Source organism: Paenibacillus sp. NPDC056933 (assembly GCF_042674385.1).
Classification (GTDB): domain Bacteria; phylum Bacillota; class Bacilli; order Paenibacillales; family Paenibacillaceae; genus Paenibacillus.
On sequence record NZ_JBHUQN010000001.1, the window covers coordinates 3,009,585 to 3,067,255 of the forward strand.

Annotated in this window: 45 protein-coding genes and 2 riboswitches (2 of these 47 cut by a window edge); of the genes, 37 read left to right on the plus strand and 8 right to left on the minus strand. The window is 48.1% G+C overall.

The features are described 5' to 3' along the window. On the minus strand, positions 1-464 hold the start of the coding sequence (locus ACFTRD_RS13355) for an acyltransferase family protein (protein ID WP_379380501.1). Its footprint begins 589 nt before the window's first position; the window shows 464 of its 1,053 coding nt (coding positions 1-464); it begins with the start codon at positions 462-464; its stop codon lies off the left edge, out of view. Between the two features lie 222 nt (positions 465-686). Between ACFTRD_RS13355 and ACFTRD_RS13360 the strand changes: the two genes are divergently transcribed. The 6 genes from ACFTRD_RS13360 to mgrA all read left to right on the plus strand — a co-directional run bounded on the left by ACFTRD_RS13360 (position 687) and on the right by mgrA (position 5,968). Further along, complete coding sequence (locus ACFTRD_RS13360) at positions 687-1,652, plus strand: sugar kinase (protein ID WP_379380503.1); 966 nt, start codon at positions 687-689, stop codon at positions 1,650-1,652. 86 nt (positions 1,653-1,738) lie between these two features. Further along, positions 1,739-2,404: a bifunctional 2-keto-4-hydroxyglutarate aldolase/2-keto-3-deoxy-6-phosphogluconate aldolase gene (locus tag ACFTRD_RS13365; RefSeq protein ID WP_192270125.1), complete on the plus strand. Its 666-nt coding sequence runs from the start codon at positions 1,739-1,741 to the stop codon at positions 2,402-2,404. A gap of 91 nt (positions 2,405-2,495) precedes the next feature. After that, positions 2,496-3,260, plus strand: coding sequence for an alpha/beta fold hydrolase (locus ACFTRD_RS13370; RefSeq protein ID WP_379380506.1), 765 nt, complete (start codon positions 2,496-2,498; stop codon positions 3,258-3,260). Between the two features lie 62 nt (positions 3,261-3,322). After that, entirely contained in the window at positions 3,323-4,087 is a 765-nt protein-coding gene (locus ACFTRD_RS13375) for an HAD family hydrolase (protein WP_379380508.1), read from the plus strand. Between the two features lie 43 nt (positions 4,088-4,130). Next, positions 4,131-4,871, plus strand: a complete 741-nt coding sequence (locus ACFTRD_RS13380) for an NAD-dependent protein deacylase (protein WP_192270119.1) — start codon at positions 4,131-4,133, stop codon at positions 4,869-4,871. Between the two features lie 89 nt (positions 4,872-4,960). Beyond that, a complete protein-coding gene (gene mgrA, locus ACFTRD_RS13385) occupies positions 4,961-5,968 on the plus strand; it encodes an L-glyceraldehyde 3-phosphate reductase (RefSeq protein WP_192272845.1) in 1,008 nt (335 codons plus the stop codon). A 129-nt stretch (positions 5,969-6,097) separates the two neighbouring features. Here the strand turns inward: mgrA and ACFTRD_RS13390 are convergent, their stop codons facing one another. Next, positions 6,098-7,084 carry an AraC family transcriptional regulator gene (locus ACFTRD_RS13390; RefSeq protein ID WP_379380510.1) on the minus strand — a complete coding sequence of 329 codons (987 nt, stop codon included), beginning with the start codon at positions 7,082-7,084 and terminating at the stop codon, positions 6,098-6,100. A 156-nt stretch (positions 7,085-7,240) separates the two neighbouring features. Here ACFTRD_RS13390 and ACFTRD_RS13395 point away from each other — a divergent pair, with 156 nt between their 5' ends. The 10 genes from ACFTRD_RS13395 (at position 7,241) to ptsP (ending at position 20,295) form a co-directional block, all read left to right on the plus strand. Further along, complete coding sequence (locus ACFTRD_RS13395) at positions 7,241-8,422, plus strand: galactokinase (protein WP_379380512.1); 1,182 nt, start codon at positions 7,241-7,243, stop codon at positions 8,420-8,422. Between the two features lies 1 nt (position 8,423). Beyond that, the gene (galE, locus tag ACFTRD_RS13400; RefSeq protein ID WP_379380514.1) at positions 8,424-9,413 is read left to right on the plus strand and encodes a UDP-glucose 4-epimerase GalE; all 990 of its coding nucleotides are present in this window, start codon (positions 8,424-8,426) and stop codon (positions 9,411-9,413) included. A 15-nt stretch (positions 9,414-9,428) separates the two neighbouring features. After that, complete coding sequence (locus tag ACFTRD_RS13405) at positions 9,429-11,027, plus strand: UDP-glucose--hexose-1-phosphate uridylyltransferase (RefSeq protein ID WP_379380516.1); 1,599 nt, start codon at positions 9,429-9,431, stop codon at positions 11,025-11,027. Between the two features lie 273 nt (positions 11,028-11,300). Further along, positions 11,301-12,464, plus strand: coding sequence for an iron-containing alcohol dehydrogenase (locus tag ACFTRD_RS13410; RefSeq protein WP_062324974.1), 1,164 nt, complete (start codon positions 11,301-11,303; stop codon positions 12,462-12,464). A 265-nt stretch (positions 12,465-12,729) separates the two neighbouring features. After that, the gene (locus tag ACFTRD_RS13415; protein ID WP_379380518.1) at positions 12,730-13,266 is read left to right on the plus strand and encodes an NfeD family membrane protein; all 537 of its coding nucleotides are present in this window, start codon (positions 12,730-12,732) and stop codon (positions 13,264-13,266) included. Positions 13,267-13,325: 59 nt separating this feature from the next. After that, a complete protein-coding gene (locus tag ACFTRD_RS13420) occupies positions 13,326-14,873 on the plus strand; it encodes a flotillin lipid rafts scaffold protein FloT (protein WP_379380520.1) in 1,548 nt (515 codons plus the stop codon). 166 nt (positions 14,874-15,039) lie between these two features. Next, positions 15,040-15,894, plus strand: coding sequence for a glucose PTS transporter transcription antiterminator GlcT (gene glcT, locus ACFTRD_RS13425; protein ID WP_192270092.1), 855 nt, complete (start codon positions 15,040-15,042; stop codon positions 15,892-15,894). A 288-nt stretch (positions 15,895-16,182) separates the two neighbouring features. Next, the gene (gene ptsG, locus ACFTRD_RS13430) at positions 16,183-18,237 is read left to right on the plus strand and encodes a glucose-specific PTS transporter subunit IIBC (RefSeq protein ID WP_192270091.1); all 2,055 of its coding nucleotides are present in this window, start codon (positions 16,183-16,185) and stop codon (positions 18,235-18,237) included. A 77-nt stretch (positions 18,238-18,314) separates the two neighbouring features. Then, positions 18,315-18,590, plus strand: coding sequence for an HPr family phosphocarrier protein (locus ACFTRD_RS13435; RefSeq protein WP_024633102.1), 276 nt, complete (start codon positions 18,315-18,317; stop codon positions 18,588-18,590). Next, positions 18,583-20,295 carry a phosphoenolpyruvate--protein phosphotransferase gene (gene ptsP / locus ACFTRD_RS13440; RefSeq protein ID WP_192272841.1) on the plus strand — a complete coding sequence of 571 codons (1,713 nt, stop codon included), beginning with the start codon at positions 18,583-18,585 and terminating at the stop codon, positions 20,293-20,295. Before ACFTRD_RS13435 ends, ptsP begins: the two co-directional genes overlap by 8 nt. Positions 20,296-20,737: 442 nt before the next feature. On the opposite strand, the gene gcvPB is transcribed toward ptsP, so the two are convergent. The 3 genes from gcvPB to gcvT form a co-directional block, all read right to left on the minus strand. After that, complete coding sequence (gene gcvPB / locus ACFTRD_RS13445; protein WP_379381350.1) at positions 20,738-22,225, minus strand: aminomethyl-transferring glycine dehydrogenase subunit GcvPB; 1,488 nt, start codon at positions 22,223-22,225, stop codon at positions 20,738-20,740. A gap of 95 nt (positions 22,226-22,320) precedes the next feature. After that, on the minus strand, positions 22,321-23,676 hold the full coding sequence (gcvPA, locus tag ACFTRD_RS13450) for an aminomethyl-transferring glycine dehydrogenase subunit GcvPA (protein WP_379380524.1): 1,356 nt from the start codon (positions 23,674-23,676) through the stop codon (positions 22,321-22,323). After that, the gene (gene gcvT / locus ACFTRD_RS13455; protein WP_379380526.1) at positions 23,673-24,809 is read right to left on the minus strand and encodes a glycine cleavage system aminomethyltransferase GcvT; all 1,137 of its coding nucleotides are present in this window, start codon (positions 24,807-24,809) and stop codon (positions 23,673-23,675) included. Before gcvT ends, gcvPA begins: the two co-directional genes overlap by 4 nt. Positions 24,810-25,007: 198 nt before the next feature. Continuing rightward, a riboswitch (glycine riboswitch) is annotated at positions 25,008-25,108 on the minus strand. 3 nt (positions 25,109-25,111) lie between these two features. After that, a riboswitch (glycine riboswitch) is annotated at positions 25,112-25,234 on the minus strand. 346 nt (positions 25,235-25,580) lie between these two features. Between gcvT and gcvH the strand changes: the two genes are divergently transcribed. The 5 genes from gcvH to ACFTRD_RS13480 all read left to right on the plus strand — a co-directional run bounded on the left by gcvH (position 25,581) and on the right by ACFTRD_RS13480 (position 31,637). Then, the gene (gene gcvH, locus ACFTRD_RS13460; RefSeq protein ID WP_192270086.1) at positions 25,581-25,970 is read left to right on the plus strand and encodes a glycine cleavage system protein GcvH; all 390 of its coding nucleotides are present in this window, start codon (positions 25,581-25,583) and stop codon (positions 25,968-25,970) included. 516 nt (positions 25,971-26,486) lie between these two features. Further along, complete coding sequence (locus ACFTRD_RS13465) at positions 26,487-27,953, plus strand: PTS mannitol transporter subunit IIBC (RefSeq protein WP_379380528.1); 1,467 nt, start codon at positions 26,487-26,489, stop codon at positions 27,951-27,953. Further along, complete coding sequence (locus ACFTRD_RS13470; RefSeq protein WP_379380530.1) at positions 27,953-30,058, plus strand: BglG family transcription antiterminator; 2,106 nt, start codon at positions 27,953-27,955, stop codon at positions 30,056-30,058. Before ACFTRD_RS13465 ends, ACFTRD_RS13470 begins: the two co-directional genes overlap by 1 nt. Further along, complete coding sequence (locus ACFTRD_RS13475; protein ID WP_192270080.1) at positions 30,055-30,489, plus strand: PTS mannitol transporter subunit IIA; 435 nt, start codon at positions 30,055-30,057, stop codon at positions 30,487-30,489. Before ACFTRD_RS13470 ends, ACFTRD_RS13475 begins: the two co-directional genes overlap by 4 nt. Beyond that, on the plus strand, positions 30,486-31,637 hold the full coding sequence (locus tag ACFTRD_RS13480) for a mannitol-1-phosphate 5-dehydrogenase (protein WP_379380533.1): 1,152 nt from the start codon (positions 30,486-30,488) through the stop codon (positions 31,635-31,637). The genes ACFTRD_RS13475 and ACFTRD_RS13480 overlap by 4 nt, the downstream gene beginning before the upstream one ends. A gap of 52 nt (positions 31,638-31,689) precedes the next feature. Here ACFTRD_RS13480 and ACFTRD_RS13485 read toward each other — a convergent pair whose 3' ends face one another. Further along, positions 31,690-31,938: a cysteine-rich CWC family protein gene (locus ACFTRD_RS13485; RefSeq protein WP_379380535.1), complete on the minus strand. Its 249-nt coding sequence runs from the start codon at positions 31,936-31,938 to the stop codon at positions 31,690-31,692. Between the two features lie 94 nt (positions 31,939-32,032). Beyond that, complete coding sequence (locus tag ACFTRD_RS13490; RefSeq protein WP_379380537.1) at positions 32,033-34,042, minus strand: endonuclease MutS2; 2,010 nt, start codon at positions 34,040-34,042, stop codon at positions 32,033-32,035. A gap of 581 nt (positions 34,043-34,623) precedes the next feature. Between ACFTRD_RS13490 and ACFTRD_RS13495 the strand changes: the two genes are divergently transcribed. The 12 genes from ACFTRD_RS13495 to ACFTRD_RS13550 all read left to right on the plus strand — a co-directional run bounded on the left by ACFTRD_RS13495 (position 34,624) and on the right by ACFTRD_RS13550 (position 52,318). Then, entirely contained in the window at positions 34,624-36,960 is a 2,337-nt protein-coding gene (locus ACFTRD_RS13495; RefSeq protein ID WP_192270072.1) for a helix-turn-helix domain-containing protein, read from the plus strand. A 283-nt stretch (positions 36,961-37,243) separates the two neighbouring features. Next, a complete protein-coding gene (locus ACFTRD_RS13500; protein WP_379380540.1) occupies positions 37,244-38,197 on the plus strand; it encodes an ABC transporter permease in 954 nt (317 codons plus the stop codon). Positions 38,198-38,242: 45 nt separating this feature from the next. Next, positions 38,243-39,115: a carbohydrate ABC transporter permease gene (locus ACFTRD_RS13505; protein WP_192270068.1), complete on the plus strand. Its 873-nt coding sequence runs from the start codon at positions 38,243-38,245 to the stop codon at positions 39,113-39,115. A gap of 61 nt (positions 39,116-39,176) precedes the next feature. Beyond that, the gene (locus ACFTRD_RS13510) at positions 39,177-40,676 is read left to right on the plus strand and encodes an extracellular solute-binding protein (protein WP_379380542.1); all 1,500 of its coding nucleotides are present in this window, start codon (positions 39,177-39,179) and stop codon (positions 40,674-40,676) included. A 23-nt stretch (positions 40,677-40,699) separates the two neighbouring features. Then, a complete protein-coding gene (locus tag ACFTRD_RS13515; RefSeq protein ID WP_379380544.1) occupies positions 40,700-41,812 on the plus strand; it encodes a glycoside hydrolase family 88/105 protein in 1,113 nt (370 codons plus the stop codon). A 218-nt stretch (positions 41,813-42,030) separates the two neighbouring features. Next, positions 42,031-43,542, plus strand: a complete 1,512-nt coding sequence (locus ACFTRD_RS13520) for an extracellular solute-binding protein (protein WP_379380546.1) — start codon at positions 42,031-42,033, stop codon at positions 43,540-43,542. 172 nt (positions 43,543-43,714) lie between these two features. Then, positions 43,715-45,766, plus strand: coding sequence for a type I pullulanase (pulA, locus tag ACFTRD_RS13525; protein ID WP_379380548.1), 2,052 nt, complete (start codon positions 43,715-43,717; stop codon positions 45,764-45,766). A gap of 286 nt (positions 45,767-46,052) precedes the next feature. Then, on the plus strand, positions 46,053-48,932 hold the full coding sequence (gene pulA / locus ACFTRD_RS13530; RefSeq protein ID WP_379380550.1) for a type I pullulanase: 2,880 nt from the start codon (positions 46,053-46,055) through the stop codon (positions 48,930-48,932). A 279-nt stretch (positions 48,933-49,211) separates the two neighbouring features. Next, positions 49,212-49,841: a 50S ribosomal protein L25 gene (locus tag ACFTRD_RS13535; protein WP_379380552.1), complete on the plus strand. Its 630-nt coding sequence runs from the start codon at positions 49,212-49,214 to the stop codon at positions 49,839-49,841. Positions 49,842-50,149: 308 nt separating this feature from the next. Next, positions 50,150-50,671: a hypothetical protein gene (locus ACFTRD_RS13540; protein WP_379380554.1), complete on the plus strand. Its 522-nt coding sequence runs from the start codon at positions 50,150-50,152 to the stop codon at positions 50,669-50,671. 269 nt (positions 50,672-50,940) lie between these two features. Then, positions 50,941-51,906, plus strand: coding sequence for a helix-turn-helix transcriptional regulator (locus ACFTRD_RS13545; RefSeq protein WP_379380556.1), 966 nt, complete (start codon positions 50,941-50,943; stop codon positions 51,904-51,906). 49 nt (positions 51,907-51,955) lie between these two features. Then, positions 51,956-52,318 (plus strand): HIRAN domain-containing protein, encoded by a 363-nt coding sequence (locus ACFTRD_RS13550; protein WP_379380558.1) that lies wholly within the window; start codon positions 51,956-51,958, stop codon positions 52,316-52,318. Between the two features lie 24 nt (positions 52,319-52,342). On the opposite strand, the gene ACFTRD_RS13555 is transcribed toward ACFTRD_RS13550, so the two are convergent. Then, on the minus strand, positions 52,343-53,443 hold the full coding sequence (locus ACFTRD_RS13555) for a glycosyltransferase family 4 protein (RefSeq protein ID WP_379380560.1): 1,101 nt from the start codon (positions 53,441-53,443) through the stop codon (positions 52,343-52,345). Between the two features lie 248 nt (positions 53,444-53,691). On the opposite strand from ACFTRD_RS13555, the gene ACFTRD_RS13560 reads away from it, so the two are divergent. The 4 genes from ACFTRD_RS13560 to ACFTRD_RS13575 all read left to right on the plus strand — a co-directional run. Continuing rightward, complete coding sequence (locus ACFTRD_RS13560; RefSeq protein ID WP_379380562.1) at positions 53,692-54,006, plus strand: DUF3817 domain-containing protein; 315 nt, start codon at positions 53,692-53,694, stop codon at positions 54,004-54,006. Between the two features lie 279 nt (positions 54,007-54,285). Further along, the gene (locus ACFTRD_RS13565; RefSeq protein WP_379380564.1) at positions 54,286-55,104 is read left to right on the plus strand and encodes a TerC family protein; all 819 of its coding nucleotides are present in this window, start codon (positions 54,286-54,288) and stop codon (positions 55,102-55,104) included. Between the two features lie 596 nt (positions 55,105-55,700). After that, positions 55,701-57,164, plus strand: a complete 1,464-nt coding sequence (locus ACFTRD_RS13570) for an RtcB family protein (protein WP_379380566.1) — start codon at positions 55,701-55,703, stop codon at positions 57,162-57,164. Beyond that, on the plus strand, positions 57,164-57,671 hold the 5' end (the start) of the coding sequence (locus tag ACFTRD_RS13575) for an AAA family ATPase (RefSeq protein ID WP_379380568.1). 797 nt of this gene lie beyond the right edge of the window; only the first 508 of its 1,305 coding nucleotides appear in the window; it begins with the start codon at positions 57,164-57,166; the stop codon falls past the right edge of the window. Before ACFTRD_RS13570 ends, ACFTRD_RS13575 begins: the two co-directional genes overlap by 1 nt.

A 57,671-nucleotide genomic window follows, 5' to 3' on the forward strand; every position in this document is an offset into this window, starting at 1 on the left:
GGCAAATACCCGGCGATAACTCCAAGCAGAATGGAGGTCATCAACCGATACATCGGTTTCCAGGATAGCGAAAGACGGAGCAGCAGTCTCCAACAGAAGTGACTGGCCAAAAACCACAGCAACAAGTAGGGAGCAAAAAAAGACAAGCGCATATGGGGTGTGTGGAACACCGTATAATCCATTAGTGCATATAAGGTTTGAAAAAGAACGTATTGAACTGCAATTTGTTTAAGCACATTGCGTCCGGGTGCACCTTGAACTGAGTGTCTGGCAAAATAGCCGGTCACCCATACAAACAGCGGCATGTGAAACGTATATATCCACAGGAACAGAGCTTCCGCTCCTGCAAAACGTGTAATAAGTGGTTCCAGTGCATTGCCCACAAGAACACAGACAATAAGCATGAACCGAAGATTGTAAAAAAAAGAATCCTGATCTTCCCGAATGATTGTCGGCTTGGTCATGGTGTAGCCCCCCTGTTGACCCTTTGGCACGGGCCGTTTGTATCTGTACTAAGGGTAATATGAATGTGTGTGCTTCATTGTGATATAATTCACATGAGTAAGCGCTATCCTTTCTCAAAGCTGTGACAACAAAATGAACGCTCCGGGATTGACAACGGTTGCACAGAGGATGACAATGGATAAAGAAGATGAGGAATTGTAAATATAAGGAGGGAAGAAGTCATGTCGACGAATACCCGCCAAAGCCCTGAAATTGTTACGTTTGGTGAAAGCATGGGTTTGCTGACAGCCAAGGATACAAGAGGTCTTGAATATGCGGCGACATTAGACAAGTCATTTGGGGGCGCAGAAAGTAATCTGGCGATTGGTGTATCCCGTCTGGGGCATACCAGCGGCTGGTTTGGACGTCTGGGTAATGATCCGATGGGAAACATGATCATGAAGGCTATTCGCGGTGAAGGTGTAGATGTATCACGAGCTAGGATAAGTGAGAAGGAGCCCACTGGTCTGATGATTCGTGAGAACGCTTCCGGGAAAGCCTCGGTACATTATTATAGGAAGCTATCCGCTGCAAGTGCAATCACTCCAGAAGACCTTGATGCGGATTATATTGCGGGTGCGCAAATCCTTCATGTTACAGGCATTACCGCAGCAATCAGCGCATCGGGACTTGCTACGGTTGAAGCTGCTATACATATAGCCAAACAGGCTGGTGTGAAAGTGAGTTTTGATCCCAATCTGCGTCTTAAACTGTGGTCAGTTGAAGAAGCCCGTCCTGTCCTGTTGCGTCTGGCTGAGCAGGCAGACTATTTCTTGCCGGGTCTGGATGAGATGAAGCTTCTGTATAACGAAGAAAATGATCAAAAAGTGCTTGAGCGTTTATCCGGCATGAATGCGGTCTGTATCGTGAAGGGCGGTCCTGATTTGACCTACGTATTGGTGAATGGTACCCTAACGGAAGTTCCGTACTTCAAGGCGGATCATGTCCTGGATACGGTAGGGGCAGGAGATGGATTCTGTGCTGGCTTTTTGTCCGGCCTTATCAAAGGTTATTCTCCTCAGGAGGCGACCCGGCTCGGGAATTTGACCGGTTCCATGGTTATACAGGCTGTTGGCGATTGGGAGGCGCTTCCGACATGGGAGCAGGTCGAGGCCAAGCTGAACAATGTAGCACATGTTGAGCGCTAGTCGCTGCTGATATCATATATGTCTCATCTTCGTTCATGAATGTAAGGCTTGTAATACACAACCACATTGACAAGGGAGAGAATGAAATGAAGAAGCTTCAGCTGCTGCAAAAAATAACGGATAATGGGGTCGTTGCGGTTCTGCGTGCAGATTCTGCTGACCAGGTGATCGCCATGGCCGAGCAAGCCATCGCGGGCGGCATCAAGGTTATTGAGATTACCATGACAGTGCCCAGTGCACTCAAAGCCATCGAGAAGCTAAGCCGTGTCTACCATTGGAACACACAAGATCCAGAGAAATTTGCCATTATTGGAGCGGGGACCGTGCTTGAACCTCAAACAGCTCGCGCTGCGATCATGTCTGGTGCCGAGTTTGTTGTAGGTCCTTCCTTGAATCCGGACACGGTGAAAATCTGTAACCTGTACCGTATTCCGATATTGCCAGGCGTGATGACCATTGCGGATGTGCAACGTGCACTGGAACTTGGCGTGGATATTGTGAAGCTGTTCCCTGGCAATCTCTACGATCCTTCCATTATCAAAACGATGAAGGGACCTATGCCGCAAGCGAATTTTATGCCTACCGGTGGAGTATCCTTGTCCAATCTGGGTGACTGGATCAAGGGAGGAGCCGTTGCCGTAGGTATCGGGTCGGACCTGACAACGGAAGCTGTGAAGACGGGGGACTTGAGCTATGTCCGCCGCAAAGCGGAACAATACATGGATGCTTACCGCAAGGCCAAGGCCGAATAGCGATGAACTTTTGCAGAACGGGAGCCTCGGGAATGAAGGCTCCCGTTCTGCAAGCCGCGGCACCTGCGGAAGCGTGGAAAGGTGATGAACGTTGAGAAATCGATATAATACAGGGCGCAAGAAGAGGGGCATTGGGAAATTCCTGCTCGTTCTTCTGGCGCTCATTGTTATTGGGTGTGGATTTGTTGCCTGGAAGCTGTTCACCCCTTACGGGCCACAGGAGATGGCTCAGACTGCCATGGAAACAGCCAATCAGGTGACTGTGGATGAAAAAGAAAACTGGATTGATTTTGTGCCAGACAAACCTGTGGGGCCCAGTGTTATATTCTATCCAGGCGGATTGGTTAAGCCTGAAAGTTATGCACCACTTGCTCATGAGCTGGCAGCAGCCGGGCACCATACCATTATTGCCAAAATGCCGGTAAACCTGGCTGTGCTGAAGCAGAATCTGGCAGATGATATTTTTAAAGCCTATCCAGATGAACCGTTTGTTATGGGAGGACATTCACTTGGTGGATCAATGGCTGCACGCTATGCCGCTGCCCACCCGGATGCACTTCAGGGCATCTTTTTCCTTGCATCCTATCCCGATGAAAAAGGCAGTGTGAAGTCATTGGGAATTCCGGCCTTGTCTATTCTGGGTACCAATGATGAAGTTGTGAATACAACGAAGTACCAGAGTGGCCGTGCATACTTGCCGGAAGATACGGTGTATTACACCATTGAAGGCGGGAATCACTCCCAATTTGGGGATTATGGTCACCAGAGTGGGGATGGCGAAGCTGGAGTCAGTGGGGAGGAGCAGCTCTCCCAGACGGTTAATACGATTCAAGGCTGGCTGAACACAATCAAGTAAACGGCCTGTTAACGTTTTAAGGGCAACTATCAATAACTGACCGGGCAACTGGGGGGATATGAATGACCATGCTCCACATTCGTGATAAGCAAGTACCGTGTGCAGGCATTCTGTTTGATAAGGATGGCACGCTGCTCGATTTCCTGCAACTGTGGGGCCCGTGGGCAGAGTCTTTGCTGAATCAGTTGGAATCAAAGCTGACAGAGCTCGGGGCCTCGTTCACGGTGGAGCGTGAGCAAGTTCTGGGTACAGTTCGCGATCGTGAAGGCCATCTTATCGGATATGATCTTCAGGGACCTCTGGCGATTGCCACGGTGGACGAGAGCAACGGACTGCTTGCTGGACAGTTGTACGCAGCGGGTATGCCATGGAATGAAGCAATCACTACGATCCGCCATCTTTCCAGTGTAGCCATGCATGAGGTGAGACAGCGTAAAAGGGCTGAACCGATGCCTGGACTTATAGCCTTTTTGCAGAGCTGTCAGGTGGCATGTATTCCGCTGGCAGTTGTTACTTCGGACAGCACAATTGCTGCGGAAGAGCATATGGATTGGATGGGAATCCGATCCTATTTTACATCAATCGTAGGCAGTGATCGGGTAAGCCGGGGGAAACCGGATGGAGAGGCTGCAGTTCTGGCTTGCCGTGAATTACATATTCATCCTAGGGAGGCTGTCGTGATCGGTGACAGCAATGGGGATATGCAGATGGGACGGAACGCGGGGGTGTCCTATCGAATTGGTTTCTGTCCACTAGTCAAGGGAAGTGACTATTTACATGACGCCGATGTTATCATTCAGAATTATCATGAGCTGAAGATCACCTGAGAACGTTCTTCACAGGGTTGATCTCATAAAAGGAGGAGAGAGGATGAACGGAGCGGAACAACTGGCTGCCTGGATTCAGGAAAGTTCCAACATTGTTTTTTTTGGAGGGGCCGGAACTTCAACGGAGAGCGGGATTCCCGACTTCCGCTCTGCCGCTGGCTTGTACCAGACAGAGCAGCATTCACCCTATCCGCCGGAAGAGCTGCTCAGCAGACATTTTTTTGACCAGCATGCTGATATTTTTTATGATTTTTATCGAGGCAAAATGCTTCATCCCGATGCGGTGCCTAACGGCTGCCACCATTTGCTCGCCAGATTGGAGCAGGAAGGAAGACTTCAGGCGGTCATCACCCAAAATATCGACGGGCTGCACCAGAAGGCTGGTAGCAGCAATGTCCTGGAGCTTCATGGTTCGATTCATCGAAACGCCTGTATGGATTGCAAAAGGTTCTATACGCTAAATGATATTATTACGGCAAAAGACAAGGTTCCTCGTTGCACTGCGTGCGGTGGTGTGATTAAGCCGGATGTCGTGTTATATGAAGAGGAGCTCGACCAGACGATATTATATCGTTCGGTGGACGTCCTGTCTGCAGCAGATTTGTTGTTGGTCGGAGGTACCTCACTTACCGTGTATCCTGCTGCACAATTAATTACGTATTTTCAGGGGAAACATACAGTCTTGCTTAATGCTACACCTACAGCTTACGACCGGCAGGCTGATTTGCTGATTACAGATCCGATCGGTGAGGTAATGAATAAGGTGGACCAGCTTCTTGGTTAAATGGAAGGGAACGTTTGTCTGAATGACCGCTTTCTCCGGCATACGGGCCGGGCACAAGAGGCGGAACCTGGGGAAAGAAGGGATTCATGATGGTCTACGTAGCCAGCGAAGCACGCTATGAAACAATGAAATACAACCGTGTTGGACGTTCAGGATTGAAACTGCCAGCGATTTCACTCGGGTTATGGCATAATTTTGGCGGCATTAATAATGCGGAGAACGGCCGAAGCATGATTACCCGTTCGTTTGATCTGGGCATTACGCATTTTGACCTTGCCAACAATTATGGCCCGCCGGCAGGATCGGCAGAGCAGTTATTCGGTCAGGTGCTGGCACAGGATCTGAAGCCATACCGGGATGAACTCATCATCTCCACCAAAGCCGGTTATTATATGTGGCCCGGACCTTATGGGGAGTGGGGTTCCCGCAAAAATCTCGTATCCAGTCTAAACCAGAGTTTGAAGCGCATGGGCCTTGATTATGTGGACATCTTTTACTCCCATCGTTATGATCCCGAAACACCTCTGGAAGAAACGATGATGGCATTGGATCATATTGTTCGTTCCGGTAAAGCCCTATATGTGGGGATTTCCAACTATCCTGCAGAACAAACGAAGCAGGCAGCGGAAATTCTCAAGGGACTGGGGACACCTTTGCTGATTCATCAACCCAAATATTCGATGCTGGATCGCTGGATTGAAGATGGGTTACAGGACGTGCTCGATGAGTATGGAACAGGCAGCATCGCATTCTGTCCATTGGCACAGGGCATTCTGACCAACAAATACCTGAACGGAATTCCAGAAGATTCACGTGCCAAGGGACCCTCTGTCTTTCTGAATGAGAACAACATCTCGCCAGAGACACTGCGCAAAGTTCGTGCACTCAACCAGATTGCAGCGGCACGCGGCCAGAGTCTGGCCCAGTTTGCTCTCGCTTGGGTACTGCGTAATGGCCGCGTAACTTCTGCGCTGATCGGTGCAAGTCGTCCTGCCCAGATTGAAGAGAATGTGGCTGCTCTCAGCCAGTTGGAATTCTCCACAGAGGAACTGGAACGCATCGAATCGATTCTGAGTCCGGAACCTGTGGATAAATAAAGGTCCCCATTTTCATCATCTACTAAAGAACTCAAATAAATAAAGTTTAAAAGGTGCATCTTAGCCATATTGGCGGGATGCACCTTTTTATCGTTTCTTATCTATATGTAAGCAAGTGAGTTTCCTTTTTCAGTATGAGGGATCATCGATTGTTTGGGGGGACTTTGCGTGTCCCTTGCGTGTCCCTTGCGTTTGCGGCCTCGTAAGAATGTTCTCCCGGTACAGACTGGGAGCTTCACCGTGAAATCGTTTGAACTGTTTCGAGAAATAGAGCGCATCCGGCAGTCCCACAGAGGCGGACACCTGTTCTATGGACAGATCGGGACGTTCCCGCAGCAACTGGCGTGATTTGTCGATCCGCAGTTTAAGCAGGTAGGTGACGGGGGAAAGGCCTGTTTCCTGTTTGAAAATGCGGGACAAATACGCACGGTTATAGCCAAGACTCGCTGACATTTGCTCGATTGAGACAGGGTAGGCATATTGGGTGGACATGTATTGGATCATCTGTTTCACAGTTCGTCGTATTGAAGATTCACCCGGTATTAAGGTTTGGCCCTGAGAAAGGTGATTTTGTGCTTCAGCTAGAATCATATATAACGTACCCAGTGATGTAAAATGAGAACTTTCTTTTCGCTCGGCAAAAGCTGCCTGCATCAAGGATAACCAATCCGAAATTCCGCAGGATGGTCCGGCATGAAAAACGGATTTCTCTGGCCGGAATCCCGCTTCTTCCGTATGCTGCGCAGCTTGGCTTCCGGTAAAGGCCATCCAGCGGTATTGCCAGGGATGACGGGCATGGGATTGGTAGCTTACAAGCTGGCCCGGTTGAATGAGGAAACAATCTCCTGCGGATAGTTCGTAGGAATGCAGTTCGGTGCGGAACGTACCGGCTCCTTTTTCTACATAGTGCAAAAGATAATAATCGTATAGCTTCGGTCCAAGGGCGTGACCGGGAAGTGTCTGGCTTGCGCCTGCAAAGAGGACATGCAATGCCCCTTTTTCATAATAAACCGGATTGGAGGCAACCGAGTAACTGAGTGCTCCACTTTTGCCCGAGGTTTCCGGATTGTTTTTTATTGGGTGATCTGCTGTACCTTCCATACGTTGTTCAGTCATGATGATATTCCTTTCGTTCCTTGATGGTCCATTCATTATACGCCTTAAGGTCACATTTATCCATATGGAACACACATGGCTTCATTTCAAGGGGGACCGCTTTCTTGTATAATAACATTAAGAAAACCAACAACCATGAGATGGGGTGCAGCAGCAATGAACATAAATGAATTGAAACAAAAGTTTATTGACAAGTACGGAGAGAGTGGAGCGAACATCCGTGTATTCCATGCCCCTGGGCGGGTGAATCTGATCGGTGAGCATATCGACTATAACGGTGGATACGTGCTTCCGGCAGCGCTTGAATTTGGTACCACTTTGATTATCCGTGAGCGTGAGGACAATAAGTTGCAGTTGGCTTCCACCAATATGGCCTATGAAGGAACGCTGGATACGTCTTCCATTGGCAAAGAGAAAACAGGGGAATGGATGGATTATCCGATCGGCGTCATGGTAGAACTGCAAGGCAAAGGTGTTAAGGTATCCAAAGGTTATGACTTCCTCTACCACGGAGAAATTCCGAACGGCGCAGGTCTTTCCTCTTCTGCATCGCTGGAGGTTCTTACCGGGTATGCGATCCAGTCGCTCGAAGGTGTGAATGATATTGATACGGTGCAACTGGCGCTGCTGTCTCAGAAGGCGGAAAACGAATTCGTCGGCGTCAACTGCGGAATCATGGATCAATTTGCTGTAGCCAATGGCGCAGAGGATCATGCAATCCTGCTGATGTGCGACACCCTTGAGTATGAAAAAGTTCCATTCCGTACCGGCGCCTACAAGCTGGTCATTGGCAACACGAATAAACGCCGCGGTTTGGTGGACTCGGCATACAACGAGCGTCGCTCCCAATGTGAGCAAGCACTTTCGATCTTGAAAGAACAACTGCCTGCACTGAACTATCTGGCGCAACTGACACCAGAACAGTTCGTCACACTGCAGGATCACATCAAGGATGAGAAGGTAAGACAGCGTGCCCAGCACGTGGTGGAAGAGAATGCACGTGTACTTGCATCGGTGGATGCACTGCGTGATAACGATCTGGAAACCTTCGGCAAGCTGATGAATGCTTCTCATGAATCCCTTCGTTATCTCTATGAAGTGAGCTGCGAAGAGCTGGACGTGATGGTGGAGGAAGCACAGCGAATTCCGGGAACACTTGGTGCACGCATGACCGGAGCGGGATTTGGCGGTTGTACCGTATCGCTTGTGCATGAAGATGATGTAGAGCGTTTTGTCAGCGAAGTGGGCGCAGCGTATGAAGCGCGTACCAGTCTCAAGGGAGATTTTTATGTGTGTGGAGTAGGCGACGGTGTTAAAGAATTGAAGGAGGCGAAGTAAGATGGCAATTTTGGTGACAGGTGGAGCAGGATATATTGGTTCTCATACGGTAGCGGCTTTGTTGGAACGTGGGGAAGAGGTGGTTGTCCTGGATAACTTGCAGACAGGGCATCGTGAAGCTCTGCTGGGCGGAAAATTGTATGAAGGGGACCTGCGTGACAAGGAACTTCTGGCGAAGCTGTTCGCGGAGAATTCCATCGATGCAGTCATCCACTTTGCAGCCAACTCGCTGGTTGGCGAGAGTATGAAAGATCCCGTGAAATACTATGACAACAACGTGTTTGGCACACTGTGCCTGTTGGAAGCGATGAATGCAGCAAATGTACGTCGCATTGTCTTCTCTTCTACAGCTGCTACTTACGGTGAGCCGGAGAAAGTGCCGATTGAGGAGAGCGACCGGACAGAGCCTACGAATGTATACGGCGAAACCAAGCTGATGATGGAGCGTATGATGTCCTGGTTCGATAAAGTACAGGAAATCAAATACGTCTCCCTGCGTTACTTCAATGCAGCCGGAGCCCATGACAGCGGTAAAATCGGTGAAGATCACCAGCCAGAGAGCCATCTCATTCCACTTGTGCTGCAAACGGCGTTAAAACAACGTCCTCACATCGCTGTGTTCGGTGACGACTATGCGACGGAAGACGGAACCTGTGTACGTGATTACATCCACGTAAGTGATCTGGCGGATGCACATCTGCGGGCTGTAGACTATCTCCGCAAAGGCGAGAACAGCAACGTGTTCAACCTGGGTAACGGTCAAGGCTTCTCCGTGAAACAGGTTATCGAGACAGCGAAGAAAGTAACCGGCCTTGAAATTCCGGTTGTACAGGAACCACGTCGTGCGGGTGATCCGGCTGTGTTGGTGGCTTCGTCTGCCAAAGCAAGATCTGTACTGGGCTGGAACCCGAAATGGACGAATCTTGAGGATGTTATTCAAAGCGCATGGAGCTGGCACCAGTCTCACCCTAACGGCTACGGAAAAAACTAGGAGGCGAACAATCATATGTCACAGACTCATATTGCAGCAGGTGCCACAGAGCGGACACCGGAGCAGCAGGAAGCACTGCATGCCATTGAACGTCTGGTAGCATTTGCCTTGCACAACAAGCTGATTGAAGAAGCGGATCGGGATTACAGCCGTAATCTGCTGCTGGAACAGTTCGGGTTCTCCGAGCCGTATGCCGGGGTATTGAACGAGACGGTGTTGGACGGACCACAACCGTTGCTGGATACACTGATTGATTATGGATTTGAAATTGGACTTATCCCTGAAAATACCGATACGTACCGTGATTTGCTTGATGCGAAAATTATGGGTCAATTAATGGCCCGTCCATCCGAGGTGGTGCGGGCCTTCCGTCATACGGAGCAAACGGAAGGCATTGAGGCGGCTACTTCCCAATTCTATGAGCTTTCGATTCACTCCAACTATATTCGGATGGATCGTATCTCCAAGAATGTGTACTGGACACAGGATACCGCTTATGGCGACATGGAGATTACGATTAACTTGTCCAAGCCGGAGAAAAGTCCCAAGGAAATCGCGATGGCGAAACTGCTTCCACCTCCGGTGTATCCGAAATGCCAACTCTGTCGTGAAAATGTGGGTTATGCCGGTCGGGTCAACCACCCGGCTCGTCAAAACCTGCGTGTGATTCCGCTGGAATTAAACGGTGAACCTTGGTTCTTCCAATACTCGCCGTATGTGTACTACAACGAGCACTGCATTATTTTCCATCACGATCATGTGCCGATGAAATTGACCAAGGACACACTCCGCAGGCTGCTGGCCTTCGTGGGGGAGTATCCGCATTACTTTATTGGCTCCAATGCCGATCTGCCCATCGTTGGCGGCTCCATCCTGACCCATGACCATTTCCAGGGTGGACGTCACACCTTTGCCATTCAAAATGCGAAGCCAGAGGCGGTATTCCGCCATGCAGGTTCGCCGGGGCTTACGCTTAGTCTCGTGAAATGGCCGATGTCCGTAATGCGACTGGCTTCACATGATCCGGCAGAGTTGCTCGAAGCGGGTAATGCCGTTTATGAAGCGTGGAAGGTCTATAGTGATGCTGCTGTGGAGATCGAGGCATTCAGTGAAGTGGACGGAGAGCAGGTTCCGCACAACACGGTTACCCCGATCGTTCGTCGCAGTGCAGATGGTGGATATGAGATGGACCTCGTTCTGCGGAACAATCGCACGAATGATGAGCATCCCGAAGGGATTTTTCATCCGCACCGCGAAATGCATCATCTGAAGAAGGAGAACATTGGGCTCATCGAAGTGATGGGGCTTGCAATCCTGCCAGGTCGTTTGAAAGAAGAACTGGACGGCATCGCGGATATTCTTGCTGGAGATACCAAACTTGCCGAGGCAGCCAAAGCTTCCGATCATGTGTTGAACAAGCATCTGGGCTGGGCGGAAGAAATGATCGAACGTTTCAGTCCCAACCTGACGAAGGAACAAGCCGTAGCTCTTGTACAACAGGAAGTCGGCTTGAAATTCGCCGAGATTCTGGAGCATGCAGGCGTCTACAAGTATGATGAAGCAGGACGACAAGCCTTCCGTCGTTTTGTAAGCAGCATGGGATACACGGAATAAACATGTATAACAAGGAACACCAGCCAAGTTTTTGGGCTGGTGTTTTGGTTTGTGTTGACATGGGAAAATGGACACGGAGTCGTTGTATCCCTTTAACCTGAGCTGGCATCAATTCATATGGCAGAGTATTCGTGCAGTAGGATGTTCCGTCCCCATTTACAAATCGACGGGTTGATATAAAGTGAGTGGCTATCGATTTGTTTTTATATAATCGGGGTACTATAATTGGAGTTGCACTAAAAAATTCTAAACTCCATTGGAGGCGACATAGATATGAGATCATTTCAATTTTATAATCCAACCCGATTGATATTCGGTAAAGGTCAGCTGGAAGCACTAAAAACCGAAGTACCGAAATACGGCAAACGGGTTCTGCTTGTATATGGTGGCGGCAGTATCAAACGCAGCGGTTTGTACGATCAGGTGATCGGATTGCTCAAGGAAGCCGGAGCAGAAGTTACCGAACTGGCGGGTGTGGAACCGAACCCGCGTCTTTCGACTGTGCATAAAGGGGTAGACCTCTGCAAAACGAACAACATCGACCTGATCCTCGCTGTAGGCGGCGGCAGTGTATTGGACTGTTCCAAAGCGATTGCTGTAGGTGCGAAGTATGATGGCGACATGTGGGACTTTGCTCAGCGCAAAGCCGTTGCGCAAGACGCTCTTCCACTCGGTACCGTTTTGACAATGGCTGCAACAGGTTCAGAAATGAACTCGGGTTCGGTGATCACCAACCAGGATACTCAAGAGAAATTGGGCTGGGGCAGCGCGTATTCGTTCCCAGCATTCTCCATTCTTGATCCGGTAAATACATATACCGTTCCTCTGGACCAAACGGTATACGGTATGGTGGATATGATGTCCCATGTATTGGAGCATTACTTCCATTTGGATGCCAACACACCGGTTCAACTCGGGTTCTGTGAGACGATTTTGCGCACCGTCATGGATGCAGCACCTCGTCTGGTCGAAGACTTAGAGAACTATGAGCTGCGCGAGACGATTTTGTACTGCGGAACAATGGCATTGAATGGCGTGCTGAACATGGGTCTTGCAGGGGACTGGGCGACACACAACATCGAGCACGCGGTATCCGCTGTGTACGACATTCCGCATGGTGGAGGACTGGCGATCCTGTTCCCGCACTGGATGAAACATAACCTGGATGTAAATGTCGATCGTTTCAAACGTCTGGCGATTAATGTGTTTGAAGTGAACCCTGAAGGCAAATCGGACAAACAGATTGCAGAGGAAGGCATTGAAGCGTTGAGCCGGTTCTGGACATCCATTGGTGCACCTAACCGTTTGGCTGACTACGATATCGATGACAGCCAAATCGACGTCATGGCAGACAAAGCGATGCTGTTCGGCCCATTCGGTAACTTCAAAAAACTGCAACGTGAAGATGTCGTATCCATCTACAAAGCTTCGCTGTAACATCAAGTACATTGAGATTTATCCTGTCTTTGAACCGCAGGTTTCCTTTCTGGGAAACCTGCGGTTTTTTTTTATGCGTGGCATGATCGCACAAGATAAAGAAAAATGAAGCAATAAGTGAAGAATGTATTGAAAATAACCATTATCGGGCTGAGAATACATTAGAGGAAACATTTTGAAACATTTTGACATTTGCTACGTATTTATTTACATGAGGAATGCCCAGTAAGTATGGAATTGCGGCAGAAGAGAGGAGGAACGGGATATGGAGTCAATCTATTGGGGGTGTCTAATCGGAGGTGCGATATTTGCGGTCGTCAGCCTTGTGCTAGGTGACTTGATTGACGGTTTGCTGGACGGGGCCTTTGAATTGCCTGGCCTTGATTTTTTCAAACCCGTTGTGCTTGCCGGTTCCATTACAACTTTTGGCGGGGCTGGCATTATGCTGACACGTTACAGCTCTATGACTGCCATGTCGGCACTGATACTATCCCTGCTTATAGGTATAGCTGCAGCCATGCTGGTATTCTTTGCTTATATCAAGCCGATGCGTAACAGTGATGTCTCCATTGCATTTTCAATGAAAGAGCTGTCTGGGAAAATTGGTGAGATAACCATTCCGGTGCCAGAAAAAGGGTTTGGTGAAGTCATGATCAAAATTGCTTCTGGTAATACGGTTCATACCGCATCAAGCTTTGAACATCGTCCCATTGCGGCGGGAGCGCGTGTTGTAGTGGTGGATGTAACCGAAGGTGTTCTGCGTGTATCGGAATGGGATGAAGATGTACTTAAAGATGTTTAAGAAAGTTTAACAATAAGCAGTTTAAGCACATCATGAATGAATAAGGGGAGAGATGTGGAATGAATTTAGATTGGGATGTGTTGTTAATTCCTGCAATTGTAGTCGGTGTAATTTTGATTCTTGGTTTGGCTTTCTGGGCGAGGTACAAAACGGTTGGACCGGATGAAGCGATGATCGTCACGGGTTCATTCTTGGGGAGCAAGAACATTTCCGATGATGACTCTGGTCGCAAAATTAAAATTGTTCGTGGCGGCGGTGCATTTATTTTGCCCGTGTTCCAGCAATCTGAGTTTATCTCGCTGTTGTCCCATAAGCTGGACGTCTCTACACCAGAAGTATACACGGAACAGGGTGTACCGGTCATTGCCGATGGTGTCGCCATTATCAAGGTTGGAAGCTCTGTAGAAGACGTGGCCACTGCAGCCGAGCAATTTATTGGTAAGCCTGTTGAATCGTTGAGAGGCGAAGCACAGGAAGTTCTGGAGGGGCATTTGCGGGCCATCCTCGGAACGATGACGGTGGAAGAAGTATACCGTAACCGGGATCGCTTCGCGCAAGAGGTTCAAGGTGTAGCTGCCAGAGATCTGAAAAAAATGGGGCTGCAAATTGTCTCTTTTACCATCAAAGATGTTCGTGATAAACAAGGCTATCTGGATGCCCTCGGTAAACCGAGAATAGCAGCTGTCAAGCGGGATGCCGAAATTGCGGAAGCGGAAGCGATGCGGGATGCGCGTATTCAGAAGGCCAATGCGGAAGAGCAGGGGCAAAAAGCCGAGTTGCTGCGTGATACGAATATCGCTGAAGCTGCCAAAGAGAAGGAACTGAAAGTAGCGACGTTTAAACGGGATCAGGATACGGCGAAAGCGGAAGCTGATCAGGCGTACCATATCCACGAAGCACGTGCGAGACAAACCGTGGTGGAAGAAGAGATGAAGGTTGAACTTGTTCGTAAAGAACGTGAGATTGATCTGCAAGAGAAAGAAATTATCGTACGTGAGAAGCAATATGATGCTGAAGTGAAGAAAAAGGCAGAAGCCGATCGTTATGCGGTGGAGCAGGCTGCCGAAGCGGATAAAGCCAAAAGAATGCGTGAAGCCGATGCGGTACAGTACTCCATTGAAACGCATGCGAAGGCGACTGCCGAGCAGAAGCGTCTTGAAGGTCAGGCCGTGGCGGATGCAGAGCGTGCCAAAGGTACAGCGGATGCAGAGGTTATTCGTTTGCGGGGTCTGGCGGAAGCAGAAGCAAAGGAGAAGCTGGCAGAAGCGTTCCAGAAGTTTGGCGAAGCTGCCGTACTCGATATCATCGTCAAAATGCTGCCTGAACTTGCTGGTAAAATTGCGGAGCCGATCTCGGCAATTGATAAACTTACTGTTGTGGATACAGGTAAAGGTGAGGGTGCAGCACGTGTAAGCAACTACGTAACCGAGCTCATGGCTACGGCTCCAGAGATGCTCAAGAGCGTCTCCGGTATTGATGTGGAGCAATTAATCAAAGGACTGACTAAGCCCAAAACATCAGCACCTATTGCCGTTCAGCAAAGTGAGCCTGTAACCACACCGTCCATAATCGATAAGATTGTGGAAAGAGCTGGCGTTGACGAGTAAGAGATGGTCTCATCATGCACTCGTGCTCTATTGACCTTAAGGCGAATTTTTGTTACTTTTTAAGCGAGACGTCCGGCGCGATTTGCCCGCTCCGGATGTCTTTTCGTTTTTACTAGGGTGTGAGTGAATCATACCTATGATGGTGTGAAAAAAAGAGGTGCAAACATTGAGTAGCCTGCATGTAAACAAAGCGCTAAATAATAATGTAATTATTGCACAGCATCCTGACCACGGGGAAGTCGTCGTGATTGGTAAAGGCATCGGCTTCAACCGGAAAACCAATGACATTATTCCACTGATGGCTGTGGAGAAGATGTTCATTTTGAGAAATCAGCAGGAGCAGGAGCAGTACAAACAGCTTCTTCCACAGGTGGATGAGGCGTTGATCGAGATTATTAACGAAGTCATTACGTATATTGCAGAGCGTACGGACGTTCCACTCAACGAGCATATTCATATTGCTTTGACTGATCATATTTCTTTTGCTTTAAAACGCAAGGAACAGGGAATTGTCATTCAGAATCCTTTTCTATATGAAACCCGTGAGATATATCCAGACGAATATCGGATGGGAGAGTACGCTGTCCGACTGATCAAGGAGAAAATGAGCGTAGACTTGGGATTAGACGAGATTGGCTTTATCGCACTCCATATTTACAGTGCGATGACGAATCAGAACATAACTCAGGTGCGTGAACATTCCCAATTGATCACTGATTTGGTGAATCTGGTTTCTGACCAACTCGACTATTCATTTGAAACGGAATCTCTCGATTACTCCCGTTTGTTGACTCATCTTCGTTTTGCCCTTGAGCGTGTACGTCGGGGAGACAAAGTCGAAGAACTCCATAAATTGGATTCTCTGTTGAAGTTGGAATACCCTGAAATGTACTCGCTTGCATGGAAACTGACGAAAGTAATGGAGAAGAGACTGAATCTTCCGGTATATCCTGCCGAAGTGGGGTATCTGACGATTCATTTGCAGCGTCTGAATCAAAGGAAAGAAGAAGACAACAAGTGAAATATTTCCACAGGTGGAATTCCAATTTAAGAATTTTTGTGTAAAGGCTTGCACTGAATTTGAAGTGGTGCTACAATGGTTCCGTAATCAAGCAACTGAATAAACATAAGCGACGTGTTACTGATTCGATCAGGCATGAGTTATTAGAGTGTGATTGTTCTTACCTTATACAGGGTATGCTATACCCGAAGGTTGGCACAGTTCACTTTATTAATTCATGCCTTTTTTGTTTTTCCCCTTGCTTGCATCACAACATATAATCTTAGACGAAAGGGTGAATACGAAGCGATGTTTAAAAAGCTTTTTGGTGTATTGCAAAGAGTTGGTAAGGCACTTATGTTGCCGGTGGCGATTCTGCCAGCCGCAGGTTTGTTGCTCGGAATTGGTAACATGCTTGTTAATCCGGACTTTCTGCAATATGCAACGGCACTGGACACTCCTTGGGTGAATTCAATTGCCACGATCATGATGAACGCGGGTCAGATCGTATTTGATAATCTGGCATTGCTGTTTGCCGTCGGTGTAGCAGTCGGCTTAGCCGGAGGCGAAGGCGTAGCAGGTCTTGCGGCCATCATCGGTTATCTGGTTATGAACGTCACATTGGGTACTGCCGTTGGCGTTACACCGGCTATGATTGGTGAAGTACCGGGTTATGCCAGTATTCTGGGCATCCCTACATTGAGTACAGGCGTGTTCGGAGGTATTATCATAGGTATTGCCGCCGCGCTATGTTACAATCGGTTTTTCAAAATCGAGTTACCTTCTTACCTGGGTTTCTTTGCAGGTAAACGTTTTGTGCCGATCATCACTTCAGTCGTTTCCCTCTTAATCGGGTTGCTTCTGGTGATTATCTGGCCTCCGATTCAAAATGGATTGAATGCCGTATCTCACTTCATGGTAGATACAAGTCCGACATTGTCGGCATTCATTTTCGGAGTCGTGGAACGGTCATTGATTCCGTTCGGTCTTCATCATATTTTCTACTCTCCATTCTGGTTTGAGTTCGGAGAATATGTGAACAAGGCTGGAGACGTCATTCGTGGGGACCAGCAAATCTTCTTCAATCAACTGCGTGATGGTGTGAACCTTACAGCGGGAACATTCCAAGTTGGTAAATTCCCGTTCATGATGTTCGGTTTGCCAGCTGCGGCACTTGCGATGTACCATGAAGCAAGACCGGAGCACAAAAAATATGTTGCAGGAATCATGGGTTCAGCTGCGCTGACATCGTTCCTTACAGGGATTACAGAACCTCTTGAATTCTCGTTCCTGTTTGTGGCACCTGTATTATTTGCAGTACACTGTATCTTTGCAGGTTTGTCTTTCATGACGATGCAAATTCTTGGCGTCAAAATCGGGATGACGTTCTCCGGTGGATTCATTGACTTCCTGATCTTCGGAATCATTCCGAATCGCACTCCTTGGTGGGATGTTATTATCGTAGGTTTGATTCTTGCGGTGATCTATTACTTCGGTTTCCGGTTCATCATTCGCAAATTCAACCTCAAAACACCAGGACGTGAAGAGGCTACACCTGAGACATCTTCCGGTGGAAGTTCAGGATCAACGGATGAGCTGCCACACAATATCCTTGCCGCCTTCGGTGGACAGGAGAATATCAAACATCTGGATGCATGTATTACTCGTTTGCGGATTGAAGTGAACGAGAAATCCAATGTTAATAAAGATCGTTTAAAACAATTGGGTGCATCTGGCGTACTGGAAGTGGGTAATAATGTACAGGCCATCTTCGGTACACGTTCAGATACAATCAAATCGCAGATGCAGGATATCATTGCAGGACGAACCCCGGCACCTACACCAGCTGCTGATGTCACACCAACTCCTGAAGAGGAGAAGGCACAGGGAGCAGAAGGTGAACGCATTATTGCCGAAGATATCGTCATGCCAGTAAACGGTGAATTGATGGATATCACAAACGTCCCTGACCCGGTTTTTGCTGAAAAAATGACAGGTGATGGTTTCGCTGTTCTGCCACATGATGGTACCATTACATCGCCGGTGTATGGTAAAGTGTTTAACGTATTTCCAAGCAAACATGCCGTAGGTATTATGTCTGACGGTGGCAAGGAAGTGCTTGTTCATATAGGTGTAAACACGGTGAAGCTGAAAGGTCAAGGCTTTAACGTGCTTGTACAGGAAGGCGATCTGGTATCGGCAGGCCAACCGATCATGGAAGTCGATCTGGAGTATGTAAAAGCTAACGCTCCTTCGATCATTTCACCAGTCATCTTCACCAACCTGCCAGAAGGGTCAACAGTCACCCTCAAGAAGAGTGGTGTGCTCAAAGTTGGCGATCAGCCAATTATTGAGATAAAATAAGAAGTGTTATCCCAATGGCAAGCAAGAGTTAATATATGCAATGCCTAAACCAAATTACTGAAAGTGAGATGATTGTAATGCAACAAACATTCAGAATTACAGACGAAGATGGTATCCACGCACGTCCGGCGACAGCCCTGGTTAATACAGCAAACAAATTTAAAGGTGCAGAATCCTTTGCAGAAGCTAACGGTAAAAAAGTAACATTGAAATCCATCCTGGGCGTTCTTTCCCTCGGTCTGGAACAAGGTGACACCATCAACATCATCGTTGAAGGTGAAGGCGAAGCGGAAGCTCTTCAAGCGCTGACTGATGTTATGGTTAACGAAGGGCTGGGCGAAATTAATGCTTAATGTCTCCGGGATCGCGGCTTCGGCGGGTATTGCTATCGCCAAGGCGTTTATCTTGGAGCATCCCGACTACTCTGTAGAAAAACGCCAAATCAACGACGTTGACGCAGAGATCGCAAAACTCGACTCAGCGCTGGGCAAGTCCCAGGCTGAGCTTGAGGCGATCAAAGAGCGTACTTTACAAGAGCTTGGCGAGAAAAAAGCTGAAATTTTTGCTTCGCATTTGCTCATTCTGAATGACCCGGAACTTATTGATCCGGTTAAAGCGAAAATTGCTGATGAGAAGGTTAATGCAGAATTCGCATTGAACGAGACCGCATCGCAATTTATCTCCATGTTCGAGAACATGAAGAGTGCATACCTGCAGGAACGTGCGGCTGACATGCGTGACGTTACCAAACGTGTGCTGAATCACTTGCTTGGTATCGACTTCATGAGTCCGGCTGAGATCAGTGAAGAAGTGATCGTGCTTGCTGAGGATCTGACGCCTTCCGACACAGCTCAATTGAACCGTCAATATGTTAAAGGTTTTGCAACCAACATTGGTGGACGTACTTCTCACTCGGCAATTATGGCTCGTTCTCTTGAAATCCCGGCTGTTGTGGGAACCAAGGACATTCTGGCTCAAGCCAAACAAGGCGATATGATTATCGTTGACGGTCTGGATGGTCATGTTTTGGTTAATCCAACGGATGAGGTCATTGCGGAGTATCGTTCCAAACAGGAGCAGTATGATGCACAACGTGCCGAGTGGAGAAAACTGCGTGACGAACCAACCGTAACAGTGGACAACGTTCATGTTGAACTTGCAGCCAACATCGGTACACCGAATGACGTTACGGGTGTTCTGGAGAACGGCGGCGAGGCTGTAGGTCTGTACCGTACCGAATTCCTGTACATGGGCAGAGACAAGCTCCCTTCCGAAGACATTCAGTACAATGCTTACAAAGCGGTACTGGAAAAAATGGAAGGCAAACCTGTTGTAGTTCGTACACTCGACATCGGTGGAGACAAAGAGCTTCCATATCTGGATCTGCCAAAAGAAATGAATCCATTCCTCGGCTTCCGCGCAATTCGTCTGTGCCTGGACCGTCAGGATATTTTCCGTACACAATTGCGTGCCTTGTTGCGTGCAAGCGTACATGGTAACCTGCGTGTTATGTTCCCAATGATCGCAACACTGGGCGAATTCCGTGAAGCGAAGGCAGTCCTGCTCGAAGAGAAGGAAAAACTGGTAGCTGAAGGTATTGCGGTATCAGACAGCATCCAACTGGGCATCATGGTCGAAATTCCTTCGACAGCAGTTCTTGCGGATCAATTCGCCAAAGAAGTTGATTTCTTCAGTATCGGAACGAACGATCTGATTCAATACACCATGGCTGCTGACCGTATGAATGAGCGTGTCTCCTATCTGTACCAACCTTACAACCCTGCCATTTTGCGTTTGGTTAAGATGGTAATCGATGCAGCGCATCGTGAAGGGAAGTGGGCTGGCATGTGCGGAGAGATGGCTGGAGACGCAACAGCAATTCCATTGCTGCTCGGTCTCGGATTGGATGAGTTCAGCATGAGCGCAACCTCCATTCTGCCAGCTCGTAGTCAGATCACCAAGCTGTCCCGTGCGGACATGCAGGAACTGGCTGCCAAAGCTCTGGATATGCAAACGGCTGAACAAGTTGTTGAATTGGTTCAAAGCATTCAAGCGTAATGTAATTTTATGGGGTTTCCACCCGATTTTAAGGGTTTCTTTTTCCGATAAAAAGCTGCAGTCGTGCAGCTGTTTTGCCGGTATCTGTTGTTACAGCAGATACTGGCTTTTTTTGTTCTCAAGTATGTATTTCTTATACTTGCGACAAGGGAGCCCAATTGTTACACCTGACCGAGTTAGGGCAAGAAGGATCTGGGGAATTGGAAGGCCTACACCGGACTTCAGTCGGCAGTCGAGCTGCGTGGTCGGTACATATGCTTTGTTCTATGTTTGTAGATGGAATAATAATAGGAGAAGACAAAATGACAGCCGCGCAGAGCACAGCTGTCATTTTGTCTTTATGGTCTGTATATATTCCGTTAGAATTATCATTTCTAATCTTCAGCACTATCATCCAAGAGTAGTGCGGGTATTGAAATTACGATTCGGTAATAGTCAGATTTTAACTGCAAGCGCAGTTCAGTACAGGTTTACGGGCTGCTGTAGTTTCATCCAGACGGGTAACCGGTGTGCCATAAGGGGCATTGAGTACCAGTTCAGGGGTCTCTTCTGCTTCCTTGGCAATGCGAATCATCGTATCGATGAACCCATCAAGTGTTTCTTTGCTCTCGGTTTCCGTCGGCTCGATCATGATGCACTCCTCAACGTTCAGCGGGAAGTACACGGTTGGCGGGTGATATCCAAAATCAAGCAAACGTTTGGCGACGTCCAGTGTGCGTACACCATACTGTTTTAATCCCCGGCCAGACATCACGAATTCATGTTTGCACACGCCTGGATACGGAATCTCGTAGTAAGGAGCAAGACGTGCCATCATGTAGTTGGCGTTGAGCACCGCACATTCCGATACACGGCGCAAGCCTTCTGGTCCATAGGTACGAATGTAGGCATAGGCACGCACCAGAATACCGAAATTGCCGTAATACGCTTTGACCCTGCCAATGGATTGATCCCCTTCGCGATCGAATGCATACATACCTTCATCCGTTTTGATGACCATCGGTTTTGGCAAAAACGGAATCAAGCGGCTCTTCACGCCAACCGGGCCGGCCCCAGGTCCACCTCCGCCGTGTGGAGTACTCATCGTTTTATGCAAGTTCAGATGCACTACGTCGAAGCCCATATCTCCAGGACGGGTAATACCCATAATGGCGTTGGAGTTGGCTCCATCGTAGTACAGCAGACCGCCAGCCTGGTGCACAATGGAGGCAATCTCCTGAATGTCTTTTTCAAAAAGTCCGAGTGTGTTCGGGTTGGTCAGCATCAGCGCTGCGGTATCCGAACCAACAGCTGCGCGAAGTGCGTCCAGATCTACCAGACCGTCTGCGCGGGATGGTATCGTTACCGTTTCGAAACCTGCTACGGTTGCACTTGCCGGGTTGGTCCCATGAGAAGAGTCAGGAACGATGACTTTTGTACGCTGTTCACCACGACCTTCATGGTAGGCACGGATCATCATGAGCCCAGTCCATTCGCCATGTGCACCAGCAGCAGGTTGCAGCGTAACAGCATCCATGCCCGTCAAGCCTGCAAGGTCATTTTGCAACGTGTAGAGCAGTTCAAGTGCACCCTGAATACTGGATTCGTGCTGATATGGATGGATTTTCGCGAATCCGTTATAACGGGCGACATCCTCATTAATCTTCGGATTATATTTCATCGTACAAGAGCCGAGTGGATAGAATCCGTTATCTACCCCGAAGTTGCGACGGGAGAGGGCAGTGTAGTGACGAATGACGTCCACTTCAAAAACCTCAGGCAACGCTGCTGCTTCCGACCGCAGCATTTCCCGGGGAATCAGCGAATCGACAGCTTGCCGGGGAACGTCACATTCTGGCAAGGAATACGCGACCCGACCGGGACTGCTGAGTTCAAAAATCAACGATTGCTCTGGTGCTGGAGAGGCAACCTGAGTAGTGACTGTTGTGATAGTTTCAGATTGACCCGAAGTGGACAAAGAGGCTACCGTTTCCGATTGTCCTTGTAATGATGTCGTCGTCGTTGTCTTTGTTGTCGTTTCCTGAGTCACAGCGATCCCTCCAATACACGTGCGAATTCGTCTATCTCTTCCTTGCTGCGTCGTTCGGTAACGGCAATGAGCATATGTCCGGCGAGCTCGGAATACTCTCTTCCAAGTTCATACCCGCCAATGAAGCCGGCATCGAGTAATTTCAGTTGCAGGGCATCGACATTCGTTCCTTCAGGCAGTTGGACAACAAACTCATTGAAGGTAGGTACAGTAAACGTAAGAGAAACCCCTGGAATTGCGGTAAGCGTGTTAAGGGCATAATGGCTCTTTTGCAAATTCAAATCAGCGACGTCGATCATGCCTTGTTTACCCATAATGGACATATAGACAGAGGCGCTCAGCGCGAGCAGAGCCTGGTTGGAACAGATGTTGGACGTCGCCTTTTCACGGCGAATATGCTGTTCCCGTGCTTGCAGCGTGAGTACAAAGCCACGCTTGCCGTTGCGGTCCGTGGTCTGGCCTACAATTCGGCCAGGAATCCGGCGCATATGAGCCTGGGATACGGCGAAATATCCGCATGTTGGACCGCCGAGTGAAGCGGCGATGCCAAGAGGCTGCGCGTCGCCAACGACGATGTCAGCACCCAGCTTGCCTGGGGCTTCCAGCAGACCCAGTGACAGCGGGTTGGCACTGACCACGAGCAGACCCTTGTGCGCATGCGCCAGGTCTGCGGCCTGTTTTACATTTTCCACGGCGCCGAAGAAGTTCGGGCTCTGAATCATAACGGCTGCGGTGTCATCGGACACGGCAGCTTGCAGGGCATCCCAGTCTGTTACACCATTTTGGTACCCGATCTCAACAATCTCCAAATTGAGGCCGTGTGCATAAGCTTGCAATACCTGACGGGATTCAGGGTGCACGGTACGTGATACAATCAGCTGTTTGCGGCGGGTTGCCGCTGCGGCCAGATTGCCTGCTTCCGCAAATGCAGTTGCACCATCGTACATGCTGGCATTGGCTACAGCCATGCCTGTTAACTCACAGATGTAGGATTGAAACTCGAAAATCGCCTGCAATTCTCCTTGGCTGATCTCGGGTTGATAGGGCGTATAGGCAGTGTAGAACTCGGAACGGGAGATGACATGATTAATGACAGAGGGAACGTGGTGATCGTAAATGCCTGCGCCCAGGAAGCTGGCGTGTGTCTCGAAGTTGGCATTGGCTCCCGCTTGCTTCGACATATGACGTGTCAGTGCATATTCATCCAGTTTGGAGGAAACGGGCAGTTCACCCTGATAGCGAATCTCCTGTGGAATGTCATGGAACAGATCCTCCATCGTTTCCACGCCGATGGTTGCCAGCATGGCACTCTGATCCTGCTCGGTCATGGGAATGTAGCGGTGCTTGCTCATGCTTGATCAGCTCCTTGAGTAGGTGTCTTTGGTGCACGTGTCCGTTTATGAAAAGGGGTCTTCACAACCTCGGCTTTCAATTTCTTGCCTCGGATCTCAATCTCCAGCGGGGTACCCAGTGCAGCATATTTGCTGTCAATCAAGGCCAGCCCCAGATTGCGTTTTAGCGTAGGCGATTGGGTGCCTGTAGTCACTTCACCAATCTGTGCGCCTTCGGCGTAAATCGGATAATGGGGGCGTGGAATGCCGCGTTCCAGTACTTCGATACCGACCAGCTTGCGGGCAGGCCCGTCATTTTTTTGTCGCAATAAGGCTTCATGTCCGATAAAAGGTCCGGCATTCAGCTTCACAAACATGCCCACACCAGCCTCCAGCGGCGAGATGGTTGCAGACAATTCCTGCCCATACAGGGGAAGCTTGGCTTCAAAGCGCAGCGTATCCCGGGCACCCAGTCCTGCCGGGACAAGTCCATGACCTTCTCCCGCCTGCATCAATCCATTCCAGACGGCAGCGGCCTGTTCGGCAGGAACATAGAGCTCAAAGCCGTCTTCACCGGTATATCCGGTGCGGGATAACAGCAATGTAACCCCACATACCTCCGCATTCGGCACAAAACGGAAGGGCTCTATCGAAGACACATCGGTATCTGTCACCGTTCCGAGAATGTCCACTGCCAGCGGACCTTGCAGAGCAAGGAGCGCCGTCTGATTCGAATCATTGGTCATTGTTACGCCTGGCATCATGTGCTGTTGCAGCCATGCCCAGTCCTTATCGATGTTGGATGCGTTGACCACTAGCATATAATGCTGGTCTTGCAGTTTATAGATCAGCAGATCATCGACCACGCCGCCATCCGGATAACACATTAACGTGTATTGGGCTTGACCGGGAACGAGTGTTGTTACATCATTGGTGGTCATGTGCTGTAGAAAAGCTTCCGCGTGTTCACCTTGGACAGTGAATTCACCCATGTGGGATACATCAAACAGTCCGGCACGTTCTCGCACCGCTTCATGTTCTTTCTGAATTCCGCTGAATTGTACCGGGAGCTCCCAGCCGCCAAAATCAATGCATCGTACGCCTTCATATTGCTGATAGAGTGGAAAGAGTGGGGTTCTAAGCAAATCGGACATCCAATCACCTCGTCATGGGCCGTCAACCGGCCGAGTGTATAACCGTGGAGCAATGAATCTGGCATCAACTTTTATTATAAAAGTAAGGTAAAGACGCTATAGGCAGCGCCGCTCTATAACCTGTTTTCGTTTTTTTTGGGAAAAAGGAAAAGGACAGGCCAAAGAATCGGCATGCCAGAAGCACGCTGTATTCTTAGGCTCTGTCCTTGGTACCTGAGAGTTACCCCGCCGCATGATGCAGCAGGTTTCCCCTTGGGTGATCGTAACGCCCATACAGGGCGAATAGATGCTCTCCAGAGTTGCGTCCCGTAAAAGTCCTTTTGCCTGAGAGATTCACCTCCGCTTGTCGGTGGTTTACTCCTTCGGCGTTACCGCATGTACACCCTGATTCGGGTGTCAAGGGTAATCTCTCCCTTTACATTCATCCGCGGGCATTGCATAGACCAATAAACACATTTACTACTCTCATTAAAGCCTGAATCGACTATTGATGTCAAGAACGATATCATAGAAATTAATAAAAAATCCGAATGATATTTTCAATTTATTTTATAACGTTCGTCTATTTATAAAGAGTGCGCTTACTTTTCTAATATTCACCATTATATGTAGGGAGTGTTCATTTGAGTTACAGGCATATAAGAAAGAAAATCAAATAATTTGTGAGGTATCTTGACATTTGATTGGGAAATATCATACGCTATGTTCTGGGAAAAAGGTTAAGGTCAAAGAAGCGCATGCACTCATTAATGAAAAGCGAGGCGGATATCGATGAGCGAATTGAAAAGTGATTTCCTGTACAGTGAAGAGCACGAATGGGTGCAGACCGTAGGGGAGGATACCGTACGTATTGGCATTACCGAATTCGCGCAGCATCAGCTGGGTGACATTGTGTTTGTTGAATTGCCTGACCTTGAATCGGATGTAAAGGCGGAAGACAGCATTGGAACGATTGAATCCGTCAAAACCGTTTCGGATTTGTTTTCTCCTGTAAGTGGAACCATTGTGGCTGTAAATGACGCATTGCAGGATTCCCCGGAGCTGGTTAATAACTCTCCATATGAGGAAGGCTGGATGATTGAGATCCGTGTTGAGGGCGATCTGACAGCAGCACTGTCCACATTGATGAATGCGGACGCATATCGTAAACACACGGAATAATATTATTTTACATTATTTTACGAATTCCAGGGTGAAGAGCTAAGCTAGAGCTTGATACGAACGCCCGTTTAACGTGAAAAGAGTAATCCATTGAAATATATGCAGTTAGTGATACTGATGATTTTGACCATAGTTTAGGCGCAATTGCTTCATCTGAAACAGGATGAGCAGCTGCGCCTTTTTTCTGTTATTCGCGCAGCATGCATGTGGCATATATTTACATTTTATACGTCATTAAAATGGGGTTCTTCGTGGGAATGATACGTGAAAGGGAATATGACAGAGTCATTTCAGTTAAAAGGTTAAATAAATCGGACAATCCTTCAAATTTAAATCTTGTCATCAACGTTCATGACGGAAGTAGGTTTTCATTTCGTTGTAGAAGATACCGTTTTCATTTACGATATGTTTGTGAAATGAAGATTTATTTCAGATTTATACCTTGTTCGTCTGGATCATCACCATTGTCAAAAATTCAGTGGAATGAAGGTTTAATATGTTGAGGAGGTTTTCGATATGAGTTCAGTGGACGCAAAATCCGAAAAAAGCGGAGGAATACGGGTCGGCGTTCAGAAGTTTGGACGTTTCCTGAGCGGTATGGTTATGCCGAACATGGGTGCATTTATCGCCTGGGGTCTGATTACGGCATTGTTCATTCCAAAAGGATGGTTCCCTAACGCAGATTTTGCATTGCTGGTTGATCCAATGATCAAATATTTGCTGCCTTTGTTGATCGGTTACACAGGCGGTACCATGGTACACGGCCAACGTGGTGGTGTAGTCGGTGCGATTATGACCATCGGGGTGATTGTCGGCAGTGACATTCCGATGTTTCTTGGTGCCATGATTGCAGGACCATTGGGAGCCTGGGTCATTAAGAAATTTGACAAGGCTGTCGAGGGCAAAATCAAATCTGGATTTGAGATGCTGGTTAACAACTTCTCCGCTGGTATTATTGGTGGGATTTTGGCCCTTCTGGCCCTTAAAGGCATCGGTCCTTTCGTTGAAGCGATTAGCAAGGTGTTATCGGCCGGGGTAGAAACTTTGATGAATGCCGGTCTTCTCCCGCTGGTCAATCTGATCATTGAGCCAGGAAAAGTATTATTCCTGAACAATGCCATCAACCATGGGATTTTGACACCGATTGGTACAGATCAAGCAAGAGAACTGGGTCAATCCGTTTTATTCATGCTTGAATCCAATCCAGGACCTGGACTCGGCATTTTGCTGGCCTACTGCTTCTTTGGTCGGGGATCAGCTAAATCTTCCGCTCCAGGTGCTGTAATTATCCATTTCTTTGGCGGGATTCACGAGATTTATTTTCCTTACATTCTGATGAGACCGATACTGATTCTGGCTGCGATGGCTGGTGGTGTAGCAGGTACATTGACCTTCATGCTGACAGGAGCTGGCTTGGTTTCAGCACCGTCACCGGGAAGTATTATTGCCTACTCGTTGTTAACACCTAAGGGTGGATATTTTGGCATGCTGGCAGGGGTAGCTGTAGCAGCAATTATCTCCTTCCTTGTGGCATCCGTACTGCTCAAAACAGGTAAACAGAAAGACGACGAAGATCTGGATAGTGCTTCTAACCGTATGAAGGATATGAAAAACCAGGGCAAAACGGGTAACCTCACCGTTGATAAAGACAATCGGGAAGCTGACCGTGCAGCCGATATTGCTTCTTCGGCAGTAAAAACGGATATCAATAAAATTGTATTCTCCTGTGATGCAGGTATGGGTTCGAGTGCCATGGGAGCTTCGATTCTGCGGAAGAAAATGAAGGCAGCCGGTGTGGATGTCGCTGTAACCAACACGGCAATCAGTGAAATTCCGCAAGATGCCGACATCGTCATCACACAGAAAACATTGACAGACCGGGCCAAAACGGTGGCTCCAAATGCAGAGCATATTTCCATCGATAACTTCCTGAAGAGTCCTGAATATGAGGCACTGGTGGAGCGCCTCAAATCCGACTCCTGATGAGCAATATTACAAGGAGACAGCGTGAAATCGTGGAGTTCCTGCTGGAGCACCCGCATGAGGTAACTGCTGGCGAAATAGCTGTTGCGGTCAAAGTGAGTACCCGTACCGTACATCGGGAGTTGCAGATGATTGAACAGTGGCTTGAGCCCCTTGGCATGAAATTGGAAAAAAAATCGGGAACCGGGGTCCGAATCGATCCCGGTTCCGATGATCTGGCTGTATTGCGACAACAACTTGAGCTGAACGAATATGTGGAGTTTACGCCCGAAGAGCGTAAACTCTTCATGCTTTGCATTTTGCTGGATGAAGCTGAGCCTGTGAAGTTGCTTGCACTGGCCTCAGATCTGAAGGTTACGGTGTCTACGGCAAGCAATGATCTGGATGACCTTGAGCCACGTATTCTCCAGGCGGGATTGAAGCTGGTTCGCAGGCGCGGATATGGGGTCAAGATCAATGGAAGCGAAGTGGCACATCGCATGGCTATATCCGCGCTCGCTCTTGAATACTTGGATGAATCCGATTTGTTCGGGAGACATGTGGAGCAGGGAGTCTCTAAGGTAAACAGCAAACTTCTGGGAATGATAGGGCATGAGGATGTACTTACAATAGAAAATGCGTTGTGGCAGCCGGATATCGATTGGTTGGAAAATATCCCGGAGCGGCAATACATGAAGCTGTTGATTCAATTGTCCGTAGCGGTTGTTCGTATCCGCAAAGGCTTTGGCATTGGGCGGAGCCTTCATCAGGACAATAAGAACGGCGGATATCTGCTGGATGGCGAGAAGAAGGTACCGGAATACTTGGCTTCCCGCTTGTGCGGTGTTCTGTCTGCCCAGCTGGGGCTTGAGTTTGCCAAAGAGGAACAGGCATATTTTCACAGGTTGCTGATTGAAATTGAGCATTCCATTCATTCCTCGCGTCTGCTGCCTGTAGACGATTTGGTCTTACTCGATATGGTTCGTTCCCTCACAGATCGGATGCAGGAGAAGACCCATTATTTGTTCCATGAGGATCGTCTGCTCCGTGAAGGTCTGATTGCCCATATGGAGCCGGTGCTGGAACGCATGAAGGGGCGTCAGCTCATCCGTAATCCGTTGCTTCAGCAAATCCGCAAGGATTATGAATCATTGTTTGAGGATGTAAAAGAAGCGGTCCAACTGGCCTGGCCCAATACGGATGTGCCGGATGAGGAGATTGGATTTCTGGTTATGCACTTCGGTGCTTCCATTGAACGGCTGCGGGTGCTGAAGCGTGAAGTCAGGGCTGTCGTCGTCTGTACGAGCGGGATCGGATCTTCACGGATGTTATCGAGCCGTCTGTCCAAGGAAATTCCCGAAATTCGAATTGTGGACAGCGTGTCATGGTATGAAGCTGCACGTATTCCCAAGGCGGAATATGACCTGGTTCTCTCTACAGTCGATCTGCCAATGGATAAACATCAATACTACAAGGTAAGCCCACTGCTGACAGCAGAAGAGAGTGAACGCTTAAGGCATTTCATCAGGACAACGACGCTTCAGCGGGAACATAGTCCCCCACCTGAAGCAGATTCAAGGACAACAGGCCGTATCGCCGATCCGGTGGGACTGGAGACCACACTGATTGAAATCGTGCAGATTATTGGTAAATTTCAGGTGTTCCCGCTGGATAATCAGGAGATCGGATTTTATGAAACGGCCAACGCCATGTGCAACGTGTTGCATCAATCCGGTGTGTTGAATAACCCAGAAGAGATTGCCAGGCTGCTGGAGGAGCGTGAAGCAGTTGGAAGCCAGAAAATTCCGGGGACTTCCCTCGCGCTGTTCCATACACGCAGTGATGGCATTTACAGGCCTTCGATCACGCTCTTCCAGTTGTCAGAGCCGCTTCTGCGCACCCCCGAAGACCCGGCAGGTGTCAGTCACGTGCTCTTGATGCTTGGGCCCAGAGAGTTGTCCAAGGAAAGCTTGGAGGTACTAAGTGAGATCAGTGCGCTGCTGTTACAGGAAGAAATGATTGCATTACTTGAAAAAGGGAATCGGGATGATCTTATTCATTATTTATCCCAAGAGCTGGCGGGATTTTACCGCAGCAAAATCGAAATTGGAGGTATACAAAAATGAGTGTGTTAACGAAAGATAAAGTCATCATGAATGCAACGGCTCAGGACAAATATGAAGCGATTCGCATGGCAGGTCAGATTTTGAAAGACGCTGGACATATCACCGCTGAATACATTGACAAAATGCTGGAGCGTGAAGAAATTGTCTCCACGTATGTCGGAAATGGACTGGCAATTCCACACGGCACGAAGGAATCCAAATCCTTTATCCTGTCCACAGGTATATCGGTGATCCAGTTCCCGCAGGGTGTTGATTTTGGGGAAGAAAAAGCATATATGGTGATCGGTATCGCCGCTCAGGGCGGAGAACATATGGAGATTTTGACCAGCATTGCTGTGATCTGTGCGGAGGAAGAGAACATGGAAGCACTGCGTCAGGCCAAAACTGCCGAAGAAGTCATCACCATTTTGGAAAGTGAAATGGAACTATGAAGGCCCTTCACTTTGGAGCAGGTAACATTGGACGTGGCTTCATCGGTTTGATCCTGTCCCGTGCAGGATACAAGGTAGTATTCTCGGACGTTAATCAGGAGCTGGTTACGGCTTTACAGCAGCGCGGAGAGTACACCGTTGAACTGGCTAACGAGGCCAAGGACCTGGAGAACGTCACTGGTGTGAGCGCAATCGATGGAACCAATCTGGATACCGTTGCTCAAAATGTTGCAGAAGCTGAACTGATCACAACCGCAGTGGGTGTAGGCATACTGAAACATATTGCTCCCGGTATAGCCAAGGGTCTTACGGCCAGACTGGGAACAGGTGATGTCTTCGAGCCTCTTCACATTATTGCCTGTGAAAATGCAATCGGAGCCAGCACTCAGTTGAAAGAACATGTATATGGCTTGCTGGATGAGCATATCCGCAAACTTGCTGATCAGTACGTATACTTTCCAGATTCAGCCGTAGACCGGATTGTACCGATTCAGCATCATGAAGATCCGTTACATGTACAGGTAGAGCCTTTCTATGAATGGGTTGTTGACCGTTCACAAATGGCTCCTGCGTTCAAACCGGTTGAGGGTGTAAGGTATGTTGATGATCTGGAGCCTTATATTGAACGGAAGCTGTTCACCGTAAATACAGGACATTGTATTGCCGCCTATATTGGATATGTGAACGGGTATGATACGATTCAGAAGGCTATCGCCGATGAAAAAGTAAAATCCATCGTATATGGTGCTTTGCAGGAAACCGGGGCAGTTTTGGTGAAGCGTTTTGGTTTCAATGCGGATGATCATCAGCTGTACATCGCCAAAATATTGGAACGGTTCGTTAACCCGCATCTGACGGACGAAGTAACTCGTGTAGGACGTTCACCGCTGCGGAAACTGTCCCCGAATGACCGTCTGGTTCGTCCGGCTCTCCAGGCTTACGAGTATGGAACGGAGACAACCCATCTGGCGATGGGTATGGCGGCTGCGTGCAAGTTTGACATTCCTGAAGATCCGGAAGCGCTGGAACTCCAAACTACGATCCAGCAAAAAGGGATTGAAGCAGCACTCGGCCAGTATACGTCCATGGATGAGAGCCATCCTGTACTGAAGCAGGCTGTAGAGCACTATCATCAAATGAAAAAATAAAAATTTTCATTCCAATACAACGTAATATGGACAGAAGAAGAGCCTCACAGGGTTAACTGTGGGGCTCTTCTTCTTGTTCTGCTTTCTTTTTATACGTATCCAGACATGTCTTACATATACAGGACTTCCTGCGTTGTTCTGCTGGAATGCGGTCAAATACCCCTTCTGGGAACACGGCCTGGTTACACCAGCATTCTGAGTGTGGACGGCCTGCTGCATAGGAACAGCCATTGGCTTCACCGCATAAAGGACATACAAGGACTTCTGGTGTCACCTTCTTTGTATCTTGCTCAATAGACATACGGGTCTTCCTTCCCCCTTGTGAATATTTAACCACTAACGATCGATAGGCTAATTACTGTATACTAACTCAACCCATTATACCAATCTTGTGATTATTCTTCAGGAGGCAATTCAATCTTCAGTCCTTCCACATGTTTGCGACCCATCAGTTTGCGTTTTTTTCGGTTTTCCTTGGTCTCCAGCACAATGTCGAGGTCATAGTCGTCGCCTGGATAAAGTTCCTGTGCGGATATATGCAGAGTCAGGCGTTTTTTGTGAATTTTGACTTTACGTCCTCGCAGCATAACTCCGATGTTTCCACGACTGTCCTCCAGATCACAGACGATTCCTGACTGGTTCAGATAGGCTGCATACACGCGATCTCCTTTACGGAATGCTTTGGCTGGGGAAGTGGGTTCTAATGTTTCAGACCTATCGGATTGCTTTCTTGTTCCAGTTTGTGCGGACGGGTTGACAGATTTCACTGTGTTCCTTGTTTTATTTAAGTGCTCTTGTTCCGTTGTGCTGCTTCTTGGCGATGGCGTAGAATTCGCAAGGGGTACGGATGGACTGAGGCTTGGAGAGACACGTTGCGAGACGCCCTGGTCGGAAACCACTTTGGAGCGTTCTATAATGCGCTGTGGCATTCCCAACTTCAACGCGATGGAATAGGCGTAACTTTCCCCGGCTTCTCCAATCCGCAATCGATAAAGAGGCTGGAGCGAGACCGTATCGAATTCCATTCGTGCATTCTCAAAACCCGGCGTAGCTGCCGCAAAATGTTTAATTTCACCAAAATGGGTTGTGGCAACCACTGTAGCCCCGCGATGGTGCAGTTCCTCCAGCATGGCGATGGAGAGGCCTACTCCCTCACCGGGGTCCGTGCCGGAAGCCATCTCATCAATAAGCACAAGCGTTGAGGAATCGGCTTGCTCCAGGATGCCGATCATATTGCGAATATGAGCGGAGAAGGTACTGAGTGCTTGCTCCAGACTCTGTCCATCGCCGATATCAACGGCAACCTCGCGATATACCGCCATCTCGCCACCTTCAGAAACAGGCACCAGAAGACCGGATTGCATCATGAGGGTGAGCAGGCCCAATGTTTTGAGGGCGACCGTTTTGCCGCCTGTATTCGGCCCTGTAATGATGAGGGAGGAATATGTGTGACCGATTGCAAAATCAAGCGGAACCATGGATGCGCCCATGAACGGATGGCGGGCATTCTGTATCCGAACCCTTCCATTGGCATTCACGTGTACAATACGACCGTCCATCGTCGCTGCATATTTCGCTTTGGCAAACAGGAAATCCAGAATACCTATCGTTTCTGTATTTAGCGCAATTTCACGATGATAGGACTCTGCCAGAGAGGTTAAGTCACCTAAAATTTTCATCTCCTCTCGTGATTCCTCGGCTTGAAGGGAAGCCAGTTCCATCTGCAAACCTACTAATTCAGCCGGTTCAATATATACGGTCTGACCGCTTCCTGATTCATCCAGCACACTGCCTTTAACGAGCTTGCGGAACTCCTTCTTAATGGGAAGCACGGTTCTTCCACCGCGCTGGCTAATGACATTTTCCTGCATGATGGAGCGGTGTTTGCTTACCAGAGAATCCAGCTTGCGTTTCATGCGTTCTTCATTTACTGTCATTTTTTTGCGGATGCGAACCAATTCTTTGCTGGCCTGATCCTGTATGCGTCCACTGTGGATGCAGCGTTCAATTTCGCTTAACAGGGATTCCATTTCCATCATTGATGCAGCATAACGGCTGACTGTGGGAGCAGCTTCGGACTTCGATTCCATGTACTTCATAAGCTGTGCACAGCTGCGCAGAAATTGGGCGAGATGGCTGAAATCACGTTCACTAAATAAATAACCGGTACCGAGCAGGTCCATAATGGTTTCCATCCCTTCCAGTGAAGGAATGGGAACACTGGCGCCAAAGCGAATCAAAGCTGCGGCTTCAGCCGTCTCTTCCAGACGGATTTCAATCAGACGTGCGTCAACCATCGGTCTCATGTCTCTTGCGTAACGTTTGCCCAAATAGGATGTGGCACAGGCTGCAAGATTTTTTTGGATTTGGGGGTAACCCAGACTGTTTAGCGTGTTTTCATTCATTCTTGATCTCTCCTTGAGAATTAAAATGGAAGTACGGTTAAAGCGATGGAACATATTCCTGGAAAAACGCAAAAAGGGCGGAGAATGAACAAACGTCATTCTCCGCCCCTTAACGTATGGGAAAGCAGGGTCCATTACAGGTCTATACAAAAAAATCCACGCTGAACACAGCGCGGAAATAGACCCGGACACGTACAATCCCGGAGGCGATTTATGATATCCGCTGTTCTTAACTAAGTACAGGGGCTACGGCGCATCATGAAACACACGTATGCCATAAGGCACAAGTGAATCAAAGGCCAAACTCCTGAATATGAAACTTGGTTAGTTAAGAACGCTCACCGACATCAAAATCTCTCCTTTGATTGAGGAATATGCAACCAATATAAACTGGAAATAACCTTGAAGTCAACCTTCAAGAATAAATAGTGGACTTGAATAACAATGGGTTTTAAAATAACAATAGTAAATTAATCCAATGAAAGCGATATTATACAACCCTTTTGCATTGCACCGGAAGTCCATTCCGAAAGCGTTCTCGCTTAAATAATGCAAAATACATACAAAGGAGGATGCTCTTTTTGCCTAAATACTTGCTGCGTCTGCTTTGTTTTACCATGATCCTTGGAGCCCTTCCGGTGATTGTGATTGGTTCAGTCTCGTATTCGATTGCTTCGCGTGACATTGAACAGAAGGTGCGTGAGAGTAATCTGCAGATTTTGCATCAGACCCAAATGCGGGTAGAGCAAGTATTGCGCAGCCTGCAATTGTCGTCCATCCAGTATGTGAATTCTCCATTGGTATTACAAGCGATGAAGAAACCGCTGGACAGCAGCGAATTTCAGGAAATACGTGATCTGACGTCCGGATTCAACAATCTGCAGGCGGTTACCAATATCGATCAGGCTTATCTCGTCAATCTGGATGAAGATTGGGTCGTTTCAATGCGATCATTTGGGAAAGTGGATGATTTCAGTATCCGGGACCGCATTGGCTCCTATTTAAAATATACAAACAGCTTGTTCTGGGTCACTCAAAATAGGAGCTCAGCCAAAGAAAGTGTTCCGGTTTCTGCCGGAATGGGTGAAGCAGCACAGGAACCCCCGCCTACTCTTATATCATCGGACAATGTGGTGAGCATGGTATTCAAAATCCCGATGGTGCCTACTAATGTGAAACCTAAAGGTCTACTCGTGATCGATCTTGCTGATGCGGAGCTTAGCACATTTCTAAGTCGAAATCCGAATTCAGGTGATATGTATGTGCTCGATCGGGACCAGAAGTATTTTCTGAATGATATGGAACAAGACGGGAAATACGATATGCTCAATCAGGAAATTCATGAGAAAGTGGAGACGACGGGTCTAGCGGAGGGATTCTTCAACGCTGAGGTGGAGGGAAGTCAGGTTGCGGTTAGTTACAGAAAGTCGCCGCTCAATGGCTGGTTATATGTATCAGTGGTGTCCCTGGGGCAGATTACCGCTCAGTCGCAAAAAATTGCATTGGTTACAGGAGTGGCTACACTGATCATGTTATGTATGACGGGACTGGTCGCCATCTACGGCAGTCGACGGATGTATTCTCCGATATCTAGACTGCTGCAGTTTACCAAGGGACTGGATTCTCCATTGGCCCCGTCAGGACGCCGTCAGGATGAATTTATCTACATCGAAGAGAGATTAACGACCTTATTCAGCTCGGAAAAAACGATGCGCGAGCAAATGAAGGGTCAGCATGTTCATTTGCAGGAATTCTTTATGACCAAACTGCTAACAGGCAAAATATCGGAAGAGGACTTCAGATATCAGGGAGAGCTGTATGATTTTCCGACATCATGGTCACGGTTAGGGGTACTCACGCTTCAAATCGATACCCTTGAAGGGACAAGGTATGAAGAGCAGGACCGGGACCTGCTGTTGTTCGCGTTAAACAATATGGTCGGTGAACTGCTGCCTTCGGATATTCGATTTGCCCCTGTCATGATTGATGACGCTCAGGTTACGATACTTGCATCGGTGGTGGTTGATGAAGTACAGCTCAAAGAATGGATGCATACCCAGGCTGAATTGATCCGTGAGCGGGTTGTAACCTATCTCAATCTGCCTGTAAGTATCGGCATTAGCCGCTCCTATGCAGAGATAGGAGATTCACCAAGAGCTTATCAGGAAAGCCGGGAGGCCCTTCAGGGCAGGGTAAGTCTGGGCAGTCGCATTATTTTGCATTACGAGGATATTCAACCGCGAGGTCAGACGGAGGCAGCGTTATATACACAGCTCAGGATGATTGAAGATCAGTTGGCTTCAGCGCTCAAGCAAGGAGACGAGGAGAAAACCAATGCATACTTTACACAATATCTGGGTCTGCTCGCAGACAAGAAGCTGCATTTTAGCGAGTACCCCGTGATTATGGTTCAACTGTTATCCCGTGTGTACCAGCTCGTTCAGGAACAAGGAGGAGATGTAGCTGAAGTATTGGGCGAGAAGGCTTCCATGGCACGACTGCTGAAGTTATCCACACTGGATGAGATGACGAATTGGTTCCGCAAGTGTTTATTTCAACCTGTCATTCGATACTGGCGCGAGCAGGAAGAATCACAGTATCTGAACATTGCCCGACGCATGATACGGCTGATCGAGGAACGGTATGATCGCGAATTATCGCTGGAAGCCTGCGCTGAAGAACTGAATTTTCATCCGGTCTATCTGAGCCGTGTGTTCAAGAAGGAAGCCGGAGTAAACTTTACCGAATACCTCGCACAGTACCGTATGGAAAAAGCGAAGACCTGGCTGCAGACAACGAACCTGAAAATATCTGAGATTGCCGAGAAACTCAATTACACGAACCCTACCGCTTTTATCCGCACATTTCGTAAAATTACAGGAACCACTCCCGGAAAATATCGGGAGCAGCAGCGATAAACGAAAGGCCTGCTCTGCCTGCTATGGCAGGCAGGTTTTTCTTTGTTCCTGGCGATGCTTCGGTGCATCAATAAAGCAGAGTTAAGACGGGAGTATCCGGGTTAAATGCGGTTCATCGATGAGCGTCAACCGATTTCGATAATGCCCAGAAACCTTGCTGCATAAGGGAAAACAGGAAGCTAAAACGAGACGATAGCCAGTTATCCGTTTATCCTCCACAATGAAGACATGAATTCAGGAAGTGATATTTTGTAATCGTTTCCAAAGTGGGGAGGAAGACACTATGAAAGCCGAAACGGCGGCTCGGACACGGCCCGCTACCCGCAGTGACAAAAACTTGCTGTGGAGGGACATCATCAAAAACCGGTGGCTCTACATTATGTTGATACCGGGTGTGCTTTATTTTGTTATTTTCAAATACATACCCATGTATGGCATTACGATGGCTTTTCAGGATTACACGCCTTACAAGGGCATTCTGGGCAGTGACTGGGTAGGGTTCAAACACTTCCAGCGTTTCTTCGGAGAACCACAGTTCTGGACCTTATTCCGGAATACATTTTTACTGGCAATCTATAACATGGTGTTCTTCTTCCCGCTGCCCATTGTGCTGGCGCTCATGATGAATGAAGTTCGCCGCGAACGGTTCAAACGATTTGTACAGACTCTTGTATATGTTCCGCATTTTGTTTCCTGGGTCGTTGTGGTTGGTGTGTTCTACATGCTGTTCACAACTGAAGGCGGTGCCATTAACGAATTGCTCTACAGCATAACGGGACAAAAAGTAGCTTTCCTGCTTGAGCCCGGCTGGTTCCGAACGATGATTGTCGGACAATCCATCTGGAAAGAGGTAGGCTGGGGTACAATTATTTTCCTGGCGGCCCTGTCCGGTGTAGACACACAGCTCTATGAAGCTGCGCGGATGGATGGCGCCAATCGCTGGCGTCAGACCTGGCACATTACGCTGCCTGCCATTCGCAGTACGATCATTATTTTGCTTATTCTGCGTCTGGGCAACTTCCTGGATACAGGCTTTGAACAGATCTTCCTGATGCTGACACCGACGAACCGGGATGTGGGTGAGGTATTCGATACCTATGTCTACACCAAAGGTCTCACACAGGCACAATACAGTTATAGTGCTGCTGTCGGTTTGTTCAAATCAGTCGTCGGGCTGGCGCTTGTACTGGGTGCCAATACGATGGCCAAAAAATTCGGGGAGGAAGGCGTCTACTAACGCTTGGCAGCAGACGTTCTTCACCAGACAGGAGTGAACATTAAGATGCAACAGGATAAAACGTGGGGCAACCGAATTTTTGATATTGTCAATCATGGCTTGCTGCTGTTGATCGGAATTGTGACCGTCATCCCGTTCATTTATATTTTGGCGGTTTCATTTACCAGCCCTCATGAAGTGGCGAAGGGAGGATTCATCCTTTTTCCAAAAGAATTCTCACTGGCCGCGTACCGTTACATTTTCTCTACAGACACCTTGATTCGCAGTTTGGGCGTATCGATCTATATCACCGTCATTGGAACACTGCTTAACCTGCTATTCACGTCGCTCATGGCGTATCCGCTTTCGAGAAGATACTTGCGTGGACGTCAGCCCATCTTGTTGGGGGTACTGTTCACGATGCTGTTCAGCGGCGGGATGATTCCAACCTACTTTGTCGTCAAATCCCTGCATCTAACCGATACGTTATGGTCCCTGATGCTGCCTACCGCAATCAGTGCGTTTAACCTGATCGTACTTAAGAACTTTTTCCAGGCCATTCCGGATGAACTGGAGGATGCTGCCAAAATTGATGGATGTAATGATGTGGGTGTACTGTTCCGGATTGTCCTGCCCTTGTCGATGCCAGCCATGGCAACATTCTCCCTCTTTTACGCGGTGGCTCACTGGAACAGCTTCTTCAACGCCGTAATCTATATCAATGATAGTGAAAAGTGGCCTGTACAAGTGTGGCTGCGTGAGATTGTCATTCTGGCCCAGAGCCGAATCGGGGATACCAGTATCGAAGAGACCGAGATTCAGCCGCTCACCATTCGCATGGCGGTTATCGTGTTCTCCACCATTCCAATCATGCTGGTCTATCCGTTCCTGCAAAAACACTTTGCCAAAGGAGTGATGCTGGGTTCGGTGAAAGGCTGAGTTAGCACATGTTTGGATCGTAAAAGGGTCATCACTGCAGAAAAAAGGGAGGTTTCATTGGATGAAAGCAACAAAAAAGAAAGCCGTAGCTGTCCTGAGTACAGTGGCACTGGTTACAGGTCTGCTGGCAGGATGCGGATCGGATGAAGGTCAGGCTGCCGAGGGCGGTGTTCAGAATGTGTCCATCGCGATAGCGCAGGTGGGAGATGTACCGAGCAAAGGCAATGAGGTTCAGCAGAAGATTGAGGCGTACACGAATACCAAATTGGACATTCAGTGGATTCCTGCTTCGGCATACAATGACAAAATTAATGTCATGATTGCATCGAGCGATATGCCCAAAATTGTGAAGGTTCAGTATAACCCAACCGTGACCAGTGCCATGCGTAATGATGTTTTTTGGGAAGTTGGACCTTTGCTGAAGGATTATAAAAATCTGTCTGCGCAGAACGAGCGTTTCTTTAACAATATCAAGGTGGAAGGTAAAATCTACGGGGTTCCGGTTTTCTCTGATATTGCCCGGGCGACGGTAATTTACCGTAAAGACTGGTTCGAAAAGCTGAATCTCAAGGTGCCGACGACACCGGATGAATGGTATGAAACGATCAAAACGCTGGCGACCTCCGATCCGGATGGAGACGGTCAGGATAATACGTTTGGACTGATGCTTTTCAAAAAATATAATGAGGATCAATACTCCTTCACCACACGTCTTGGCGTAAGTTTTGGTGCACCAAACAAGTGGAAGGTAGAGGAAGATGGCAGTTTCACGCCAGAGTTCATGACACCGGAATACATGCAGGTACTGGATTTGCTGAAACGTTTGTATAGCGAGAAATTGCTGAATCAGGACTTTGCCGTATTTGACTCTACGGAAGCGGAGAAAAAGTATGATTCAGGCGTGGTTGGCATGCGCGTTGGTGTGGCCCAGAACGGGAAGAGCCAGCAGGAGCGGCTGTCCAAGAACGATCCGGATGGTGTTGTAGATATCGCCGGTTTGCTGGGAGCGAATGGAGATCGTGTGGCAGGGCAGACGGGCAACTCCGGTATTCTGGCATTCCCGAAAGCGACGGTGAAGTCGGAAGAAGAGCTGAAAAACCTCCTATCTTTCCTGGATAAATTGATGGACCCTGAGATGGCGACCCTGCTGATGCGTGGCATTGAAGACAAACATCACAAGAAAGCTGGCGAAGATGAGGTGGAGATGAGCGACTTCGATGCGTTCCAGCGTGAAGTGAAGCCTTATCGTGATAACCTGCCTTATGTTGAAGGATACAATGTTCCGAAGTTGAAGGATACTGAGCTCGGCGAGAAAGGTACGGATCTTGCCAAAGAGCTGGCAGAGCATGCTGTACCGAATCCTGCGCTGACATTATACTCACCTACTTATGGTGATCGCGGTGCGGATCTGGATCAGATGATTGCGGATGCACAGACCAAATATATTATGGGCAAAATCGATGAAAATGGCTGGAAACAGGAAATCGAGAATTGGGCTAACGCGGGCGGAACCAAAATTCGTGAGGAATATGCGGAAGACTACAAAAAACAGGCTCAATAAAGAGCCGGAAGCGGAGGAACCCCATGAAAGAAACACTGCAATTCACACCGGTACGGATGGCCGAACAGTTCATGGAAAGTTATCGCAATCATGAGTTGTATCCCACCTGGCATTATGAGAATGGTTGTCTGTTGAAAGCGCTGGAAGAGTTGTACACCCATACCGGAGAACAAAAATATTTCGATTACATCCGGGAGCTGATGGATCACTTTATCCAGGAGGATGGATCAATTCGCTCCTATACAGTCGAGGAATATAATCTGGACCAGATTAACCAGGGGAAATCACTGTTCCTGTTGTTGGATAAAACGGGGGAAGAAAAATACCGGAAAGCCGCAGATCTGCTCATGGTCCAGCTTAAAGGACAGCCCCGTACGAGTGAGGGCGGATTCTGGCACAAGAAGATATATCCGTTCCAGATGTGGTTGGACGGATTGTATATGGCGACTCCGTTCCTCACGCAGTATGGTGCGGTTACTGGCGAGGAGAAGTGGTTTGACAAGGCGGCATTGCAGCTGCTGCTGGTGGAGAAGCGTACACGTGATTCACGCAGTGGTCTGTTGTACCATGCCTGGGACGAAAGCAGGGAGCAGCGCTGGAGCTCAGGAGAAACCGGATGTTCTCCACATGTGTGGAGCCGGGCGATGGGCTGGTATGTGATGGCGGTGGTGGATACACTGGATCATCTGCCTGTAGATCATGAGCAGCGCGGACAGATTGTGGGAATCTTCGAACGTGCGGCGAATGCACTTGTACATGTTCAGGATCAACAATCCGGATTATGGCCTCATTTGCTCGATCAGCCAGGGCGTGAACGCAATTATCTGGAGGCTTCGGGAACCTCAATGTTTGTGTACGCACTGGCGAAGGGAGTACGTAAGGGTTACCTGAGCGGCAAATTCAAGGCGATTGCAGAAAAGGGGTATCAGGGTCTGTTGCTGCATTTGCTGCAAACCGATCGGGAGGGCGTATTGTCCCTGACGCAATGTAACGGCGGTGCAGGTCTGGGTGGTACTCCGTATCGTGACGGGTCATACGAGTATTATGTGACTGAATCGATTCGGATTAATGATCCGAAATCGGTAGCTCCGTTTATTTTGGCAGGAGTAGAGATGGAACTTTACAAGTTCAACTAACATGTACATGAGAACGGAGAGGACAGAAATAACCTTAAGAAGCGGAGCTGAAAGCTTTCTGAAAGAAAGCTGCATCGGAAGCACACACCTCGCCTGTATCCCTAGATTTTCCCTTTTCAGAAGGAGATCAAAAAAATCTGGGGATAACAGCGATCGGAAGGTTGTTCTGTCAACGGAGTGGTTTGTGTACATAACCTTATCCAAAGGAGAGATGGTTCATGAGTCCAAAAAGTCGGATGTCCCGTTTAGGCGGTTTGGTTGTGGTTGGTGCAATGTCCGCCGGACTGCTTGCAGGCTGTGGGGGAGAAAAAGCGCCTGCGGCAGGGGAAGGCAAGCTTCCCATTTCGATCTCCTTGATGCAGGTAGGTGATGTGCCGGCCAAAGAGAACGGAATTGAACAAAAGATTGAGGAATATACCAATACGGATGTCAGTGTACAGTGGATTCCGCAGTCTGCTTTTGATGATAAAGTAAACGTCATGGTAGCTTCGGGCGAGATGCCGACCATCATGCGAGTGAACTATGTGCCCACAACATTTAACGCAGCCAAAACGGGGCTGTTCTGGGAAATTGGACCTTACCTGAAAGATTACAAAAACCTGTCTGCCCAATCCGAGGCTTATTTTGACAATATCAAAATTGAGGGAAAAATCTACGGGGTACCCAACTTTCGTGATATCGGGCGTACAGCTATCGTGTACCGTAAGGACTGGTTTGACAAATTAAAGCTGGATGTACCCAAAACGCTGGATGACTGGTACGAAGTGATGCGCTCCATTCGCAAGGATGATCCTGATGGCAACGGCAAGGAAGATACGTATGGAACGGTATTATTCAAAAAGTACAACGAAGGCGTATCCTCTCCGCTGACGCGGATTGCCGTAAGTATTGGTGGGGTGAACAAGTGGGGTGTGGACGATGCGGGCAAACTGACCCCTGAATTTCTGACCACCGAATATGTGGACACCATGAAGCTGTTCAAGCGACTGTTTAGTGAGGGGCTGATTAACAGTGACTTTCCTGCACTTGATCCTTCCGATGCGGACAAAAAAATCGACTCCGGTCTCGTAGCCATGAAGCTCAACGGTGTCGCCCAGAACGGAAAGTCGTTCCAGCAGCGGCTGACGCCAAACGTGCCTGATGGCGAGATTGATGTGGCCCCGTTCCAGGGACCGGACGGCATTCGAATTGCCGGGGAACCGGGGAACTATGGCATGCTTGTCATTCCTAAAGCTTCTGTAACGGATGAAGAACAGCTAAAGCAGGTGCTGACGTTTCTGGACCAACTGATGGACGAACCACTGAGCACGCTTCAACTGCGGGGTCTCGAAGATGTACACTATACCAAGACTTCGGACGGAAAAACCGAGTTCAAGGACTTTGACGGGTATCAGCGTGAAGTAAAGCCATATCGGGACAATCTGTTAAGCATTGAAGGCTATAACGTGCCTGAACTTGTCGATGTACCGATCGGCATGAAGGGCACGAAGATGGCGCGTGAAAATGAGCAGTATGCCATTCCGAATCCGGCGTTGACCTTGTCTTCTGCCATCTATACCGAGCGTGGCCAGGAGCTGGACCAGATGATCTGGGATGCACAGACCAAGTACATTATGGGCAAAATCGATGATGCCGGCTGGGAGCAGGAAGTGGCAACCTGGAGAAAATCGGGTGGCGACCAGCTCATCACCGAATTGGAAGCATCGTATGCGGAGCTGAACGGAAAGTGATAGAGGCACAATGGAGCAAGCTGTGTTTTACGTAGAACGACGTAAAGCATGGCTTGTTTTTTTATGGTCTTTTTCACCCCGGGATTATGGTTAGGGGACAGAAGGGGTATAAAAAGTAAGGAGCATTCGTTCCGCATCCATTATATTGCTTATCGAAAGGGGAGTATACATCATGATTCACGACCATCACAAGCTTGCAGCATGGAATTTGGAGGATACATACCAAGGAAGAGATCTGGGTGTCACGATGGAACCACAAGCCTGTAGTTTCAAAGTGTGGACGCCTTCCGCAAAGCAGGTGGATGTACTGATCTACCCGCCTTCAACAGGGGAAAGTGCCGTTGAATCGAAGAATCAGGCGGTACAGAAAGAAATACCCATGCATAGACAGGACCAGGGCATCTGGTCCCAGAAGCTCGAAGGCGAGTGGAACGGTTATCGTTATATGTACAGGGTCACCTTTGATAACGGACGGCAGGAGATTGCGGTCGATCCTTATGCAAGGGCAGTGACCATGAATGGAGAAATGGGTGTCATCGTCAGGCTGGAGCAGACCCACCCGAATGGATGGAACGAGGATATTCGTCCAGAACTGGCGAGCCCGGTAGATGCCGTCTTATACGAGCTGCATGTGCGCGATTTCTCGATCCATGAGTCATCCGGCATGAGGCACAAAGGAAAATATTTGGCTTTTACCGAGACAGGTCTGCACGATTCAAACGGGAATACGCTGGGGATCGACCATTTGGTTGAGCTGGGAATCACGCATGTACATCTGCTTCCGGTATTTGATTTTGCGACAGTGGATGAATCGAAGGCAGATGACGGGACCTCCGATTGCTCACGTTATAACTGGGGATATGATCCGCTCCATTATAACGTTCCCGAGGGTTCCTATGCTTCACGTGCAGATGAGCCGGAGACCCGAATTCGAGAGTTCAAATCGATGGTGCTCGCCCTTCATGAGAAGGGGATCGGGGTCATTATGGATGTGGTGTACAATCATACGTTTGACACCGCTGGCAGCTCATTTGAAAAGCTTGTACCAGGGTATTACTACCGTCACAATTCGGATGGCACGTACAGCAATGGATCGGGTACAGGCAATGAAGTAGCAACTGAGCGCCCGATGGTGCGCAAGTTTATTATCGACTCCGTAAGGTACTGGGCAGAGGAATATCATGTGGACGGGTTTCGTTTTGACCTGATGGGTCTGATTGACACGGCAACGATGAAAGAGCTCGCAGCAGAACTGCATGCCGAGGTTTCTCCATCCATCCTCTTGTACGGTGAGCCCTGGGGAGCGCTGGAATCACCGCTTGGGGATCAGATGACCCTTAAGGGAGATCAGCGTGAATCCGGATTTGCGGTGTTTAACGATAATTTCCGTGGAACGATCAAAGGCGACAGTGATGGAACGGGAACCGGCTTTGCTACAGGAGCGGAGGGGAAGGAAGAGGATATATGGACAGGCGTGCGGGGTTCCATTACCGACTTTACAGCTGGCCCATCGGAAACGATTAATTATGTCACCGTACATGATAATCTCAACCTGTGGGACAAAGTCGCACAGACTCAAGGGTTGGATGATCCGCTGGGGTTTATCACATACAGCGAGGATGGTCGTGTGAAAGGCAGTGCCAGCGTGGAAGAGGCTGTACAACGGGCGAAGCCGTATTTGCATATTGACCCGGATCACATACTGGAGAATGAAACGGTCCGGCGCTGTCTACTTGCTGCTGGCATCGTGTTAACCTCCCAGGGGGTTCCATTGCTTGCGGCTGGGGATGAATTTCTGCGAAGCAAGTACGGCGATGCCAACAGTCATGAGAGCGGGGATTCAGTCAATGCCATTCGGTGGGAACAAAAGCAGCAGTTTAAGCCAGTATACGATTATTATCGTGGCCTGATCCGTCTTCGGCGCGAGCATCCTGCTTTTCGCCTTCGCACCCGGGAAGAGATTAAGCAGCATGTTCGATGGCTTGAAAAAGGAAAAGGGGTGCTGGCCTATGAACTGGCGGGCACGCCTGTCGGAGATTCTTGGGGCCGACTGGTCATCATCTACAATGCTGCCAAAGAGACGCGTACAATGTCTGTTTCCTTAGATGAATGGAATGTGGTTGTAGAGCAAGGAAAAGCAGGTGTACAGGCGCTGCGTACGATCAAAGACGGTCAGGTCAGCGTTCCCCCTTTATCCATGACAGTTATGTACTCAGGTGAATGAGCATTCGTACCACACCTTCCTCCCATGTGGAGCGAGGGTGTTTCTTCTTTTTTTGCATCTTTTTTCATCAGGACAGTACAAATGCTGTCAATCTATGGCGCTTGTTTACATATGCTGTATCTTGAAAGCGATTGCTATGAGTATGTTCATTGCATTTTAAAATGCTAATTGAAAGCCTCTGTTCAACCGATATGTTGAGTACAGACAACCCCGGGTTGACAAATGACGTCTCGCTCCGTAACATCGGGACAACACGAAATCAATGGATATAAAGGCGGTGGGAACGATGCCGGAATGGACATCTTTTCGTTATGAAGGCAACGATCTTGGCTTAACATATACTCGTGCGGCAAGCACATTCAAGGTGTGGGCACCTACAGCACAGCAGGTATCCATACTCATTTTTGAGAATGAAGGCAACTACGATGCAAGTGGGAAAGTAACCGAACATGATGACGGACAGAAAAGGTCGATGACCCGTGACCCGGATGGAATATGGAGCGTACAGCTTGAAGGGGATTGGGCAGGACATTATTATATGTATCATATTATGCATGATGATCAGCGAGTTGAAGTGGCACCAGACCCTTATGCTCGTGCAGTATCGGCCAATGGACAGCGTATGGCTATAATCGATCCCAGTACAACCAATCCAGTGGATTGGGAAGAGGATGTGAAGCCCGTATTTCTGCGTCAGGCAGATGCTGTTCTATATGAATTGCATGTGCGCGACTTCTCTTCCGACCCCCATGCCGAAATTCCATATAAGGGTAAATATTTAGCATTTACCGCCTCGGGATTGACGGACAGAGGTGGTAACAGCATTGGTATAGACCATCTTGTCGAACTTGGTATCACCCATGTGCATCTTCTGCCAATAGCGGATTATCAGACGGTTGATGAATTGGCGACCACAATGGACGTTGGTTTGAATGCCAGAGTCCCATACAACTGGGGGTATGACCCGCAGCATTATAATGTGCCGGAAGGCTCCTATGCCACTGATCCGCGTGATCCTGCGGTCCGAATCCGGGAGTTCAAGGCATTGGTTCAATCTCTGCACCGACAAGGCATTCGCGTCGTATTGGATGTGGTCTACAACCATACGTATGGCGTAGATGAGGGTCCTTTTGAACGAATTGTACCAGGTTATTATTATCGTTACCGTGAGGATGGGACACTGAGCAATGGTTCGGGTGTAGGCAATGAACTGGCTACGGAACGGCCCATGGTGCGAAAATATATTCTGGACTCCCTCTTGTATTGGGCAGAGGAATACCATGTGGACGGATTTCGCTTTGACCTCATGGGTCTGATCGATACGGACACCATGAATGAGCTGACCCGTGAGTTGCGAGAACAGATTGATCCAGCTTTTATGATCTACGGAGAACCATGGACAGGCGGAGATTCACCACTGGAGCGGAAAACGTTAAAAGGAACACAGCGTGGGCAGGGATTTTCCGTTTTTAATGACCATTTCCGTAGTGCCATCAAAGGGGATAGTGATGGTTTCGGTAAAGGATTTGTTACTGGAGCAGACGGTAAAGAGTACGAGATTGCGATGGGTGTAGCCGGAGCGCTGGATGATTTTACATCTTCCCCTGTGGAGTCCGTCAATTATGTGACAGCCCATGATAATCTGAACCTCTGGGACAAAATTGCGACAACAATGAATCTCAGACATGCTCTTGGGTTCCCGGTATGGAGAGACGGGCAGCCGTTGGAGGGCGGAAGCGCAGAATCGGCTGTAAAAGCAGCAGATCCCTATCGGTATGTTGATGCAGATGATGTGCTTAATCATGAGATGGTCCGTCGTTCCTTGCTTTCCTCAGGGATTTTGCTTACCTCACAGGGAATCCCATTTCTTCATGCAGGGGATGAGATGCTGAGATCCAAAGCAGGAGATCACAACAGCTATCGCAGCGGGGACGCCGTGAATACGATCACTTGGGCTAACAAAGCTCGCTTCAGACCTGTTTTTGACTATTATCGCGGCCTGATTCATCTGCGCCGCACACATCCTGCTTTTCGGATGATTAACGCCGAGCAGGTACGGAATCATCTTCGCATCATGCGTGCAGAAGGAAATGTAATTGCATTTATCCTGGAGGACGGAGCGAATCAGGATACCTGGAATCAGATCGTTGTGATCTACAACGGAACAGGGCAGCAACAGCAGGTGAGTCTGCCGGAAGGGAATTGGCATGTTGTGGTGAATGATCATCAGGCGGGAACGGACTTAATTGAGACCGTGACAGGTGCTGTGTTGGTTGAACGATGGTCCTTGATGGTACTGTATGACACTGAGTATGCTGTGAGTGCTGAGCCCGCTGTAATTGAGATCCACGCGCCCCGTCTAGTATACAATTCCGGAGAGATTGCCGGATTGCGAGCATTGGTAAAAGACAGCTTCGGCAATGTGATGGAGAACGCATCCGTGACCTGGAGTTCTTCAGACCCGCACGTTATCGAGATTCAGTCTGATGGAACCATTCACACGGGGGAGACCGGGGAAGCGACCATTAGCGTCCAATGTGGTGCGATCACTTCAGAGTGTTCGTTGCAGGTCGATCACCTCCATCCGGAACGAATTGAAATAGTAGGGGAATCAGTGATGTACACAACACGTGTCAGTCGATTCCGTGCTCTGGTTCTGGATCAATTCGGCCAGCCTTTGCAAGGCATGAAGATACGGTGGAGCTCGACTCGTCCAGATCATGCTGCTGTCAGTACAGCAGGAATTGTTCGTGCTTTGGCAGCAGGGGAGACTCAGATTATCGCGGAGGCTGGCGGGATTCAGGCATCACTGAATATCAAGATCCACAAACCGATTTCGCGTATTGTCACACTCCGATATGAACGGGAAGATCAACGTTATGAGGGATGGGATGTCTGGGTATGGGGCACAGGAATGGAGGATGGAGCCTTCCCGCTGGAGCGAGTGGGCCATGGAGCAGAAGCCCGCTTTCGGGTGGCTCCAGGATTGCATCATCTGGGCTTAATCATCCGGCTAAATGAGTGGGAAGCCAAGGATACCTGCGGAGATCGATATGTAGACATTGTTCCTGAAGACGGAGATGTGCAGATTGTCGTTCACAGTGGATCGGATCAGATGCAAGTTATCCGCGAAAGCGGGGAAGAGGAAGATCGTAACAGCGCTTAAAATGGCTAGGTTATAGCTCTATACAGGGGTTAAGAGTGCATAATTTACAGGCGGTCGGATGGTATTCCGGCTGCCTTTTTGTTTAACAAAAGGGCACATGTTGCCCGGGAAAATAAAAAAACTATACAAGCCAGTGTTTGAGATGGTCTATCATTGGGGTAAATATAGATATGGCCCCAGATTTGGCCACAGCATTCAAAGGCCATTCTGGTCGAAGTGAGAAGCTTATGCTTCCTACCAAATATGAAGTAAGGATCCCTTGAAGGAGGATGTTCAATCATGAAATCCAACGGAAAAATGGCTCAACTTACGGCAACACCAAGAACTGAAAAGAAAGGTGCAGCATTGCGCCTGTTAAGACAAGGCGGACGCGTTCCGGCTGTCGTTTATGGCCCGGGACTGGAAGGTTCCGCGATACATGTGGATGAAAAAGAAATGCTGAAAGTAGCACGTACAGGCCGCTCCGAGATGTTCAATCTCCAAGTGGAGGGTGGCAAAACGGTTCCGGTGCTGATCAAGGATCAGCAGGAACGTAATGGACGTCTATTGCATGTGGACTTCCTGCAAATTTCCAAGAACAAGCCGATCAGTGTAAGTGTATCGATCGACTTCCAAGGTACCGCTGCTGGTTCCAAAGCAGGCGGTGTGTTCCAAACACAGGAAACTCAACTGGAGGTCGAAGGGCTTCCAGCTGATCTGCCAACCTCCATTGAGGTGGATGTTAGCGGCTTGGAAATTGGTGATCGCTTGACGGCGGCAGATATCAAGCTGGATAAAGGTCTGACTCTGGTGACGTCAGCTGATTCCATCATCGCTTCCGTGATGCCGCCACAAGCAGCTGAGGAAGAGCCTACGGCTTCTGCTGATGAAGCTGTACCGGCAGCAGAAGAAGCAGCCAAAGAAGAATAGAGGATCAGCATGTCCAATATGCTGTACTTTACGCAAGCCCGGTCATGATGACCGGGCTTTTTATGTTGGAGCAGGCCTTACGTAAAGCCCGGGAAATGCGATGGATCGCAATGCGGTTTTGAGTGATGACAGATTGCTGCACAGCCGCATTATTCGTTATGATGGTATAGATACATGTACCATTCCCGCAGTTGGTTAATTGTTGACTTGAGCTTTGTATGGGGACGAACATTATTTACGAGCATAGCGTTGCCGTATATTATGATCGGAGCAACCAGGTATAATTTTCACGAGAAAGCAGGTTTCGCATGATGTTTGATCCAACGATATATGACAATTTGAAAGTAGGCTTTGAAAATCACTTGTATGATCTCGATAATCTGGATGAACTTATTTCCATAACGGATCGTAAGGATCAGCTGGAGATGGCGCACATGTCCAGAGAGTTCACGTTGCAGTTCTGCCTGAGAGATTGCCCGGAAGTCACAGGTGAAATAGTACTGAGCACCTCGCTTGAGGAATTGGCAACTGAGATTCTGGAGATACCGGGTGGTCAAGCGGGTTGCCGTTTGCGATTGCGGTTTGGCATGATGATTAAGGAGCCGGAGATCCAGTGTCCGGCGATTAGCTCTGTATTACAACAGAGCTGGCCGGAACAACGAAGGGTGCAGCATATTCATTATATATTTGAAGAACAGCCAGCAACGTATGATGTCACAACTGAAGTCCATTTTGACCGCAGTGTGAATGAAGATCAGATGGGAGATATCCCTGATCTGTGCGAACATATGGTGAATGTGCTGAATGAATTATTGCAATTGCACAATTAAACAACGGAAAAGTCTTGTCTCTGGTCAAAGAGACAAGACTTTTTTCATTTTTTTGAATTCTACATAGGCTATCAGGCGTAGGTATAAGGACTTGAGGTTAACATTTTACGCAAGCAAGTAAGAGAATGTATATTTAATAAGCTGAATAAGTCCGATTGAACTATACACGTAAGGTGAATTTGCGAAAATAAGTTTGGGACTAAAGATTTAGTACTGTACTAAAGGAACTAGTTTTCCTTGCCGATAAAATATCGAAGGGGAGAAACGACATGACAGAGAAATTAATTCGTCTGCTGCGTATACTTCAGGCTATACAAGCGAATCCCGGAATTTCCGCCAAAGAATTGGCGTTGAAATGCGGTACAACTGTGCGCACGATTTATCGCGATCTCCGAATTTTGGACAGGGTTGCCCCTATTATGAACGAAGGTTATGGCAAGGGGTATCGGTTTATTGGTGAATTTTCCATGTATCCTCTGGATTTTACGGAACAGGAAGCGATGGTCTTCTCCATGCTTCCATCCGTAGTGGATACGTCACAACTTCCGGCTGAATTCGATTCGGCTTTTGATAAGGTAATGACAGCCCATACCAAGATGAAATCGAGAAACAGTGACATTGTAGAGAATATTGCAGGTATTATTCGTATGGGGACTCCTGCATATCGGGAAGAAGGGAAATATCCGAATCTGCTTATTCCAGTTATTGAAGCCATTCTGGACCAGCAAACGATTCGAACCGAGTACCACACGCTTACGAAAAATGAAATTACGGTCCGGGACATTGATCCCTATTTCCTCATTCCGCGTGATCAGCGTTTCTATTTGATTGGTTACTGCCACTTGCTGAAGAAAGTTCGTTTGTTTAGGATCAGTCGCTTTCTGGACGTTGTACGTACCAATACCCATTTTGTAATGGGTGATTTCAACATAACGCAGTTCATGAAAAACACATGGTCCATTGATCGTGGGGATAAACTTATTCATTTCAAAGTAAGATTCACTGAGAAAGTGGCCCCCTACATAAAAGAAGAAGAGATGTTTGTTCGTCCACGAATGACGGATTTGCCAAATGGTGGATTGTTATTTGAAGTTACGCTGAACAGTAGTCGTGAATTTCTGAAATGGTTATATCAATTTGGTCCCGAAGCGGAGGTCCTTGAGCCCCGAGAATATCGTAAAGAAATTCGTAAACAACTCATAGAGTGGATGAAGCACTATGAGGAAGATCAATAATTTCAACCCCTTCTAAATTCGAAAAAAATGGGTAAAAGGAGCTTTTGAGATGAGTACCAAATTATTTGCAGCCATGTATGGAATGGAACATTATCATGGCGTAGAAGCTTTAAATGTAGGCGATACCCTCTTTCTGGTCAAAGATCCCGATAATCGAGTGGACCGCGAAGCCATTAAGGTCGTAGTTCCGCCCATTGGGACGGTTGGATATATTGTTAATCATCCGCATCTTACTCCTCACGGCTGCTGGACAGGCTCGGGAATCTATGATGCTTTCCGCCAACAGACCTGTGCTAAAGTGAGGTTTGCCATGAAAGATATGATTATTGTGGAGTTAATTGAAATGATGTATGTCCCTGTTCCGCATATGGACAGTTTTATTTCAGATTGGCAGTCACGTGAAAAAGCTTGACGAAAAGCACAGGTGCACCAACATTTATCCGCGGATGAGTCTTGTATAGGCTGATTCAAGATGCATGGCTGTTCGGGCCCAACTGAAATGTTCAACGGCACTAACACGACCAGCTTCTCCAAGGGAACGGGCAAGTGAAGGATTGTCTGCCAGTTTATACAGGTAGGTAGCGAAACTTTGGGGATCGTTATACTCTTTCACCAGGTATCCGTTACTTCCGGATGTAATGATCTCACGAATGCCCCCATTGTCTGAAGCGATGACAGGTAGTCCGGAAGCCATAGCTTCCACATTAACCAGCCCAAAGGCCTCATGTTCCTGTGAAGGACAAACCAGACAATCGGCTGCCCGGTACAAACGGTCAATATGTTTATGGGCGACCTGGCCCCGAAAGGATGCATCAACCTTTAATTTTTTTGCAAGCTGTCGCAGTTTGCGGACGTACACTTGAGGTCCTCTTCCAACAACGATCAATTGTAGGGGTACCTGTGGCTGAAGAAGGGATACTGCGCGAATCAGCACATCCACGCCCTTCCCGGGAATCAGTCTGCCCACATATAGTATGGAGAATGGCACCGTAATTCCGAACTGTTTCTGCAGAAGCTGCTGTTCTCCTTTATTTACAGGCGAGAAGCGGTCTAGGTCCACGCCCAGGGGTACGACACCCATACGTCTTTTCAGGGAAGGAAATCTTCGACCAAGCCTTTGTTTCAGGGATTGACTATTGACGCCAATCCAATTGGCTTGTTTTAACAGCGCTAATCTTGCAGGCCCAGGTTGAGCAAAGGTTAACGAGTGAAGATAGAGGACCACAGGCAAGTGGGGAAAAGCGCGTTTAACGGCAGCCATGCTATAAGGTCTGTTGTCTACCTGGATAAGATCGAAGGGGTGAATTTTCAATAAACGGATGACTGACTTGGTGTACTCGGCAGGGCTGCTTGCGGGCACGCGTCGGATCGTAATGCCATCCATTCGCTCTGTGATAGCAAGATTTGGCATCTGACGGCTAATGATCGTCACTTGGTGATGGAGTGCAAGTTCGCGAGCAATACCCAGAATACAGATTTCGACTGAACCGTTACCCGGCACAGGCAGTTTTTCAGGCGCAACCATGGCTATTTTCATCAACAGGCTCCTCCTTGTCCGACATCCGTAACAATCTTCGTCATGTATCCTATGTGTTACGAGTGGATTTGGCTCCTATGAAATATTGGCGTGAAATTAAAATATTTGAAAAGAACGAAGAGTCTAAATGGCAACAATATGGAAGGGATATTATGCTAAATCGGTAAGCATGAGGGAACTGCCTTTTTGTGATATACTGAACAGGTTGCAAGTAATTTGTCATGTGTATGAGAAGCAGGAGGAAAATGATGTTACATTCACCACTTGGGCGTTTTCGACTGATGATGTGGTTGCAGGGCCTTTCATATGTGCTGTTGTTGTTTATTGCTTTTCCCTTACGTGATGCGGGGATTATGCCACAGGCGGTCGTATGGTTTGGCAATATTTATGGTTTTTTATTTCTGATGTATATGTTATTTATGGTTAGTCTGTATACTACGCAAAAGTGGCGTTTACGCCGTCCGATTGCTTTATTTTTTGTCTCGTTTGTCCCGCTGGGCAATTTTGTCTATGATTGGTTCGTCTTTCGCAAGTTGGATCGCAGACAGTCAAATAAAGCTTGACTTTGCATATCGTTATGAATATGATGAGAACAGGTTATTAAACCGTTTCAACTAAAAACTACATATTTCCTGATGTTAAAGGGGAGTAGCTTTCACAGTAAAGTCGTCAGTTCGGGATTATATCCCCGGCTTTATTGGCAGCAATTTTGTTGTTAGCGAGACCTTTACCAAGTTTTCATGCTGGGTAAAGGTCTCTTTTTGTGAATATAAAGGACCTTACCAGCGATGGTAAAGGTCCTTTTTTTTGTACATCATAAGGAAACTAAGGGGGAGTCAATTTTGGAGTTATCATTATTATTGGAGTATGGGTGGGTACTTGTCGTCCTAGTAGTCCTGGAGGGGCTACTTGCAGCGGATAATGCACTAGTTCTTGCCATTATGGTTAAGCACCTACCTGATGATAAACGCAAAAAAGCGTTGTTTTATGGTTTGGTGGGGGCGTTCATTTTCCGATTGGGTTCACTGTTCCTGATCTCATTCCTGGTGGACGTCTGGCAGGTTCAAGCGATTGGTGCCCTGTACCTCTTGTACATCTCAATAAACCACATTGTCAAAAAGGTGTTGGGAAGCCGAAACAAAACAGATGAAGCGGCTGATTCCACGCCCAAAAAACCAAAAAAACAATCCAGTTTTTGGATGACTGTATTCAAGGTGGAAGTGGCGGATATCGCTTTCGCTGTTGACTCCATACTGGCAGCGGTTGCCCTTGCTGTGGCATTGCCACCAAGTGGATTGCCTCCTATTGGCGGACTTGACGGTGGACAGTTTATCGTTATTTTCCTTGGTGGATTCATCGGACTCGTGATTATGCGATTTGCGGCTTCGTTCTTCGTCAAGCTGCTTCATTCCCGTCCAGGGCTTGAAGTTGCAGCCTTCGTTATTGTAGGTTGGGTGGGGGTTAAGTTGGCTGTCATTACATTGGCACACCCATCACTGGGCGTACTCAATGAGCATTTCCCGGAAAATAAAATTTGGAAATTTGGATTCTATATCGTATTGATTACCATTGCAGTATGCGGTTGGTTCCTGTCCTCCAAAGTCCCTGAAAAAGAAGATGAGAACCCTGTGGGAGAACTGGAAAAACAAGCAGGGAAATGACAAGATGTAAAGTCTAATCTGTCAAAACATGTACCCTAAATAATCGATATCTAACATCATGATATGCTTGAGTAAGCAGGGTCTGTTCCTTACAGACCCTGCTTTTTTATATAATTTATTGACACGAAGTTAAATCTAATACATATGCAGAATAGGGGACTTTCCAAGAAAAGGGTTGACACACTGAAACGAGTCCGCTTAATATAAACATAATATTAATGAAGGGAGGCCGAGAGATATGATGGTTGGTTATGATTTGAAATCCACAATGACACTACAAAGCACAGACACAATTGTATATCCAGTTCATCGTCTCTTTGGCCTCATACGGGCGACATAGGGGAAGATGCATATCGTTTATGGTTGGAGCGTTATTAATCGATATGCTACTCTCGGCTTATATAGCAATGGAGAACAGACGCGGCATGTTCATGCTGCTTTGTTATCCGTTATTGTCATGAAGAAGTCACGGGCGAACTGTCCGTGACTTCTTTTTTTGTTGTACTGAATAAGGATATGAATCGGAAGAACGTTAGGTTCAATTTTTGAAGTGAACCTCAATTAGCTGAACATACAGGAAGGAATAATAAATATTTATGAATACACAACCTCATTTATTTACAAGTCCAAATGAAATCACAGGTGGCTACCGACATGAAGTCAAGCTGCCTGCTGGAGATTTAACCGTCTATGCGGCACAACAGCTGTTCTCCTCGCTGGATTACAAGGTGTTTGAAATGGCGAATAACAATTTGCAAATTCCGGGCATCTCCTACATGAGTTACACGCCTGACGTGCATGTCGGAGTAGGTACCTGCATCGGAACGACGGCGGTATGGGACGCCAAGAGTGGCTATGTATCTCCATCCATCGTGGGCAGTGACATCGGATGTGGCATGCGGGTGCATATGACCAATTTGCATAAGGACGATCTGAAAGACGTGAAGCTGCGCCGCAAACTTGTGAAAGCCATTGAAAAAGTGCTGCCGATGGAGGCGAATCAGCGTGGTCATTACTCGGATATCCGTCTGGAGCATATTGTACGCAAGGGTTTACATGGCTTACCCAAAAAATATATTCCGGACAGTTATACACCGAAAAAATCGACTTCCATCACCCATGTAGAAAGCAGTAAATTTAGCTATGATGAGGAAGTGTTAAACCATGTACCAGATATGACGTGGCATCGTGCTCATCGTCAGCTGGGAACCTTGGGTGGAGGCAACCATTTTGCCGAGATTCAAGCGATTGAAATTGCCGAGGAAAATCGAGAGATCGCCGAAACTTGGGGCTTGTACGATGGACAAATTGTTGTCATGATCCATTCCGGTTCCCGGGCCTGGGGAGGGTATGTAAGCCAAACCAGTTCATCGGCTATAGCTAAAGTGATGCAGCGAAATGGGCTGGGAACTTCCGACCCAAGACTGGTTTTTGCGCCGCTTGAACATGCGGAAGGTCGCCATTACGTCAATATGATGTATTCTGCGCTGAATTATGCCGTGGTTAACCGCCATCTGATTGCTTATGCCATTCGCGAAGCGTTTCGGGATGTGTTTGGTCCGAAATGCGAATTCCGTACCCTATATGACCTGATGCACAACTATGCATGGGAGGAATCACACGCGGATCAAGGCTCGGTCTTTGTTCATCGCAAAGGGGCTACACGAGCATTGCCTGCAGGGCATCCGGATAATCCTAAGCCATACCTGGCAACAGGTCATCCCGCTCTTATTCCTGGTTCGATGGGGACTGCTTCGTATATCATGGTGGGTCAACCCGAGGGAGCCGATAACTATTATTCGATCTGCCATGGTGCAGGACGCATTCGTTCACGTACAGCCACGAAGCGTCTGGTTACCGTTGAGGATTTTGCCACGGCGCTGGGTGTGGGTACAGTAGATGAGATAGTGGTGAATCAGCGTTCACTTGAATCCATTATTGATGAATCTCCGCAAGCGTATAAAAATGTCGATGAAATTATTGATAGTGTTACCGGCGCAGGTCTGGCTCAAGTTGTAGCCAAATGTAAACCACTTGCCGCTGTGAAGGGAGCGAAGTAATGACCATAGAGAAAGAACAAACGAATCATAATCAAGTCATCTATTCCTATGAGGAGCAACTAGACAGTCATATTCGAAACGAAGGCTATGCCATATATGCCCGCCTGATTCGAGGCATCATTGAAGCGCTCGGCAATCGTTACGGTGTTCGTTATGAACTTTATGCCAGCGATGATCCGAACAGTGAATACTGGGATCTACTCAAAGAAGATCTGCAAAGCAACAGTGGTGAAGTGGAGCTGGTTGCCCGGATTTTTGAAGACCTTGAGCTGCGTACACTGCACTATGAGGACGATGGAGATACACCATCGTATGGTGTACATTATTCGATTCGTAACAATGTATTTGCCTATCCCCAGTGGGGCGTAGCGCTCGTCCGCATTCCATTCTTCCGGGAGAACGGGATCTACCAAGAGGATTTTGTGTTTGCTACAGGAGAAGAGGAATTAAAGGATTTTCTGGGCAGTGTGCGGGAACGGGAACGGCAGCAAAATATGAAAAAAGTTA

Excerpts from the sequence above, each read along its gene's own strand:
- ACFTRD_RS13360 (WP_379380503.1), top strand. The coding sequence starts at position 687 with ATGTCGACGAATACCCGCCAAAGCCCTGAAATTGTTACGTTTGGTGAA.
- ACFTRD_RS13365 (WP_192270125.1), top strand. The coding sequence starts at position 1,739 with ATGAAGAAGCTTCAGCTGCTGCAAAAAATAACGGATAATGGGGTCGTT.
- ACFTRD_RS13375 (WP_379380508.1), top strand. The coding sequence starts at position 3,323 with ATGACCATGCTCCACATTCGTGATAAGCAAGTACCGTGTGCAGGCATT.
- ACFTRD_RS13380 (WP_192270119.1), top strand. The coding sequence starts at position 4,131 with ATGAACGGAGCGGAACAACTGGCTGCCTGGATTCAGGAAAGTTCCAAC.
- mgrA (WP_192272845.1), top strand. The coding sequence starts at position 4,961 with ATGGTCTACGTAGCCAGCGAAGCACGCTATGAAACAATGAAATACAAC.
- ACFTRD_RS13390 (WP_379380510.1), bottom strand. The coding sequence starts at position 7,084 with ATGACTGAACAACGTATGGAAGGTACAGCAGATCACCCAATAAAAAAC.
- ACFTRD_RS13395 (WP_379380512.1), top strand. The coding sequence starts at position 7,241 with ATGAACATAAATGAATTGAAACAAAAGTTTATTGACAAGTACGGAGAG.
- galE (WP_379380514.1), top strand. The coding sequence starts at position 8,424 with ATGGCAATTTTGGTGACAGGTGGAGCAGGATATATTGGTTCTCATACG.
- ACFTRD_RS13405 (WP_379380516.1), top strand. The coding sequence starts at position 9,429 with ATGTCACAGACTCATATTGCAGCAGGTGCCACAGAGCGGACACCGGAG.
- ACFTRD_RS13410 (WP_062324974.1), top strand. The coding sequence starts at position 11,301 with ATGAGATCATTTCAATTTTATAATCCAACCCGATTGATATTCGGTAAA.
- ACFTRD_RS13415 (WP_379380518.1), top strand. The coding sequence starts at position 12,730 with ATGGAGTCAATCTATTGGGGGTGTCTAATCGGAGGTGCGATATTTGCG.
- ACFTRD_RS13420 (WP_379380520.1), top strand. The coding sequence starts at position 13,326 with ATGAATTTAGATTGGGATGTGTTGTTAATTCCTGCAATTGTAGTCGGT.
- ptsG (WP_192270091.1), top strand. The coding sequence starts at position 16,183 with ATGTTTAAAAAGCTTTTTGGTGTATTGCAAAGAGTTGGTAAGGCACTT.
- ACFTRD_RS13435 (WP_024633102.1), top strand. The coding sequence starts at position 18,315 with ATGCAACAAACATTCAGAATTACAGACGAAGATGGTATCCACGCACGT.
- ptsP (WP_192272841.1), top strand. The coding sequence starts at position 18,583 with ATGCTTAATGTCTCCGGGATCGCGGCTTCGGCGGGTATTGCTATCGCC.
- gcvPA (WP_379380524.1), bottom strand. The coding sequence starts at position 23,676 with ATGAGCAAGCACCGCTACATTCCCATGACCGAGCAGGATCAGAGTGCC.
- gcvT (WP_379380526.1), bottom strand. The coding sequence starts at position 24,809 with ATGTCCGATTTGCTTAGAACCCCACTCTTTCCACTCTATCAGCAATAT.
- gcvH (WP_192270086.1), top strand. The coding sequence starts at position 25,581 with ATGAGCGAATTGAAAAGTGATTTCCTGTACAGTGAAGAGCACGAATGG.
- ACFTRD_RS13465 (WP_379380528.1), top strand. The coding sequence starts at position 26,487 with ATGAGTTCAGTGGACGCAAAATCCGAAAAAAGCGGAGGAATACGGGTC.
- ACFTRD_RS13470 (WP_379380530.1), top strand. The coding sequence starts at position 27,953 with ATGAGCAATATTACAAGGAGACAGCGTGAAATCGTGGAGTTCCTGCTG.
- ACFTRD_RS13475 (WP_192270080.1), top strand. The coding sequence starts at position 30,055 with ATGAGTGTGTTAACGAAAGATAAAGTCATCATGAATGCAACGGCTCAG.
- ACFTRD_RS13480 (WP_379380533.1), top strand. The coding sequence starts at position 30,486 with ATGAAGGCCCTTCACTTTGGAGCAGGTAACATTGGACGTGGCTTCATC.
- ACFTRD_RS13485 (WP_379380535.1), bottom strand. The coding sequence starts at position 31,938 with ATGTCTATTGAGCAAGATACAAAGAAGGTGACACCAGAAGTCCTTGTA.
- ACFTRD_RS13490 (WP_379380537.1), bottom strand. The coding sequence starts at position 34,042 with ATGAATGAAAACACGCTAAACAGTCTGGGTTACCCCCAAATCCAAAAA.
- ACFTRD_RS13500 (WP_379380540.1), top strand. The coding sequence starts at position 37,244 with ATGAAAGCCGAAACGGCGGCTCGGACACGGCCCGCTACCCGCAGTGAC.
- ACFTRD_RS13505 (WP_192270068.1), top strand. The coding sequence starts at position 38,243 with ATGCAACAGGATAAAACGTGGGGCAACCGAATTTTTGATATTGTCAAT.
- ACFTRD_RS13510 (WP_379380542.1), top strand. The coding sequence starts at position 39,177 with ATGAAAGCAACAAAAAAGAAAGCCGTAGCTGTCCTGAGTACAGTGGCA.
- ACFTRD_RS13515 (WP_379380544.1), top strand. The coding sequence starts at position 40,700 with ATGAAAGAAACACTGCAATTCACACCGGTACGGATGGCCGAACAGTTC.
- ACFTRD_RS13520 (WP_379380546.1), top strand. The coding sequence starts at position 42,031 with ATGAGTCCAAAAAGTCGGATGTCCCGTTTAGGCGGTTTGGTTGTGGTT.
- pulA (WP_379380548.1), top strand. The coding sequence starts at position 43,715 with ATGATTCACGACCATCACAAGCTTGCAGCATGGAATTTGGAGGATACA.
- pulA (WP_379380550.1), top strand. The coding sequence starts at position 46,053 with ATGCCGGAATGGACATCTTTTCGTTATGAAGGCAACGATCTTGGCTTA.
- ACFTRD_RS13535 (WP_379380552.1), top strand. The coding sequence starts at position 49,212 with ATGAAATCCAACGGAAAAATGGCTCAACTTACGGCAACACCAAGAACT.
- ACFTRD_RS13540 (WP_379380554.1), top strand. The coding sequence starts at position 50,150 with ATGATGTTTGATCCAACGATATATGACAATTTGAAAGTAGGCTTTGAA.
- ACFTRD_RS13545 (WP_379380556.1), top strand. The coding sequence starts at position 50,941 with ATGACAGAGAAATTAATTCGTCTGCTGCGTATACTTCAGGCTATACAA.
- ACFTRD_RS13550 (WP_379380558.1), top strand. The coding sequence starts at position 51,956 with ATGAGTACCAAATTATTTGCAGCCATGTATGGAATGGAACATTATCAT.
- ACFTRD_RS13555 (WP_379380560.1), bottom strand. The coding sequence starts at position 53,443 with ATGAAAATAGCCATGGTTGCGCCTGAAAAACTGCCTGTGCCGGGTAAC.
- ACFTRD_RS13560 (WP_379380562.1), top strand. The coding sequence starts at position 53,692 with ATGTTACATTCACCACTTGGGCGTTTTCGACTGATGATGTGGTTGCAG.
- ACFTRD_RS13570 (WP_379380566.1), top strand. The coding sequence starts at position 55,701 with ATGAATACACAACCTCATTTATTTACAAGTCCAAATGAAATCACAGGT.